Annotated in this window: 57 protein-coding genes and 1 pseudogene (1 of these 58 running past the window's edge); 27 read left to right on the plus strand and 31 right to left on the minus strand. The window is 61.8% G+C overall.

The genetic code is table 11. The annotated features are described in order from the left end of the window. Window positions 1–141: 141 nt before the first annotated feature. A complete protein-coding gene (locus tag C3Y91_RS22880) occupies window positions 142–1569 on the plus strand; it encodes a DUF1254 domain-containing protein (protein WP_210267747.1) in 1428 nt (475 codons plus the stop codon). On the opposite strand, the gene C3Y91_RS22885 is transcribed toward C3Y91_RS22880, so the two are convergent. Further along, the gene (locus C3Y91_RS22885; RefSeq protein WP_168575818.1) at window positions 1563–3137 is read right to left on the minus strand and encodes a carboxylesterase family protein; all 1575 of its coding nucleotides are present in this window, start codon (window positions 3135–3137) and stop codon (window positions 1563–1565) included. The genes C3Y91_RS22880 and C3Y91_RS22885 overlap by 7 nt on opposite strands. 461 nt (window positions 3138–3598) lie before the next feature. On the opposite strand from C3Y91_RS22885, the gene C3Y91_RS22890 reads away from it, so the two are divergent. Further along, the gene (locus tag C3Y91_RS22890; RefSeq protein WP_018068502.1) at window positions 3599–4156 is read left to right on the plus strand and encodes a dihydrofolate reductase family protein; all 558 of its coding nucleotides are present in this window, start codon (window positions 3599–3601) and stop codon (window positions 4154–4156) included. Between the two features lie 225 nt (window positions 4157–4381). On the opposite strand, the gene C3Y91_RS22895 is transcribed toward C3Y91_RS22890, so the two are convergent. Next, window positions 4382–4708, minus strand: coding sequence for an NIPSNAP family protein (locus tag C3Y91_RS22895; RefSeq protein WP_018069196.1), 327 nt, complete (start codon window positions 4706–4708; stop codon window positions 4382–4384). 673 nt (window positions 4709–5381) lie between these two features. Then, complete coding sequence (locus C3Y91_RS22900) at window positions 5382–6293, minus strand: DUF1499 domain-containing protein (RefSeq protein ID WP_168575834.1); 912 nt, start codon at window positions 6291–6293, stop codon at window positions 5382–5384. Window positions 6294–6632: 339 nt separating this feature from the next. On the opposite strand from C3Y91_RS22900, the gene C3Y91_RS22905 reads away from it, so the two are divergent. After that, window positions 6633–7025, plus strand: a complete 393-nt coding sequence (locus tag C3Y91_RS22905) for a hypothetical protein (protein ID WP_168575819.1) — start codon at window positions 6633–6635, stop codon at window positions 7023–7025. A 60-nt stretch (window positions 7026–7085) separates the two neighbouring features. On the opposite strand, the gene C3Y91_RS22910 is transcribed toward C3Y91_RS22905, so the two are convergent. Continuing rightward, entirely contained in the window at window positions 7086–7331 is a 246-nt protein-coding gene (locus C3Y91_RS22910; RefSeq protein ID WP_003546063.1) for a hypothetical protein, read from the minus strand. A 123-nt stretch (window positions 7332–7454) separates the two neighbouring features. Between C3Y91_RS22910 and C3Y91_RS22915 the strand changes: the two genes are divergently transcribed. From C3Y91_RS22915 to C3Y91_RS22920, 3 genes and pseudogenes are all read left to right on the plus strand, one after another. Beyond that, the gene (locus C3Y91_RS22915) at window positions 7455–7652 is read left to right on the plus strand and encodes a hypothetical protein (protein ID WP_012756389.1); all 198 of its coding nucleotides are present in this window, start codon (window positions 7455–7457) and stop codon (window positions 7650–7652) included. A gap of 69 nt (window positions 7653–7721) precedes the next feature. Beyond that, a pseudogene (locus C3Y91_RS38715) lies at window positions 7722–7843 on the plus strand (endonuclease domain-containing protein); the annotation flags it as partial. 119 nt (window positions 7844–7962) lie between these two features. Then, window positions 7963–8241, plus strand: a complete 279-nt coding sequence (locus C3Y91_RS22920) for a hypothetical protein (protein ID WP_168575820.1) — start codon at window positions 7963–7965, stop codon at window positions 8239–8241. A gap of 37 nt (window positions 8242–8278) precedes the next feature. Here C3Y91_RS22920 and ppdK read toward each other — a convergent pair whose 3' ends face one another. The 4 genes from ppdK to relB form a co-directional block, all read right to left on the minus strand. Then, window positions 8279–10987 (minus strand): pyruvate, phosphate dikinase, encoded by a 2709-nt coding sequence (ppdK, locus tag C3Y91_RS22925; protein ID WP_168575821.1) that lies wholly within the window; start codon window positions 10985–10987, stop codon window positions 8279–8281. A gap of 624 nt (window positions 10988–11611) precedes the next feature. Next, on the minus strand, window positions 11612–15073 hold the full coding sequence (locus C3Y91_RS22930) for a chromosome segregation SMC family protein (protein WP_168575822.1): 3462 nt from the start codon (window positions 15071–15073) through the stop codon (window positions 11612–11614). 258 nt (window positions 15074–15331) lie between these two features. Then, window positions 15332–16102 carry a DsbA family protein gene (locus C3Y91_RS22935; RefSeq protein ID WP_018484548.1) on the minus strand — a complete coding sequence of 257 codons (771 nt, stop codon included), beginning with the start codon at window positions 16100–16102 and terminating at the stop codon, window positions 15332–15334. 213 nt (window positions 16103–16315) lie between these two features. Then, window positions 16316–16540, minus strand: a complete 225-nt coding sequence (gene relB, locus C3Y91_RS22940; RefSeq protein WP_018495459.1) for a type II toxin-antitoxin system RelB family antitoxin — start codon at window positions 16538–16540, stop codon at window positions 16316–16318. A gap of 58 nt (window positions 16541–16598) precedes the next feature. On the opposite strand from relB, the gene C3Y91_RS22945 reads away from it, so the two are divergent. Next, on the plus strand, window positions 16599–16964 hold the full coding sequence (locus tag C3Y91_RS22945; RefSeq protein WP_130686031.1) for a hypothetical protein: 366 nt from the start codon (window positions 16599–16601) through the stop codon (window positions 16962–16964). 33 nt (window positions 16965–16997) lie between these two features. Here C3Y91_RS22945 and C3Y91_RS22950 read toward each other — a convergent pair whose 3' ends face one another. Further along, entirely contained in the window at window positions 16998–17495 is a 498-nt protein-coding gene (locus C3Y91_RS22950) for a DUF721 domain-containing protein (RefSeq protein WP_168575823.1), read from the minus strand. Between the two features lie 120 nt (window positions 17496–17615). Here C3Y91_RS22950 and mutY point away from each other — a divergent pair, with 120 nt between their 5' ends. From mutY to C3Y91_RS22965, 3 genes are read left to right on the plus strand one after another with little or no spacing between them, the layout of a single operon-like run. Then, window positions 17616–18719 (plus strand): A/G-specific adenine glycosylase, encoded by a 1104-nt coding sequence (gene mutY / locus C3Y91_RS22955; protein ID WP_131589235.1) that lies wholly within the window; start codon window positions 17616–17618, stop codon window positions 18717–18719. 2 nt (window positions 18720–18721) lie between these two features. Next, complete coding sequence (locus tag C3Y91_RS22960) at window positions 18722–19336, plus strand: HAD family hydrolase (protein ID WP_130686029.1); 615 nt, start codon at window positions 18722–18724, stop codon at window positions 19334–19336. Between the two features lie 5 nt (window positions 19337–19341). After that, entirely contained in the window at window positions 19342–19707 is a 366-nt protein-coding gene (locus tag C3Y91_RS22965; protein ID WP_130686028.1) for a nuclear transport factor 2 family protein, read from the plus strand. A 168-nt stretch (window positions 19708–19875) separates the two neighbouring features. Here the strand turns inward: C3Y91_RS22965 and C3Y91_RS22970 are convergent, their stop codons facing one another. The 4 genes from C3Y91_RS22970 to C3Y91_RS22985 all read right to left on the minus strand — a co-directional run bounded on the left by C3Y91_RS22970 (window position 19876) and on the right by C3Y91_RS22985 (window position 22731). Further along, window positions 19876–21030 carry a site-specific DNA-methyltransferase gene (locus C3Y91_RS22970; RefSeq protein WP_130785654.1) on the minus strand — a complete coding sequence of 385 codons (1155 nt, stop codon included), beginning with the start codon at window positions 21028–21030 and terminating at the stop codon, window positions 19876–19878. Window positions 21031–21236: 206 nt separating this feature from the next. After that, complete coding sequence (locus C3Y91_RS22975) at window positions 21237–21902, minus strand: hypothetical protein (RefSeq protein WP_168575824.1); 666 nt, start codon at window positions 21900–21902, stop codon at window positions 21237–21239. A gap of 152 nt (window positions 21903–22054) precedes the next feature. After that, on the minus strand, window positions 22055–22405 hold the full coding sequence (locus C3Y91_RS22980; protein ID WP_130661073.1) for an antibiotic biosynthesis monooxygenase family protein: 351 nt from the start codon (window positions 22403–22405) through the stop codon (window positions 22055–22057). After that, complete coding sequence (locus C3Y91_RS22985; RefSeq protein ID WP_130681161.1) at window positions 22402–22731, minus strand: NIPSNAP family protein; 330 nt, start codon at window positions 22729–22731, stop codon at window positions 22402–22404. The genes C3Y91_RS22980 and C3Y91_RS22985 overlap by 4 nt, the downstream gene beginning before the upstream one ends. A 71-nt stretch (window positions 22732–22802) precedes the next feature. Between C3Y91_RS22985 and C3Y91_RS22990 the strand changes: the two genes are divergently transcribed. Next, a complete protein-coding gene (locus C3Y91_RS22990) occupies window positions 22803–23489 on the plus strand; it encodes an ArsR/SmtB family transcription factor (RefSeq protein ID WP_164593830.1) in 687 nt (228 codons plus the stop codon). Between the two features lie 48 nt (window positions 23490–23537). On the opposite strand, the gene C3Y91_RS22995 is transcribed toward C3Y91_RS22990, so the two are convergent. Together C3Y91_RS22995 and C3Y91_RS23000 are read right to left on the minus strand one after the other, a co-directional pair. After that, complete coding sequence (locus C3Y91_RS22995; protein ID WP_164593828.1) at window positions 23538–23990, minus strand: hypothetical protein; 453 nt, start codon at window positions 23988–23990, stop codon at window positions 23538–23540. A gap of 226 nt (window positions 23991–24216) precedes the next feature. Beyond that, window positions 24217–24426 carry a hypothetical protein gene (locus tag C3Y91_RS23000; protein WP_003557162.1) on the minus strand — a complete coding sequence of 70 codons (210 nt, stop codon included), beginning with the start codon at window positions 24424–24426 and terminating at the stop codon, window positions 24217–24219. Window positions 24427–24688: 262 nt separating this feature from the next. On the opposite strand from C3Y91_RS23000, the gene C3Y91_RS23005 reads away from it, so the two are divergent. Both C3Y91_RS23005 and C3Y91_RS23010 read left to right on the plus strand, forming a co-directional pair. Further along, on the plus strand, window positions 24689–26521 hold the full coding sequence (locus tag C3Y91_RS23005) for a methyl-accepting chemotaxis protein (protein WP_130681157.1): 1833 nt from the start codon (window positions 24689–24691) through the stop codon (window positions 26519–26521). A 187-nt stretch (window positions 26522–26708) separates the two neighbouring features. After that, the gene (locus tag C3Y91_RS23010; protein ID WP_130681155.1) at window positions 26709–27398 is read left to right on the plus strand and encodes an HAD family hydrolase; all 690 of its coding nucleotides are present in this window, start codon (window positions 26709–26711) and stop codon (window positions 27396–27398) included. A gap of 65 nt (window positions 27399–27463) precedes the next feature. Here the strand turns inward: C3Y91_RS23010 and C3Y91_RS23015 are convergent, their stop codons facing one another. Both C3Y91_RS23015 and C3Y91_RS23020 read right to left on the minus strand, forming a co-directional pair. Further along, window positions 27464–28186: a PDZ domain-containing protein gene (locus C3Y91_RS23015; RefSeq protein WP_018069133.1), complete on the minus strand. Its 723-nt coding sequence runs from the start codon at window positions 28184–28186 to the stop codon at window positions 27464–27466. A gap of 543 nt (window positions 28187–28729) precedes the next feature. After that, window positions 28730–29377: a hypothetical protein gene (locus C3Y91_RS23020; RefSeq protein ID WP_130681153.1), complete on the minus strand. Its 648-nt coding sequence runs from the start codon at window positions 29375–29377 to the stop codon at window positions 28730–28732. A 263-nt stretch (window positions 29378–29640) separates the two neighbouring features. Here C3Y91_RS23020 and thrC point away from each other — a divergent pair, with 263 nt between their 5' ends. Genes thrC through C3Y91_RS23040 form a run of 4 tightly spaced genes read left to right on the plus strand, consistent with a single transcriptional unit; the run spans window position 29641 to window position 35920 of the window. Continuing rightward, window positions 29641–31065, plus strand: coding sequence for a threonine synthase (gene thrC, locus C3Y91_RS23025; protein WP_130785651.1), 1425 nt, complete (start codon window positions 29641–29643; stop codon window positions 31063–31065). A 3-nt stretch (window positions 31066–31068) separates the two neighbouring features. Then, complete coding sequence (locus tag C3Y91_RS23030) at window positions 31069–32367, plus strand: M16 family metallopeptidase (protein WP_017963152.1); 1299 nt, start codon at window positions 31069–31071, stop codon at window positions 32365–32367. 29 nt (window positions 32368–32396) lie between these two features. Beyond that, the gene (locus C3Y91_RS23035) at window positions 32397–33011 is read left to right on the plus strand and encodes a GNAT family N-acetyltransferase (protein ID WP_018069130.1); all 615 of its coding nucleotides are present in this window, start codon (window positions 32397–32399) and stop codon (window positions 33009–33011) included. Beyond that, window positions 33008–35920, plus strand: a complete 2913-nt coding sequence (locus C3Y91_RS23040) for a sensor domain-containing phosphodiesterase (protein ID WP_075224711.1) — start codon at window positions 33008–33010, stop codon at window positions 35918–35920. Before C3Y91_RS23035 ends, C3Y91_RS23040 begins: the two co-directional genes overlap by 4 nt. 33 nt (window positions 35921–35953) lie before the next feature. Here the strand turns inward: C3Y91_RS23040 and C3Y91_RS23045 are convergent, their stop codons facing one another. Both C3Y91_RS23045 and C3Y91_RS23050 read right to left on the minus strand, forming a co-directional pair. After that, window positions 35954–36580, minus strand: a complete 627-nt coding sequence (locus C3Y91_RS23045; RefSeq protein WP_130762107.1) for a class I SAM-dependent methyltransferase — start codon at window positions 36578–36580, stop codon at window positions 35954–35956. 517 nt (window positions 36581–37097) lie between these two features. After that, window positions 37098–38450, minus strand: a complete 1353-nt coding sequence (locus tag C3Y91_RS23050) for a phosphatase PAP2 family protein (RefSeq protein ID WP_244665953.1) — start codon at window positions 38448–38450, stop codon at window positions 37098–37100. 605 nt (window positions 38451–39055) lie between these two features. On the opposite strand from C3Y91_RS23050, the gene C3Y91_RS23055 reads away from it, so the two are divergent. Then, complete coding sequence (locus C3Y91_RS23055) at window positions 39056–39406, plus strand: DUF2200 domain-containing protein (RefSeq protein WP_130664140.1); 351 nt, start codon at window positions 39056–39058, stop codon at window positions 39404–39406. Window positions 39407–39482: 76 nt separating this feature from the next. On the opposite strand, the gene C3Y91_RS23060 is transcribed toward C3Y91_RS23055, so the two are convergent. Then, window positions 39483–40181 carry a TetR/AcrR family transcriptional regulator gene (locus tag C3Y91_RS23060; RefSeq protein WP_024323033.1) on the minus strand — a complete coding sequence of 233 codons (699 nt, stop codon included), beginning with the start codon at window positions 40179–40181 and terminating at the stop codon, window positions 39483–39485. Between the two features lie 192 nt (window positions 40182–40373). Between C3Y91_RS23060 and C3Y91_RS23065 the strand changes: the two genes are divergently transcribed. The 3 genes from C3Y91_RS23065 to C3Y91_RS23075 all read left to right on the plus strand — a co-directional run bounded on the left by C3Y91_RS23065 (window position 40374) and on the right by C3Y91_RS23075 (window position 41876). Further along, window positions 40374–40862: a RidA family protein gene (locus C3Y91_RS23065; RefSeq protein WP_024323032.1), complete on the plus strand. Its 489-nt coding sequence runs from the start codon at window positions 40374–40376 to the stop codon at window positions 40860–40862. 142 nt (window positions 40863–41004) lie between these two features. Continuing rightward, window positions 41005–41430, plus strand: coding sequence for a hypothetical protein (locus C3Y91_RS23070; RefSeq protein ID WP_032989569.1), 426 nt, complete (start codon window positions 41005–41007; stop codon window positions 41428–41430). A 137-nt stretch (window positions 41431–41567) separates the two neighbouring features. Continuing rightward, complete coding sequence (locus C3Y91_RS23075) at window positions 41568–41876, plus strand: Dabb family protein (protein ID WP_003557126.1); 309 nt, start codon at window positions 41568–41570, stop codon at window positions 41874–41876. Window positions 41877–41908: 32 nt separating this feature from the next. Here C3Y91_RS23075 and C3Y91_RS23080 read toward each other — a convergent pair whose 3' ends face one another. The 10 genes from C3Y91_RS23080 to C3Y91_RS23120 all read right to left on the minus strand — a co-directional run bounded on the left by C3Y91_RS23080 (window position 41909) and on the right by C3Y91_RS23120 (window position 50794). Next, window positions 41909–42808 carry a metal ABC transporter solute-binding protein, Zn/Mn family gene (locus tag C3Y91_RS23080; protein WP_130770196.1) on the minus strand — a complete coding sequence of 300 codons (900 nt, stop codon included), beginning with the start codon at window positions 42806–42808 and terminating at the stop codon, window positions 41909–41911. A gap of 16 nt (window positions 42809–42824) precedes the next feature. Beyond that, window positions 42825–43697 carry a metal ABC transporter permease gene (locus tag C3Y91_RS23085; protein WP_131612670.1) on the minus strand — a complete coding sequence of 291 codons (873 nt, stop codon included), beginning with the start codon at window positions 43695–43697 and terminating at the stop codon, window positions 42825–42827. Then, window positions 43694–44443, minus strand: coding sequence for a metal ABC transporter ATP-binding protein (locus C3Y91_RS23090; RefSeq protein ID WP_130723928.1), 750 nt, complete (start codon window positions 44441–44443; stop codon window positions 43694–43696). The genes C3Y91_RS23085 and C3Y91_RS23090 overlap by 4 nt, the downstream gene beginning before the upstream one ends. Further along, window positions 44440–44568, minus strand: a complete 129-nt coding sequence (locus C3Y91_RS38445) for a hypothetical protein (protein WP_258719863.1) — start codon at window positions 44566–44568, stop codon at window positions 44440–44442. Before C3Y91_RS38445 ends, C3Y91_RS23090 begins: the two co-directional genes overlap by 4 nt. 690 nt (window positions 44569–45258) lie before the next feature. Next, window positions 45259–45951, minus strand: a complete 693-nt coding sequence (locus tag C3Y91_RS23095; protein ID WP_130723926.1) for an amino acid ABC transporter permease — start codon at window positions 45949–45951, stop codon at window positions 45259–45261. 19 nt (window positions 45952–45970) lie between these two features. Then, complete coding sequence (locus C3Y91_RS23100; RefSeq protein WP_024323027.1) at window positions 45971–46678, minus strand: amino acid ABC transporter permease; 708 nt, start codon at window positions 46676–46678, stop codon at window positions 45971–45973. 56 nt (window positions 46679–46734) lie between these two features. Continuing rightward, window positions 46735–47559 (minus strand): amino acid ABC transporter substrate-binding protein, encoded by an 825-nt coding sequence (locus C3Y91_RS23105; protein WP_130664139.1) that lies wholly within the window; start codon window positions 47557–47559, stop codon window positions 46735–46737. Window positions 47560–47575: 16 nt separating this feature from the next. Next, window positions 47576–48316 carry an amino acid ABC transporter ATP-binding protein gene (locus C3Y91_RS23110; RefSeq protein WP_018484521.1) on the minus strand — a complete coding sequence of 247 codons (741 nt, stop codon included), beginning with the start codon at window positions 48314–48316 and terminating at the stop codon, window positions 47576–47578. Further along, window positions 48309–49799, minus strand: coding sequence for an NAD(P)-binding domain-containing protein (locus tag C3Y91_RS23115; protein ID WP_168575825.1), 1491 nt, complete (start codon window positions 49797–49799; stop codon window positions 48309–48311). Before C3Y91_RS23115 ends, C3Y91_RS23110 begins: the two co-directional genes overlap by 8 nt. Then, entirely contained in the window at window positions 49796–50794 is a 999-nt protein-coding gene (locus tag C3Y91_RS23120; protein ID WP_168575826.1) for a LysR family transcriptional regulator, read from the minus strand. Before C3Y91_RS23120 ends, C3Y91_RS23115 begins: the two co-directional genes overlap by 4 nt. A gap of 160 nt (window positions 50795–50954) precedes the next feature. Between C3Y91_RS23120 and C3Y91_RS23125 the strand changes: the two genes are divergently transcribed. The 6 genes from C3Y91_RS23125 (at window position 50955) to C3Y91_RS23150 (ending at window position 54477) form a co-directional block, all read left to right on the plus strand. Further along, window positions 50955–51437, plus strand: a complete 483-nt coding sequence (locus C3Y91_RS23125) for a CMD domain-containing protein (RefSeq protein ID WP_168575827.1) — start codon at window positions 50955–50957, stop codon at window positions 51435–51437. Further along, complete coding sequence (locus tag C3Y91_RS23130) at window positions 51434–52009, plus strand: peroxidase-related enzyme (protein WP_011650770.1); 576 nt, start codon at window positions 51434–51436, stop codon at window positions 52007–52009. Before C3Y91_RS23125 ends, C3Y91_RS23130 begins: the two co-directional genes overlap by 4 nt. Window positions 52010–52146: 137 nt before the next feature. Next, complete coding sequence (locus C3Y91_RS23135) at window positions 52147–52734, plus strand: TetR/AcrR family transcriptional regulator (RefSeq protein ID WP_168575828.1); 588 nt, start codon at window positions 52147–52149, stop codon at window positions 52732–52734. Window positions 52735–52844: 110 nt separating this feature from the next. Next, the gene (locus tag C3Y91_RS23140) at window positions 52845–53579 is read left to right on the plus strand and encodes an SDR family oxidoreductase (protein WP_168575829.1); all 735 of its coding nucleotides are present in this window, start codon (window positions 52845–52847) and stop codon (window positions 53577–53579) included. Window positions 53580–53722: 143 nt separating this feature from the next. Continuing rightward, window positions 53723–54112: a nuclear transport factor 2 family protein gene (locus C3Y91_RS23145; RefSeq protein WP_018069113.1), complete on the plus strand. Its 390-nt coding sequence runs from the start codon at window positions 53723–53725 to the stop codon at window positions 54110–54112. Between the two features lie 11 nt (window positions 54113–54123). Further along, entirely contained in the window at window positions 54124–54477 is a 354-nt protein-coding gene (locus tag C3Y91_RS23150; protein ID WP_012756335.1) for a DoxX family protein, read from the plus strand. 99 nt (window positions 54478–54576) lie between these two features. On the opposite strand, the gene C3Y91_RS23155 is transcribed toward C3Y91_RS23150, so the two are convergent. Next, window positions 54577–54953 carry the 3' portion of a peroxiredoxin gene (locus C3Y91_RS23155; RefSeq protein WP_011650769.1) on the minus strand. It continues 109 nt past the right edge of the window, so the window shows 377 of its 486 coding nt (coding positions 110–486); its start codon lies off the right edge, out of view — the gene reads right to left on this strand; the stop codon is at window positions 54577–54579.

Consider the following 54953-nt stretch of genomic DNA (forward strand, 5'->3'; position numbering starts at 1 on the left):
CACTTTGAATCTACGCATCGTGCTTTCCGAAAATCGATTCCGATTTTCGGGCCGATGCCATGGCCGTCAACACGCCTCCAGCATCTCACCTGAACCGCCGCCCCAGGCTTCGAACCGACTGTTATCGATGAGGACATGATGATGATCAAACGTGCAATATCACTCACGGTAGGACTTGTTGTCGGTCTTTCCCTTTCGGAAGCCGCTTTTGCTCAGGAGGCGATTTCGGAGCAGGAGGCGCATAACATCGGCGTCGATGCCTACGTCTACTTCTACCCGCTGCTGTCGATGGACGTCACCCGGAAGCAGTTCACCAATGTCGAGCCCGGCAAGGAGTTTGGCAAAGGGCCGATGAATATGTTCGTGAATGTTCCGGAGTATCCCCCTGCCGATTTCAAAGGCGTCGTGCGTTCGAATTTCGATACGCTTTACTCCATTGCGTGGCTGGACCTTACCAAGGAGCCGCTGATCATTTCCGCGCCGGATACGGCCGGACGCTATTATCTCCTGCCGATGCTCGACATGTGGACGGATGTCTTCGCATCGCCGGGCTGGCGGACGACGGGAACGGCGGCAGGGCAGTTTCTCGTCACGCCGCCCGATTGGACGGGGACGGTGCCGGACGGCGTGACGCGGCTTGCCGCGCCGACCCCGTATGTCTGGATCATCGGACGCACCAAGACGGACGGACCTGCGGATTACGCTGCCGTGCATGCAATTCAAGCAGGCTACACGGTCACGCCGCTGTCTGACTGGGGCAAGGCGGCCCAGCCGGTTACGGCCAAGATCGACCCGAGCGTCGATATGAAAACGCCGCCGAAGATTCAGGTCGATACCATGGCGGCCGCGACATACTTCACCTACGCTGCCGAACTGCTGAAGCTGCACCCGCCCCACATGACCGACCAGCCGATCATCGCCCGGATGAAACGCATCGGAATCGAGCCCGGCAAGAGCTTCGACTTCGATAAGCTCGCCCCCGCCGTCAAGAAGGCGCTCGAAGATGCGCCCGAAGCAGCCCAGCAGCTGATGGCGTGGAAGGTGCCGACCCTTTCGCGCGTTGCGAATGGCTGGTCGATGAATACCGACACCATGGGCGTCTACGGAAATTACTACCTGAAGCGGGCGATCGTCACGCAATTCGGGCTCGGCGCCAATCTTCCTGAAGACGCCATCTACCCGCTGAACCTGTTCGACGAAACCGGCAAGCCGCTCGATGGCGCCAACAAGTACATGATTCACTTCGAGAAAGGAGCAACGCCGCCGGTGAACGCTTTCTGGTCGATCACCCTCTACGACGCGGAAGGTTTCCAGGTGGCAAGCGTGCTCAACCGGTTTGCGGCCAGCAGCTGGATGCCGTTCAAGATCAATGCCGACGGCTCTCTCGACCTCTATTTCCAGAACGAGAGCCCCGGCAAAGACAAGGAAGCCAACTGGCTGCCCGCACCCAAGGGGCCGTTCAACCTCACCATGCGTCTCTACAGCCCAAAGGCCGAAGCCCTCACCGGCAAATGGAATCCCCCTCCGATCACCAAGGTTCAGGGTTTGCCGAGCTTAGCCGCTCAGTGACGGGCCTCCCAATAGCTTTGCCAGAGGTCGAGCCTGAGTTTGAGCGGATCTTCTCCGAACGTCACGCTGTGATTGGTGAAGTCGATGACCCTGTGGACGAAGGGGTCGTGGTGAGGCCATTTTGGCCGTGAGCCTCCATTGGGGTCACCGCTCGTTGCAAATTCGACCCAGTAAGCACTCGCCAATGTGGCCATGGCCCAGTCGGCAGGCGTAACCTTGTCTTTCACCAGTGCGTCTGGAATGTCGAACGTAAACGGAATTTCGAAGCCGTGCGGAGTGCCTTTCCATGCCGGATCGTTGCGGAGAGCCTCGGCGACATAGGAGAAACGATACCACCACGTCGGCTGACCAGCGCGGATCATCTCGTCAGCGAGGTGGCGGGACGGTTCGACAAGCGTTTTGTCGGCCAGAACCTGCTGCTTCAGCTCATCGAGCGTCTGTTGGCCGGTCGGATCGTAGAGGGTGCGGGCTTCGGCTGCATGCTTCCCGAATAGTGCGAAGAGATCGTCTTTCGTCGCGGCCTGACCGAGACCCAGATCTCGATCGTTTGCCCCGACGATGACCGGAACCGGCGCTTGACGGCCTGCCGCAAAAGCCGCTTCCGGCGTTTCGAGCAAAAACCGTCCGTCAATAATCGCGCCTGAAACGCCGAGGACGGGCTCGCCTGTCGACATTCCCGCCAGGACGTCTTGTGCCGATGCACCTTCGGTCAGCTTTTCCGCAGGCAGCGCCCGAAGGGCGTTGAGAGCGCCGGCATCGCTGCCATTGATCCCCAGAGAAGCCGCATAGTCCAACGCGGTTTTCTCTGCTTCTTTCAGAGGTGACAAGGGCGTGCTCTCAGCACGCGCGGCAGGCAGACCCGGTGACTGTAGAATGGCGCCCCGGAAAAGCCCCCGTGACAACGGCGATATCATGTGCGCCATCACCGAGCCGCCACCGGCCGACTCTCCGAATATCGTCACTTTCTTCGGATCGCCGCCGAAGGCTTCGATATTTTGCTGGACCCATTTCAAGGCTGCAAGCTGGTCCATGTAACCATAGTTGCCGACGGGCTCGTCAGGGGATTCCTTTATCAGCGCCGGATGGGCAAAATAACCCAGTCGGCCCATGCGGTAGTTCATGCTGACGAACACAACTCTGCGGGCGGCCAGCTGGCCACCGGGATATTGAGGGGTGTTTCCATGGACAAGAACGCCGCCGTAGATCCAAACCATCACCGGCAGCGGCGTTCGGGAACGCTTGACGGGTGTCCAGACATTGAGGGTCAAACAATCCTCTGACTTCGGCAGGTCGTCGGTCTGCATGCAGGACGGGCCGAAATCGCGGGCATCCTTGATACCGCTCCATGTCTCCACTGGTCTCGGATTGCGCCATCTCAGATCACCAACCGGCGGTGCCGCATAGGGTATGCCTTTGAAGCTGACGACCGTGCCCGACCTCTCACCCTTCAGCATTCCGCTGTCGATTGTAACGGTGTCGTCTGCCGCACCCAATCGTGGCGCGAACGTCAGTTGATACGATGCGACGGCCAAAAAGAGCAGGAACTTGCGACTGCCGTCCACAAACACTGCACTCTCCAACGCCAAGTTGAGACAGTTTGAGAGCAAAATACTCCCATGGAGCGGCAACGAAAAGGGACCGTCCTACGTCGCTAAAGTGCGCTATCGCTCCACGGCAGGTTTCGGCTCGATCCGCTCAGAGTTTAGCGAAAACGCATCCCCAACCTCTGTGATACCAGGCCCTGAGCCTATGCGCACCGACACATCTTCCCCGAACGACCAGGGAAACATGCCAGCGGCTTCCCGCCGCTGGTCTCCCTGATCGGCCCCTTGTGAGATAGGGCAGTACCCAAAATCCGTATTCGGGATGTCGGCGTCAGCGTCGCTCGAGCGTCCTTGGGAACATCAAGACCGTCCGCCCGCGCTCTCCGCATGCCTGAACGAGCTTTTGCATCAATAGCCCATCCGCAGAGCGAATTCCCACCGCCCCAGTTTGGAAAAGACCAAAGGAGATAAAAGTGTCTGCATCAGTGCTCTTCATGTCCATGTCACTGGACGGGTATATCGCCGGGCCCAACGATGAAGTGGGCAATCCCGGCGGCGACGACTTTATGCGGTTGCACGAGTGGTACGGGGATTTTTCCCGACCGACCGGACCGGTCGGACAATTGTGGGACGAATGGAACGCGCCAGGTGCGATTCTGGCGGGTCGGCGAACCGTGGAGCAGGTCGATCACTGGGGCGGTGACAATCACGGTGTCGCGATCTTCGTACCCAGTCACAGGCCGCCCGGGCCATCCGTCGCGAATTATCCGTTGGTCAAATACGTGAGCGACGGGATCGAGAGCGCAATGGCGCAAGCGAAGGCCGCCGCCGGGGACCGGGACGTGTTGATGCTTGGCGCGTATACGGCGCAACGGGCGCTGGAAGCTGGCGTGCTCGACGAACTGCAAATACACCAGGTTCCAGTCTTGTTCGGATGTGGCCGCCGAATGTTCGAAGTCTTACCATCGCGCGTCGAGTTGGAGATCGTTCGGGTGATCGATACACCCGAGGCCACGCACATCCGCTACCGCGTCCGCCGCTGAGCCCGCCGACCCAGCCGTCACTCGTTTGTGGTCGCCAGCATCAAGGCACGGAGGGACCTATGGACTATCGGCTCCTAATCAAGCGGCCTACGGGATAGAGCCGGAGATCGGCATCCCGTTCGGGCAGCGTTGGCGATATCCTAGGAGCTGCCGTTCTTCATCGCTTCCGCGGATGACCAGATCGGGTGGAATTCCGACCGGCGGCAAGCGGGGATCGGTGGTGTCCTACTTTACGGCCGAAAAGGCGGTCGGTGACAACAGCTGGCTAGAGATATTGGAAAGGATTTGCCCGTCGCGCTCTGACTCGTCGCGGACCTTAAGCCATGCAGGATCAGTGGTGAAGGCTTTCCATTTCACCTCGCGATCGGCTAGCGATTCCCAGGCGATGAGATAGGTGAGACGCTGGCTGCTTTCGCCCACGATTGTGGTGAAGAAACCCGCCTGCTTGATGCCGTGCTTGTCCCATATTGCCAGCGTATGTTCGGCAAAGCGGTTGAGCAGCGCGGGCAATCGGCCGGGCAGGCAGTCGTAAATTCTGAGCTCGTAGATCACAGTCTTGCTTCCTTATGTCCCTTGAGAACGACATATGTTTGGCACTTGCTCCCTGCGCCCACAATGTCCTCAAAACTTGCAGCAACGGCAATTTCACGGTGGATCCGTCAATATCCCTATTAGGACGGGCCCTGCAGGTATGTGCGAACCGCTAATCTTCTGTCAATCCGATCGCCTGTGTTTAGGCGTGGCAATTATGACCCCCCTGGTGATGAAGATCAGTGCTTGGCCTGCCCGGCGCTGGCCGGGGTTGCAAAGGGTGGGCCCAGGATCTGCTCTAGCCTTACCGGGATCGAGCCACTGGTCTCTACCGTCGTGAGGCCGATGGGAACGGAGAGGCTGCCGCAAGTCCCTTCTCCCCTCGGGGAGAAGGTGCCGGCAGGCGGATGAGGGGGCCACACGGCACACCCTCCCGACACCCTGAACACTGTCGAGACAATGCCGTCGCGGCCGAAGCCCGCATGGACGTTGTTGGAAAGACCGGCTTCGCAGGCCCCCTCATCCGCCCTACGGGCACCTTCTCCCCGCTGGGGAGAAGAGGGAATCGAGAGGTTGCTGCCCGAAGGGCGTCGAATCTGCCGCACCCTATCCCGGCCCTTCGCTTTGGGCTCAGGGCGTTCGCAACTGCAATCGATTCGCCGGATCGATTGCTGGCGCTCTGCGCCACCGTTGCTCACCCACCCGCAATCCCTAAGAGTTCGGCATCCAGCGCCTTCAAATAATCCCCGGCGATCTCGGCGCTGAAGCCGAGGTCGTGTTGGCCGTAGCGGGAGGCGACGCGGATGTCGACGAAGGTGGTTTCGGCCTCTTCGCGGAGCCGAATGATGATATCGAAGCGCAGGCCGAGGATGAGCGTGCGGGTGGTGCCCTGCAGCGTCACGCCGTTGACGCCGCGGATCAGCTTGGCAACGTCGTCGTCATAGGGGCGCGGCGTCGGCACCGGGATGGTATCGGGCGCATCGGCCACCGCATCGTCGCCCGGCTGCGGCGGCTTGACCGGTCTGTCCTCGGGATCGCGGCCGGGCTCGGTATCGCCGCTGCTTTTCGTGATGGTCATGCCGCTCATCTTGGCGACCTTGCGCACCGCTTCGAGCACCCGGTCGAGCGCGCCTTCATAGCGCCGGCCGGTGAGTTCGGGATAGGCGGCGAGCTGCTTTTCACGATCCTCCGGCGTCACCTGCACGTTTCGCTTCAGCCAGATCTGGTCGGAGTGCGGCGGCGAAAGCCAGTCGGGTGCGGAGACCGGATCGGTGGAAACGTCGTAGATATCAGGCAGTGTCATGTAACGCTCGGTGGCATAGGCGCCGAGGCCGAGCGGAAAGGCGGCAAAGATCAGCGCCGCCAGCGCCGCCAGCCCGCCCTCGGCCCCCGTCATCCAGAGGCTGCGCAGCCCGACTGCGGCAAGCATGACGGAAAGCAGCGCGCCGCCGGCGGCGGCAATCAAGAGCAGCACCAGATAGGGTGTGGCGAGGCCGCCGAAGCGATGGGCGATCATCACCGCCAGCGCCAGCACCAGGGAAAACGCCGCGAGCAGCCGCGAAAAGCGGGCGGCGTTGGAAACGGGGCGGTCGAAGCGGATGGCCATCAAACTTACCGGTTGCTCGTCAGCGCCCGCGCGTTCGACCACGCAAATCGCCTCACCCCTGTTTAGAGCATGATGCCGAAAAGTGTGAAGCGGTTTTCGGACGACATCATGCTCTATTCTTTGATTTAGATCCGGATTCAGATTTTAGGCCGGCCCGGCCTAAAATCATCCGGATCTGGGGCAAGATTCGGCTAAATTGAAACTATTGTCTGAGGCATTGCGTTGGAATCCACGGCGAAGGCCATGGCGAAACGGCGGTTGCTTCATAAGCCCTTGCTGATATGTCAAAAAAAGGTCATTCTGCCGGGGTTTTATCTCCAGATGTAGAGGAGAGACGGGATGATTTCACCCGAGATTGCAGCAAGGCCGCAGGCGTCTGCGCTTGGCGGGATCGACCACCAGTCCGAGCCGATGCTGCCGATGGAGCTGCTTGAGCTCGAACTTTCGCTTGAAGGTTATGCCGGCGGCGATGCCGGCTTCTGCGAGGCGGTGCGCCAGGCGGCGGCACGTTCCGGCGGCGAATTGCTGTTCGACCTTCCAGCCGGGGGCCTGGTCCAGGATTGCCGGTGCATCGCCGTGCTGCGCATTCCTGATGACGGCCAGGAGATGCGCGTCGTGCTGGCGCTGCTCGACGATCACGGCACGGAGATCCGCATGCAGGCGCCCGATGAAGAGACCGCGCCGCTGGTGCGTTTCGCAGATGCCTTCATCGAATTGCTGGAACGGATCTGAGTTTCATTTTTTTACGCAATTCCGGACGGAAAACCGCTTCACACTTTTCCTGGAATTGCTCTACCGGCGCTCGGCCGCAGCTTCCGCAACGCTGCGGAAGGGAAACTTGCGCCCGCATTCGCACTTGATGACGAAATTTTCCTGGTGGTTGGACGGCCGCTGCACACCAAAGCCGCGCGGCAGCTGATCGACCTTGAAATCCGGGTGCTTGCGCTTGGGATCGTCAACTTCCGAGGCTTCGGCAAAGCCCTCATTGCCGCATTGCGGACAGTTCAGTTTTTTCGAAAATCGATCGCGAAGGGCCATGCTCGTTCCAGTTTTGCAAGCTTTCCTCATACATAGGAATGGCCCTCATGCATAGAAAGGTTGGCAAGCGAAAGTGGAACCAAGTGCCGAGGCTGCCGTTCCTTTTTCGAAAAGGAGGCACTCATGCCCAACAAAGACCCGATCCCGACACCCAATGCCGACACACCGCGCGGCCCGACGCCCACCCCCGGCATTCCCGACCCCATCCAGCAAAAACCGCCGCTGACACCGGCGCAGGATCCGGCCGATACGAAGAACCCGCAGGATCCGCCGCTCAATCCGGCGCTGCTGCCGATCGGGGATCCGGCTGGGGCGGCTTGAAAGGGGTGAGCGGCAAAGCCGCGAATGCACTGACCGCAAGCGAAGGGCAAACGAACGGCCTGCCGAGCGGCCCCCTCATCCGACCCTTCGGGCCACCTTCTCCCCGCTGTGGAGAAGGGAATATGCCGCCACGTCTCGATTCCCTCTTCTCCCCTCGGGGAGAAGGTGCCCGTAGGGCGGATGAGGGGGCTGCACGGTACACGGGCTCGCGTAGTCACCCAGCTCTCAGCGATCTCCTGGACCAAGAGCAGCTTGACGCCCTCGCCCGAATGGCCTTTCCTCTGAGAAAAGCATCCCAAGGATCAAACCAATGCGCATTCGTCTTCTCATCACCGTCCTGGCCACCATCGTCGCTGGGCTCTCGGCCTGCCAGACGATGACGCCGGAGGAGCGGCGGGCGGCGGATGAGCAGCGGTGCCTGAGCTATGGCTTCCGCCGCGGCACGGATGGTTTTGCCACCTGCCTGCAGCGCATCGATCTCGACCGGCGCGCCGAATCGCGGGCGCAGAGTGCCGAGATGATGAACAACATGGCCTGGGAGCTGAACGGGCCTTATATCTACCGCGATCGCTGGCGGCATCACCACTGAGTGCCGCGGGCGCCCTGCCCCCGGCTCCACCGATATCTTACACGGTTGCCCGCAGGTCTTTCGGACCGCGCCTGATCTCTTCCAGACTGCCTGCAATCACCGCCTGCGCCGCCGCAAGCCTGGCGATCGGCACGCGGAACGGCGAGCAGGAGACATAGTCGAGGCCGATCGTCTCGCAGAAGCGGATCGAGGCCGGGTCGCCGCCATGTTCGCCGCAGATGCCGAGCTTCATGTCGTTGCGGGTGCGCCTGCCGCGTTCGGCGGCGATGCTGATCAATTCGCCGACACCGTCGAAATCGAGCGAGATGAAGGGATCGTGCTCGATGATGCCCTTGCGCTGATAGGTGGGGATGAAGGCCGAGGCGTCGTCGCGTGAAATGCCGAAGGTGGTCTGCGTCAGGTCGTTGGTGCCGAAGGAGAAGAATTCGGCGGCTTCGGCAATCACATGGGCGCGAAGGGCTGCACGCGGCAGCTCGATCATCGTGCCGACGAGATAATCGATCTTCATGCCGGCCTCGTTCATGACGTCGCCGGCGACGTCATCGATGCGCGCCTTGACGTAATCGAGCTCGGAGCGGAGGCCGACGAGCGGCACCATGATCTCCGGCACGACGGCGGCCCCGGTCTCCTGGGCCGCGGCAATCGCCGCCTCGAAGATGGCACGGGCCTGCATCTCGACGATTTCGGGATAGGAGATCGCCAGCCGGCAGCCGCGGTGGCCGAGCATCGGGTTGAACTCGTGCAGCGCATCGACGCGCTGGCGAAGCACGGATGCTTCCATGCCCATGGCGAACGCCACTTCGGCCACCTCGTCATCGGTCTTCGGCAGGAATTCGTGCAGCGGCGGATCGAGCAGGCGGATCGTCACCGGCAGGCCGTGCATGACGGTGAAGAGGCCGGTGAAATCCAGCCGCTGCATCGGCAGCAGCTTGTCGAGCGCCAGCCGCCTGCCCTTTTCATCGACGGCAAGGATCATCTCGCGCATCACATGGATGCGCTCGCCCTCGAAGAACATGTGTTCGGTGCGGCAAAGTCCGATGCCTTCGGCGCCGAAGGAGCGGGCGGCCAGCGCATCGGCCGGCGTATCGGCATTGGTGCGCACCGTCATGCGCCGGGCGCGGTCGGCCCAGCCCATGATGCGGCCGAAATCGCCCGACAGCGCCGGCTGGATCATCGGCACCTCGCCCCTCAGCACCTGGCCGGCCGAGCCGTCGATGGTGATGATATCGCCCTTCTTCAGCGTGACGCCGACGCCGAGCAGCCGCTCGTTGCGTTGATCGATGCGCATGGTGCCGGCACCGACGACGCAGGGGATGCCCATGCCGCGGGCAACGACCGCCGCATGGCTGGTCATGCCACCGCGCGTCGTCAGGATGCCTTCGGCGGCATGCATGCCGTGAATATCCTCGGGGCTGGTCTCGACCCTGAGCAGGATGACCTTACGGCCTTCAGCTTCCGCCTCGACCGCCTCTTCGGCGGTAAAGACGATGGCGCCAGTGGCAGCGCCGGGCGAAGCCGGCAGCCCGGTGCCGATCACCTGGCGGGTGACGCGCGGATCGATTGTCGGATGCAGCAGCTGGTCGAGGCTGGAGGGCTCGATGCGCAGCACCGCCTCGTCCTCGGTGATCACCCCCTCGTCGACCATGTCGACGGCGATCTTCATTGCCGCTCGGGTCGAGCGCTTGCCTGAACGGGTCTGCAGCATCCACAGCCTGCCGCGCTCGATGGTGAATTCGATATCCTGCATGTCGCGGTAATGGATCTCGAGCTCGGTGCAGATGCCGCAGAGCTCGCGAAACGCCTCCGGCATCAGCTTTTCCATCGAGGGTTTTTCGGAGCCGGAGGAAATCCGTCCCTCCTCGGTGATGCTTTGCGGCGTGCGAATGCCGGCAACGACATCTTCGCCCTGGGCATTGACCAGGAATTCGCCGTAAAGCGCCCTCTCGCCGGTCGAGGGATTGCGGGTGAAGGCAACGCCGGTGGCGGACGCATTGCCGAGATTGCCGAAGACCATCGCCTGGATGTTGATCGCCGTGCCCCAGCCTTCCGGAATATTGTGGAGCTGGCGGTAGGTGACGGCGCGCGCGCTCATCCAGCTGGAAAAGACGGCGCCGACCGCGCCCCAGAGCTGGACTTCGGGATCCTGCGGGAATTCCTGCTCCAGCTCCTCCTCGATCAGCTTCTTGTAGAGCGAGACGATATGCTGCCATTCCGAGGCGCTGAGTTCGGTATCGAATTCATGGCCGAGCTTGGCCTTCTCGTCTTCCAGGATCTCCTCAAAGGCGTCGTTGCCGAGGCCCATGACGACATCGGCATACATCTGGATGAAACGGCGGTAGCTGTCCCAGGCAAAACGCGCGTCGCCGGCATCATGGCCGAGCGCCTGCACCGTCTCGTCGTTGAGGCCGAGATTGAGCACCGTATCCATCATGCCCGGCATCGAGACGCGGGCGCCGGAGCGCACCGACAAGAGCAGCGGCTGGCTGACGGAGCCGAAGTGACGGCCGGTGACCGCTTCGATCGCCGATATGCCGGCGCGCACCTCAGCCTTCACCGCATCCTCGATATGGCGGCCGTTCTTGTAATAGGTGTTGCAGGCGTCGCTGACGATCGTCAGCCCCGGCGGCACCGGCAGTCCGAGCGCGCACATTTCCGCCAGATTGGCGCCCTTGCCGCCCAAAATCTCGTGATCGCGCGCCCGGCCCTCAGCCTGCCCGTCGCCGAACCTATAGACCCACTTGGTCATCTTCCCCCCAACACCAAATCGGGATTAGCTTAATCCGTTGGTGTTGAAATGAAAATCGACAAATGCGGCGGAATGTTGCGCTGCACAATAAATCTTGGCTGCAGGAGGCGTCGAAACGGTTGAAAGGTGCCCAAACAGAAAACAAGGCACAAAAAAAGCTTTGCGGGACTGCAACAATGTCCCGCAAAGCCTTGTTTCCGTCCGGCCAGGAAAACCGGACGGGGGGTCCCTCAACCCAGGAACGATTCAGCTTTTTATAAAACAGAACCGCTCTGACCTCGTCTTACGCAATTCCTGGGAAAATGGATCGCTACTTCCCAAGATTTGCTCTCGGTTTCCGGTTCTTGCCCTCGCCCGGAAAACCGCACGCAAATTCGACAATGCGCAACCTTTGGTCGCTCGCTTTCCAGCAGAGTAATTAGGTTGCGTTGAAACAACTTCTAATGCAAGTCAGCGAAAAGAGCATCACCCAAATGGGGTACAGGCCGCAAGGAAGCCGACCTTTTTTGGTGTTTATTTCTTGTCAGTTGATTTTGCGCAATTTCTGGGCGCAAAACCGCGCCATACCTTTGCTGAAATTGCGTCTGCGCTCGCAGAGACCGCAAATGCTCTCCTCACAAAACCTCAGGCAATCTCGCGCAGGCGCTCGGCCATTTGCAGGTCGACGGAGACGAGTTGGGAGACGCCCTGCTCGGCCATGGTGACGCCGAAGAGGCGGTTCATGCGGGCCATGGTGATCGGATTGTGGGTGATGATGACGAAGCGGGTTTCGGTGGAGGCCGCCATTTCGTCCATCAGGTTGCAGTAGCGCTCGACATTGTGGTCGTCGAGCGGCGCGTCCACTTCGTCGAGCACGCAGATCGGCGCCGGATTGGTGAGGAAGACGGCGAAGATCAGCGCCATGGCCGTCAGCGCCTGTTCGCCGCCGGAGAGCAGCGTCATGGTCTGCGGCTTCTTGCCGGGCGGACGGGCGAGGATTTCGAGGCCGGCTTCCAGCGGATCGTCGGATTCGATCAGTTGCAGCTCGGCGGTGCCGCCGCCGAAAAGATGGGTGAACAGCCGCTGGAACTGGGCGTTGACGATGTCGAAGGCGGCGATCAGCCGCTCGCGGCCCTCGCGGTTGAGGCTCTGGATGGCGCCGCGCAGCTTGCGGATCGCATCGATGACGTCGTCGCGTTCCTTGATCAGCGCTTCGAGCTTCTCGCTCAGCTCCTTCTGTTCCTCGTCGGCGCGCAGGTTGACGGCGCCCAGCCGCTCGCGCTCGATCCTCAGGCGTTCCAGCTCGCGCTCGACCTCGCGCGGATCGGGAAGCGCCTGCATGGTCGGGCGGCCGGTCAGCTGCAGCGCCTCATGCGGGGCGACATTCAGGACCTCGCGGATACGGCCTTCGCTTTCCTGCCGCTTCTCGCGGGCCGAAACCAGGCGCTCCTCGGCGCGGCCGCGGCGTTCGCGGCATTCGGCAAGTTCCGAGAGTGCGGTCGTTGCCTTCTGGTCGGCTTCGCGCTGGATGCGTTCGGCCTCGGCCAGAAGATCGCTGGCCTGGCGGCGCGCCTCCTCGGCCTTCTGCAATTCGCTGAGCAGAGCGCGGCGTTTGTCGTCGAATTCATCCGGCGCCAGTTCGAGCTCGGCTGCCTCGTCCCGCGCCTCTTCCTCACGCTCGCGCAGTGTGGCGACATGATCTTCGGCGCTTGCCGCCCGCTGGCGCCAGGTGTCGCGCTCCTGGCCGATCGCCATGATGCGGCGCTGGCGGGCTTCGTTTTCGCGAGCGAGGCTCTCATGGCGGGCGCGGCTTTCGGCCAGCGCGCCGCGATCGGTGGCCACTTCCGCCTGCTGGAACCGCAGCCGCTCGTCGATCGCGGTCAGATCAGGCGCGTCTTCCAGCTCGATGCGGGCATTTTCTTCCTGGACGGCGATCTCTTCCAGCTGCGCGCGCAACTGGCTCGCAGCCTCGCTGACGACATCGCGGCGGCGAATGAGTTCGCCGGAGGCACGCTCGGCAGCAACAAGCGCGTCGCGCGCGTCGGCCAAATGACGTGCCGACAGACGGCTCATGTCACGCGCCTCGGCAAGCCGGCGCTCCTCCGCGCGGATCGCCTCGGCGGCGGCTGCCTGCCGCTCTTCGGCTTCTGCAAGCACGTCGCGGGCAAGGGCGGCTTCGCTTTCGAGTTCGGCCAGGCGGTTCTTCTGGGCAAGGCGCAGGGCCGCTGCACTCGGGGCATCGGCACCGGTGACGTGGCCGTCCCAGCGATAGACCGCACCCTCTTTCGTCACCAGCCGCTGGCCGGGCTTCAGCGCCGCCATCAGCGACTGCGCCTCCCCTTCAGCGACCAGGCCGATCTGGCGCAGGCGGCGGGTGAGTGCTGCCGGCGCACGGACATGGGCCAGCAGCGGCGCAACACCGGATGGAAGTGCCGGATCGCCAGCGCCATCGCCATTGTCGGACCAATGGGCCGGCGCCTCGGCATCGAGCGGCGATTCCAGATCGTCGCCGAGGGCGGCGCCCAGCGCCGTCTCAAAGCCGCGGTCGACCTTCAGCTCGTCGGCAACCGGCGGAAATTTGCCGGCCGCAGCACCGGCGGCGAGCATGCGGGAAATGGTGCGGGCCTCGGTTTCCAGCGCATTCAGCGCCGAACGGGCCTGCTCGACCGGCGCGCGCGACAGCGCCTCGGTCTGGCGGGCTGCGGCAAGCGCCTGTTCGACCACCTGAACGGCCGCTTCCGCGTCGGCGACGGCAATCTCGCCGGCCTCGACGATGGCGCGTTTTTCGTCGGGATCGGGCAGGCCGGCAATCTTCTCGCCGACGGCTGACAGTTCCTGGTTTGCCTCGTCCATCTGCCGTTCGAGGCGCATCCGGCGGTCGGTGAGATCGCGGATGGCGCGCTCCAGCTGGTTGCGGCCGGCGGCGGCCTCGGCGCGCTCGGCCGTCAGCTGGGTGAAGATGCGCTCGCTATCGGCAAGTTTTGCCGCCGCGCCCTCGAAGGCCTCGCGGGTTTCCTCGGCATAACGGCCGGAATCGGCAAGGATTTCTGAAATCTCCGCCTCTTCGGCATCGAGCCTCGCCAGGATGACGGCATTGTCGGCCACCAACCGCTGCTCGCGGCTTATATCCTCGGCAAGCTGGGCGAGACGGCGGGTCAGCTCGTCACGGCGGCGCAGAATGCGGCCGGCATCTTCTTCCAGCTGGCTTCTGGCGATCTGCAGGCGCTGCAGGGCGGCAGCGGCACGCGCCTCACCCTCGCGCAGTTCCGGCAGCTTCAGGCTGGCGATAGCCTGGTTCTTCGCCGCCTCCATCTGCATCTGCGCCTTTTCGGCGACGACGGAGGTCGCCTGGTTCAAGGCACTGTCGGCCTCGGCCTCGGCCTCCTTGGCCTGCACCCAGCGGATATGCAGCAGCATCGCCTCGCGGGCGCGGATATCGGCAGACAGCGTCTTGAAGCGGTTTGCCTGGCGGGCCTGCCGCTTCAGGCTCTCGATCTGGCTTTCGAGCTGCGAGGTGACGTCGTCGAGGCGCTCGAGATTGCCTTCGGCGGCGCGCAGCCGCAGTTCGGCCTCGTGGCGGCGGGAATGCAGGCCTGAAATGCCGGCTGCCTCTTCGAGCAGCTGGCGGCGGGCCTGCGGCTTTGCCTGGATCAGCTCGCCGATGCGCCCCTGCCCGACCATCGAGGGCGACCGCGCGCCGGTGGAGGCATCGGCAAACAGCAGCTGTACGTCCTTGGCGCGGCTTTCCTTGCCGTTGATGCGATAGAGCGAGCCCTGTTCACGCTCGATGCGGCGGGTGACCTGGATCTCGTCGCTGTCGTTGAAGGCCGCAGGCGCGGTGCGCTCACCATTGTCGAGATAGAGCGCCACTTCGGCGGTGTTGCGCGCCGGGCGGTTTCCCGAGCCCGAAAAGATCACGTCGTCCATGCCGGAGGCGCGCATGTTCTTGTAGGAATTTTCGCCCATCACCCAGCGCAGCGCCTCGACGAGGTTCGACTTGCCGCAGCCGTTCGGGCCGACAACGCCGGTCAGCCCGCGTTCGATGATGAATTCCGTCGGCTCGACGAAGGATTTGAAGCCGACCAGGCGCAGCTTGTTGAACTTCATGCGGAAATATCCACGGCAGGAAGCCCCCTCATCCGCCTGCCGGCACCTTCTCCCCGCTGGGGAGAAGAAACTCGCAGTCGATGCCGTGCCCACATCATCCCTCGAATAATGGGAAGGAAAGGCCGGCGGCCTACCCCTTCTCCCCTCGGGGAGAAGGTGCCGGCAGGCGGGTGAGGGGGCCACACCAGCAAACTGCGCTGAAAACGAAAAACGGGCGCACGGCTTCCGCCGTCGCCCGTTCTATCGAAACGATCCGGTTCAGAGCAGGCTGTCGATGAGCTTCGACATGGTGTCAACCGGCATGTCTCCAGAGTAGCGCTTGCCATTGATGATGAAAGTCGGTGTGGCGTTGACGCCGAAATCCTTGGAACCTCTTTCCCGCGTGGCGTTCACTTCATCCAGAAGCTTCTGGTTCGTCAAGCATTTCGTGAAGCTATCCTCAGTAAATCCGGCAAGCTTCGACATCTGCAGCAATGCGGCGCGGCCATCATCGGCGGCGGCCCAGATCTGCTGCTGCTTGAACAGCATGGAAACCATCGGGAAATACTGTTCCGGCGTGCTCAATTGTTCCGGATTGGAGGCGCTGCAGCGGGCGAGCATGAAGGCGGCGGCGGCACGCGGGTCGAAGGGGAATTCGCGGATGATGAACTGCACCTTGCCGGCGTCGACGTACTTCTGCTTGATCGCGTCGAAGGTGGTGTTGTGGAAATGGGCGCAATGCGGGCAGGTCATCGACATATATTCGACGATCTTGACCGGGGCGTCGGCCTTGCCGAGCGCCATTTCGGGCAGCGCGCCGGGCTTCAGCACCTCAGTCATGTCGACATCGCCATCGGACTGCGGCATTTCGGTCGCCGCCGTGGCCGCCGTCTGCATGGTGTCGACATTGGTGCCGTCAGCCATGGTCTTGCCGGAGGACGAAGCATCGGCAGCGTCCTTGCTGTCGTTGCAGGCGACAAGCGCTACGGCAGCTGCGGCGATGGCGATACCGCTGAGCAGGCGGCGTTTCGTCAGTTGCATTTCGGACATCTGCATGGATTCCCCATAACTAATGAGATTGACGGCATGACTGTGCGATATAACGGCTGGCCGCCGCTCACAAGGCACGGATCACCAACTTCCTTCAAAGAATTGTGACCGCGGGAAGACGACTAGACCAAAAATTGCGAGATTGGTCCGCCTGCGAATTTTGCCGGTAGATATCGCGACGGCTGACAGCCCGTATCGGCTGGTCGATGAAACTTAGTCGTCCAACCCGTAACGCGCCGTCAGCTCGGCCAGCGGCACGGTATCGCCCTCGTCCCGGCGAAGCTCTTCCAGGCGCCTTTCGCCAAGATAGACATCTTCCAGATCGTCGAGATGCGCGAGGATAGCTTGACGCACATAGAAGCTCTTGCTGCGGCCGGTACGCTTGGAAAGCTCAATCAGCCGCGCTTCGATATCAGGGGGCAACTGCAAGACCAGCATGACTTTTCTCCCGTCTGCTCTACAAGTATAACAGACGACCATTCAGAGGGATATTTTAATGCATTCTTTGACGAAGACTTTTCTCTATTACATACTTATTGCCTCTGTAACATTGGCCCTGAACGTCACGAGCGCGCACGCCTTTGAAGACCGCGACAATATTGTTTTCAATCAGATGCTTAAATGTCTAAAGCTGCCTGCGGACGCGCCGAGTGCTTATAACTTCATGGTTGTGGCGGTCATCAAAGACGGATCTGCGGACTTTTTATCCATCAACTTCCGCACACCACCATCCGAATGGGAAAAAACGGCAGCCCCGTTGATCGCTGATGCGATCACACAGTGCGAGCCTTATAGTTCGATCTCGGGCAGGACGGAATTCGCTGTCACCCGCGAGCTTGTCGAAGCAGGATCAAAAAACTAAGCGCGTTGCGGGTCAGGTTAGGCGTTTTGCTCATCAGCGTTGATTCCCCCGCTTCCCCATTACCGCCGTGCCCAAGCGCTGGATCGCCTGGCGCAGCTTATCGTTCTCGATGCCCTCCATCATGCCCTCGAGCTTGCGGGCGGCTTCGCCATTTAGCGGCGGCGGGGTGCGGGAGCGGCGGATGGCTTGTGAGACCGGCTTCTGGACGATGCGGATCTGGTGGACGGCGGCAAAGCCGAAGAAGCTGTTGATGCGTTGGATGAGTTCGCCCTGGGCATGGGTGAGGAAGAGCGCACGCGCGCCTTCGCAGGCAATCGTCAGCACACCGGGGCGGAAGCCGCCGGTCTCATTGCCGCCGCGGGCCCAGGCGATCTTTTCCGGCCGGGTGCAATCGGCGAAATCCTCGCCGGCGATTTCGCTCCACGAGCCGAGCAGCGCCGTGTTGATGCCGGCGCGCCTCGCAAGCACGGGATCGATCAGCCCGTTCGCCAGCTCGGAGATCTGTTTTGCACCTTTGCGTGGATAACTCATCGAAACCCTTCAGCGACGCCGCCAATTCGCATGCCAATTCGCTCGTCAATTCGTGCGGGCGACTTGATCGCGCGGCATTGTTCCGCCAAGTATAGGCACTTCCCCCCATCGCGGCAAATCATGACGATCACCACACTCGACACGCCCTTAGCAAAGCCCCTGCTCGACTGGTACGATCGCCATCACCGCGACCTGCCCTGGCGTGTGGCGCCGGGCATGGCGGCACGCGGCGTCAAGGCCGATCCCTATCGCGTCTGGCTGTCCGAGGTGATGCTGCAGCAGACGACGGTGCAGGCGGTCAAACCCTATTTCGAGCGGTTTCTCAAGCGCTGGCCCGAAGTGACCGATCTTGCCGCAGCTGAAAACGACGCGGTGATGGCTGCCTGGGCGGGCCTTGGCTATTACGCCCGGGCCCGCAACCTGAAGAAATGCGCCGAAGCAGTGGCGAACGAGCATGGCGGCGTCTTTCCCGATACCGAAGAGGGTCTCAGATCCCTGCCCGGCATTGGCGACTATACCGCCGCCGCCGTCGCGGCCATCGCCTTCAACCGGCGGGCGGCTGTCATGGACGGCAATGTCGAGCGGGTGATCTCCAGGCTCTATGCCATCGCCACGCCGCTTCCAGCCGCCAAGCCGGCGATGAAGCAGAAGGTGGCCCTGTTGACGCCTGCCGATCGGCCCGGCGATTTCGCCCAGGCGATGATGGATCTCGGGGCGACGATCTGCACGCCAAAGCGGCCGGCCTGTTCGCTCTGTCCGTTCCGGGGTGCCTGCGCGGCGCTCAAACTTTCCGATCCCGAGCTCTTTCCGGTCAAGGCGGCGAAGAAGGAGAAGCCGGTCAGATACGGCGCGGCCTTCATCGCGGTAACAGGTGATGGCGAGATCCTGTTGCGGCGGCGCATCGACAGCGGCCTGCTCGGCGGCATGACCGAGGTGCCGACGACCGCCTGGACGGCGCGCATCGACGGCGAGACCTCGGCTGCCGCCGCGCCCTTCGAGGCGGCATGGCAGGCCTCTGGCACCGTCATCCATGTCTTCACCCATTTCGAGCTCAGGCTTTCGATCTGGCGCGCCGCGATTGCAACCAAAGTCGCCATGGATGACGGCCCGAATGACGGATGGTGGGAGCCGGTTACAAATCTTGAAGCCCAGGCCTTGCCGACCATCATGAAAAAAGCGATCGCAGCGGCTATTCCTCTCGCGTTTAAAACATCCAAGGGATGACCATGACCACCGACATAAGACATATCGTTTTCGATATCGGCAAAGTCCTTATTCATTACGATCCGCATCTTCCCTTCAGCCGCCTCATCCCTGATGAAACGGAGCGCAACTGGTTCTTCGCCAATGTCTGCACCCATGACTGGAACATCGAGCAGGACCGCGGCCGCACATGGGCGGAAGCCGAAGCGCTGCTGATCGAACAGCACCCGGCGCGTGAAGAACAGATCCGCGCCTTCCGCAAATATTGGCACGAGATGGTGCCACACGCCTATGACGACAGCGTCGCGATCATGGAAGGGCTGATCGCCGAAGGGCGCGACGTGACGATGCTCACCAACTTCGCCTCCGACACATTCCGCGAGGCGCAGGCGCGCTTCCCCTTCCTGACCAAACCGCGCGGCGTCACGGTTTCCGGCGATGTCGGCCTGATCAAGCCCGATATCGCGATCTACGATACGCATACGAAAAGTTTCGGCCTCGACCCCGCTGCGACGATCTTCATCGACGACGCGCCGGTCAATGTCGAAGGCGCCAAGGCTTTCGGCTGGAATGCGGTGCTGTTTTCGGGGCCTGAGAAGCTGCGCAGCGATCTTGCCGCATACGGATTGAAGGTCTGAGACCCATGGCATTCGACCCCGCAGAAGAGATCGAACGTTTTCACGCCGCTATCAACGCCCTCGATTTTCCCGCAATCGAGGCCTATTTCGCCGAGGACGCGACCTATGTCTCGAACGGCGTCGGTAGCCTTGCCGGACGGGTTCAGATCATGGCCGCCTTCCGAAAATATTTCGACGACTATCCCGATCAGACGGCGGAAAATTCGCTGGTGGAAACGTTGACGCCGCTCTCCGGCCGATCGGTCTGGTCGGTGCGCGCCACCCACAGCAAATCAGGCAAGCCGCTGATCCGCGAGGGTGAGGAGACGATCACCTTCAATGCGGAAGGCCGCGTCACACGGGTCGAGGTCACCGATTACCAGGAGTTCTGATCAGATTTCTGAACTGGAGCAATTCCAGCAAAAGTGTTGAGCGGTTTTGCGTCCGGAATTGCGCAAAAACAAAAAGAGGACGCCCGGGTTTGACCCCGGGCGCCTTGGTCTTCTTCCGCAACTGGAGGGAAATCGGAAGAAGGTATCTCGATCTCGCGAAGGTGGTGCTCACTCCGCCTTTGCCAGATCACTGCGGATGACGGACCTGAGATCGTCGATCGGGCGCAGGGACTGCCCGTCTTCGAAATGCCAGAAGGTCCATCCGTTGCATGCATCGAGACCCTGCACCTTGGCGCCGAGACGATGAATGGAGCCGGCCTCGCCGCCTGAAGCGACCGTGCCGTCGGCGCGGACAATGGCGCTATAGCGGCGCTTGGCGTCGGTCAGCACCTGGCCGGGCTTGATCAGGCCGCTTTCAACCAGCACATTGAAGGCGACGCGGACTTCGGCCTTCTTGCCGGTCATGACGGTCAGTTCCGCCTTGCCGAGCGGCTCGACGGCGGCGATGCGGGCCGAGGCCGCATCGATATAATCCTGCTCACGCTCGATGCCCACGAAGTGACGGCCGAGTCGCTTGGCGACGGCGCCCGTCGTTCCCGAGCCGAAGAAGGGATCGAGCACGATATCGCCGGGCTTGGTCGAGGCCATGATGACACGGGCGAGCAGCGCCTCCGGCTTCTGCGTCGGATGCGCCTTCTTGCCGTCCTCGCCCTTCAGCCGCTCGCTGCCGTTGCAGATCGGGAAGAGCCAGTCGGAGCGCATCTGCACGTCGTCATTGGCGGCCTTCAGCGCATCGTAATTGAAGGTATAGCCCTTGGCCTTGGCGCTGGGGCTTGCCCAGATCATCGTCTCATGGGCGTTCTGGAAACGGCGGCCCTTGAAATTCGGCATCGGGTTGGTCTTGCGCCAGATGATGTCGTTGAGGATCCAGAAATTCAGATCCTGCAGCGTGGCGCCGACACGGAAGATATTGTGGTAGGAGCCGATCACCCAGATCGAGCCTGTCGGCTTCAGCACCCGCCGGCAGGCGAGCAGCCAGGCACGGGTGAAGGCGTCGTAGGCCTCGAAGGAGGCGAACTGATCCCATTCATCGTCGACCGCATCGACCAGCGACTGGTCGGGACGATGCAGCGTTCCGCCGAGTTGGAGATTATACGGCGGGTCGGCAAAGATGATGTCGACGGAGTGGCTGGGCAAAGCTTCAAGGGCGCTGACGCAATCGCCCTTGATGATCGTGTCGACCCAGGAATCCGAGCGGGATCCCGGCCGGGGATCCGACTTGACGGAAGCCTTGAGGTCGGCAAGCGGAAAAACTGATGCCATTCTGATACTCACTCATACGCTCTACGCTTAACTGTCCGTTATGGTTACGCAACTTAGTTACCAAAGCCTGAAGCGGTGGCCGATTTCGGGAATTTATTCGGGTGGCGGTCGAGTGAGCGAGTGGGAATGGCCGGCTCTCGGCAGCTGAACCGGTCTCCTTTGAGTCGACCGACCGCTGCTAAAGCCCAATCCACCTCACAAGCTATTCAGCGGTATCTCGGGCGGTCGAAATACTGGATTCCGCCTTCACAGGGAACGTCTCCGATCTTGCCGGATCGGACAGCGCCTTCCAGGAATTGCAGCATCTTTTCAGCTTTTGGTAACAAGCGGCGCGCTAATCGCTCAAGGCATGCGCTGGATTGCGAGAAGACACATTGGTCAGGGCGATTATGGCCTTCCCAATCCGGCACGCTCAATCCGAAAAACTGCGCTATCACAAAGCGCATGGAGCCTGCCCTGTTAGTCTTATCCATGGCCTCCAACGATATACTCGGCGAAGCTAGATCCAGCCCTTGCTTATTTTTAATTGCCAATGCCGCGAGGTACAGAGATACCTCCTCTGAGGAATGTCCTGGTATATTTGGATGAGCCCCGTATTTCGCGTAATAAGCCAAATCTACATATGACCATTTTTGCGGATCCGAGCGTGTATCCCACATCCTTAGCCAATATACCGAGCACTCTTTCTGCTTCGAAGTTGCAGCACTGGGTGAGATACTCAAAATGCAGAGCGCCGCAATCAAAGATTTGCTGAAATTTCTGCGCTGTCTGGTAGCATCGCACAATAGCAGAGTGGAAGAAATTGCTTGAACAATCGGCGTATTCGATAGCCGGCCCAGTTTTTCTCGTTCTAACTGGCTATCCTGGAGCACGATAAACACCTCCGATCGAACGGCTTCGGTGGCCTGACAAACGCAATCGTTAGATGAAATAAATTTGTTGTCACGCGCATAGTTCAGGGTTGCACCAGATGCAGCTTCACAAAGCCGGTCTGGCTATCAAGCGGGATCTAGGCCCTTACCTGTCACGCCGCGTCGTGAACCCTTCGGCTATCGGCCGGCGCTTCGTCGCGTTCGAACATGCCGTAATCGCGGGTGACACTGGCGATGCGCAGGCGATAATCGGCGAAGATGCCGCCGCGTCCGGCCTGCTGCGCTGCCCTATGAGCCTCGAGATTGCGCCACTCCTTGACCGCCGCTTCGTCGCGGAAGAAGGAGAGCGACAGCAGCTTGCCGCGGTTCGTCAGGCTCTCGAAACGCTCGATCGAGATGAAGCCGTCGATCTTTTCGAGTTCGCCGCGCAACTCGCCGGCGAGATCCAGATATTTGTGGCGTTCGCCCATATAGGGCACGACTTCGAAGATGACGGCGATCATGGCAGCACCAGCTTTGCGTGGGGAGCGGAGACATTTTTGAGGAAGATGCGATCCTCCTTCAGGATGAAGCCTTCGCGTCGGGCAAATTCATAATTCTCACGGCCGAGCGGATCGGCGGCCAGCCTGGCGCGATAGGCTTCGTAGGCGGCGAGGCTTTCGATATTGTAGACGCCGTAAGCGGTCGTTGCCGATCCCTCGTGTGGACCGAAATAGCCGATCAGGTCGGCGCCGTTTCGCGGGATCGCCTGGCCCCAGTTGCGGGCATATTCGGCAAACGCCTCCTTCTTGAAGGGGTCGATCTGATAGCGGATGAAGCAGGTGATCATCGGTTTCTCCTTTGGCTCTTCACCCGTTTTCGCACATTGCCCGATGGCGATGCTTCGGTTACGATCGAACTATGAAGGAAGGTCCAGACATTGCGCAGATCGGCGCGCTCATCGGCGATCCGGCGCGTGCCAACATGCTGGCAGCACTCACCGGCGGCCGGGCGCTGACCGCGACTGAGCTTGCCGGCGTCGGGGGCATCACCGTGCAGACGGCGAGCACGCATCTTGCCAAGCTCGAGGCCGGCGGGCTGCTAACCCAGCGCAAGCAGGGCCGCCACCGTTATTTCACCCTGGCTGACGAGGCCGTCGCCCGGCTGATCGAAAGCATGATGGGTTTTGCCGCCGGGCGCGGCCATCTGCGCCACCAGCCGGGACCGAAGGAGCCGGCGCTGCGCAAGGCGCGCATCTGCTACGATCACCTTGCTGGCGATTATGGCGTGCGCATGCTCGACAGCCTGATTGCCTCCGGCTCGATCGACGCGGTCGGAGACGGCCTGGCGCTGACGGAAAAGGGCGAAGGCGATCTCAAACGCATCGGCATTAATGTCGGCGACCTCAGATCGTCGCGCCGGCCGCTCTGCCGCTCCTGCCTCGACTGGAGCGAAAGACGCGCGCATCTGGCCGGCAGCCTCGGCAAGGCGCTGCTTTCAAGCTTCCTCGACAAAGGCTGGGCGCGGCGAACGGCCGAAAGCCGCTCGATCCTGTTTTCGCCGGAGGGCGACCGGCAGTTCCTGAGGCTTTTTCCGGTCGATCCGTAGGTTATTGCGGACCTGCAAGACGTTCCAGGGCAGTATCCAGCGCCGCCCTCATCCCCCTGCCCTCTTTTCATCTTCCTGCCGCACATGCGCCCGCAGCGCAGCGAGAGTGAGCGCCAGCGCCGCGTGATTGCTCTCGGCTTCACCCAGCACGCTTTCGCTGTCCTTGATCTCGCGCAGCTGCGCACCGTAGAGCGAATCATCCGGTGTCTGGCGGCCGCGGGCAAGGTGCCAAACCGCATCCGGCCGGACTTCCCGGCACAGATCGATGGCGTGATTGACGTCGTGTGTGAAGGGCCGCGCCATCAGGAAGCCGTGCTCCGACTTGATACTGCTCGGCAGGTAGTCGTTAGGACCGTCGAAATCGTTGGGCTCGGCCGGCCGGAGTTGCTTCAACAAGAAGGCACAGGTGATGAAGGCGTCGATCCGGCTGTCGGGCATGTCAGTCTTTTCCAGGGTTTCGATGATGTCCTCGATCGTCATGCAGTCTTCCTCTTCATCCATTCTATAGACATGCCGCTTGTTCTCCTCCCAAGAGCGGCGGTGACGTCCTCCTCGATCGCCATCTAGTGCATGAGAATGCCAAAGGTAGTCCTGGGGCTGCGGTTAGTCTGGCATGACGCGGAGTTGATGGATGTCGCGCCATCCTCAACGAAGGCGCATGTCTGCCGTCTCGGTAACAGGCTCGCCTGCTGCCTGGCCGTGCTCGCAAGCTATCGACGGCTTACCTCTAGCAGCCTTTCTTCCTCATCTTCCTTTCGATCTTGGCTCTCTTGTCGGTGCCATCCCCGGCATGTTTTCCGCCGGTCAGGGCATTATCCTTCATCGCCTGCAGCTGCGCACAGCTTCGGTGCTTGCCCTTGGCGATGACGTCGGTGGATGTGAAGGCAAACAGCAGCACTACGGCTGCTGCCGGTCGGACGAAAGCTGAAAGCCTCATGGTCCCTCTCCCATTGCGCATGCACCGTACGCCCCAGCCGGGGAAGCAGCAATCAACCTCGACGAGGCGCCTGCACTCGCTCAGGTCCGTCGTTCTATCGGCATCGGGCCTCCGCGCGACCCACAAAGAGTTCAACTTTTTGTCGAAATTGAAATATACACCACAACCTCTTGTTTTTGCGCCGCTAAGCGACATGGTGCTGAGAAAATAATTAAGCATGTTCGGCTACTCTCACGTTCTAAATTAACGAGAGAGCCCTGTCATGGCGTCGATCCAGCATAAGATCATCATTGCGAGCATCGCGATTTTCGGGTTGGCGGGCGGCGCCACAGGCGTCGGTATCTGGTCAGCCTCCATCCTTTCTGCAAACAGCGCCGATGTCAGCCAGTCAGCGCAAATTCTGCGCAATCACATGCAGGCCGACATGATGCATGACGCGCTGCGCGCCGACGTACTCGCATCGATGCTGGCATCCAACCCGGCAGCAGGCATCGCCGCTGACGCGGTGAAGGCAGATCTGGTGGAGCACGAGGCGTCGTTCCGGGAGATGATTGACGCAAACAAGGCGCTTGCCTCCGACGACAAGACCAAAACGATCCTTGCCGGCGTCGAACGTCCCCTCCTTGCCTATATGGAAAGCGCCACGAAGATGGTCGATCTCGCCGGCAAGGATCCCACCGCGGCATTGAAGGCATTGCCGGATTTCATGGCGCAGTTCTCGACGCTGGAAACGGCCATGGAACAGACCGGGGACCAGATCACGGCGGCGTCGGACGATATTTCCAAGCACAGCGCCGAGATAAAAGCTTCGGTCGATATTGTTCTGAAGGCACTTCTCGCTGCGGCCGCGCTGTTTGCGCTCGGCCTCTATTTCCTGACCCGCAAGACCGTCACCAAACCGATCCTTTCGCTTTCCAATGACATGCAAAAGCTTGCCGGCGGTGACACAGCCATTGCCTGCACCGGGATCGGCCGCACCGATGAAATCGGAACGATGGCATCGGCCGTCGAAATCTTCCGCCAGGCGGCGATTGCCAATAAGCAGCTTGAGCAAGACGCCGAGGCAGCCCGATTGCAGGGCGAAACCGAGCGGGTCACGGCGCGCAAGCAGGCTGACGAAGATGCCGCCGAACGGCTGCGGGCGGCGACATCGGGTCTCGCCGCAGGCTTGAAGCGGCTTGCATCCGGCGATCTCGCCTTCCAGATCGAAGAGCCTTTCGCCCCAGACTTTGAGGGCCTCCGGCATGATTTCAACATGTCGATCAGGCAGCTCGATCAGACGCTCGGCGCGATTGCGACCGCCATTGCCGCGATCGACGAAGGCACCAGGGAAATCGCCTCCGGGGCCGGCGATCTGTCAAAACGAACCGAACAGCAGGCAGCCTCTCTCGAAGAAACCGCCGCAGCGCTCGATCAGATCACCGCCAATGTCTCGAACTCGAGCAAGCGGACCGATGAGGCACGCACCGAAGCGACCGATGCAAACCGCAATGCCGCCAAGTCTTCGGAAGTCGTGTCGCATGCCGAAGAAGCCATGCGCCGCATCGAGGCTTCGTCCCAGCAGATTTCCAGCATTATCGGCGTGATCGACGAGATCGCCTTCCAGACCAATCTGCTGGCGCTGAACGCCGGCGTCGAAGCGGCACGCGCCGGAGACGCAGGCAAGGGTTTTGCGGTGGTCGCCCAGGAAGTCCGCGAACTCGCCCAGAGATCGGCTCAGGCGGCAAAGGAAATCAAAGGCCACATCCAGAAATCGTCGGTGGAAGTAGATAGCGGCGTCAAACTGGTTCTCGACACCAGCCAGGTTCTGAAGGCGATCAGCGAGCAGATTGCCCGCATCAATCAGCACATGGATGCAATCGCCGTATCGGCCAGAGAGCAGTCGACCGGCCTTGCCGAAGTCAACACCGCCGTCAATTCCATGGACCAGGTGACCCAGCAGAACGCGGCGATGGTGGAGCAATCCACCGCGGCATCCGGCCAGCTTGCACAGGAAGCTGCCAAGCTGCGCGAACTCGTTTCCCGGTTCAGGCTTCGCGCGACAGCTTCGACGCAACCTGCAGCGGGACGCCGGGGTGGGCAGCTGGCGGCCTGACGGCTGCTATCTGCTCGCCATTGTTCATTCCTGCGCCAACCCGACACGACCGATCCGGCAGCAATGCCGGAGCCGGTCGTCTGCCGCATCGCAGCCATGCTTGAGATCAGGTTGAGCTTTGGCCGGGCATCGTGTAAAGCCGCAGCATTCCCGGACAAGGCCCAGACTTTCAGCAAGGCGTGAACATATGGACGGCTTCGACCTCATCATCTTCGATTGCGACGGCGTTCTCGTCGATTCGGAAATCATCGCGGCGGAAGTCGAATCCGCGCTTCTGACAGAGGCCGGATATCCGATCGGCGTCGAAGAAATGGGCGAGCGCTTCGCCGGCATGACATGGCGCAACATCCTGCTGCAGATCGAGCGCGAGGCGAGCATCCCGCTTTCGGCGTCGCTGCTGGACAAGTCGGAGCATATGCTCGACCTCAGGCTGGCGCAGGATGTCCAGGCCATTCCGGGTGTCGAGTTCGCCGTCTCCAGGCTGCCGATGAAGCGCTGCATCTGCTCGAATTCGAGCACCAAGCGGCTCGACATGATGCTGACCAAGGTGGGGCTGAAGCCGCTGTTTGCGCCGACCATTTTCTCCGCCAAGGATCTTGGCCCCGACCGCGCCAAGCCGAAGCCCGACATCTTCCTGCACGGCGCAAGCCAAATGGGTGTTTCGCCTGACAAGGTTGTTGTGGTCGAAGATTCCGTGCACGGCGTGCATGCGGCGCGCGCCGCCGGCATGCGCGTCATCGGCTTCACCGGCGCCTCGCACACCTATCCCGCCCATGCCGACAAGTTGACGGATGCCGGCGCCGAAACGGCAATCTCCCGCATGAACGACCTGCCGGGCGTCGTTGCCGCACTGGCGGCCTGGGACAACGTTCTCTGACGAGCCTAAGCGCAGTTCGTTTGTCGAATTCGGACGAGCGCTTCTCGCCGTCACGACGGCTGGATTCAGCCGTCGTCACCCGAATCATCCGAGCCGTCGTCGCCGGAATCGTCCGAGCTGTCATCGCCTGAATCGTCCGAGTTGTCGTCACTGCTGTCGTCCGCATCGTCGCTGGAATCAGCGTCCGCCGACTCGTCCTGGGTCAGGTCCTCTTCAACCGTCGTCTCCTCGCTCTCCTCGGAAGTCTCAATTTCCGTCGATTCCACCGAAACATATTCCTCGTAGGACGACGAGCTTACCGTCGTGTCAGTCTCCCAACTAGAGATTTCGCTGACCGCAATCGTGTCGTTGTAGGATTCGAGTGTGATAATTGCGGCAACGGCGATCACTGCCCCACCACGCGCGACGCTGAAGGACATATCGGAATGTCCGGCCTTCAACTGGCGGCGCACGGCAACATCGACGTCGATCGGCTTATGAACCTTATGGCCCTGTACTTCAGCCAAAACGTCGCCCGGCTTGATCCCCTGCTTGTCGGCAACGCCGCCGGGCTTGACGGAAAGCACCAGAACACCGTGCGCGCCTTTGTCGAGTTTGAACTTCTTGATCACGCCCTTGTTGATCGGCAGCAGCAGCGCATCGAGCGCCTTGGATATCATCGGCCCAGATTTCGCATGGGCCGCCGGCGGGGTTGCCGCGAAGGCGGAGTGAACCCCGGCAAACGGAGAAGCAATATGTGCGACGACGATCAGTGCTCGGAAGGCACGATACGAATTCTTCAAGACCATCTCCTGGGTTGGCGCGAACAAGCTCCTGCTTCGTTCCGCACGGAGACGGTAGTCGACGGCTTCTAAGGATGTCTTAAATGAAGCAATGACCCAGAAAATAAAATATAGAAAACACTATATACTTCACTTGCTTGGCTCAATATTGGCCGCGTCTCGGTGCAACACCAGCAGTACCCACTCACGGATATCCGCTTTAAACGGATCCGAGTGCTGTCGCCGATCGGCAAGAAGAAGCGATACCACGGATTGGATCTTACCGCCGTTCACGCAGCAGAGCCCAGCCCACCTGCCGGTCGCAAACGCATCGAGTGGAAGCTGCTGATCGATATATCGTGGCCGGACCTGTCCTCGTCATGGCGATAACTTTCGTTGGACGCGGTCGCGGGCTATGTGGAGGCATCTCCTTTTTCTCGCCACTGCTGTCGCCCTGGCGGCGATGGCTGCCCCCTGACCCTAACCTGCCGGAGTCGAGACACTTGGCTCGACCCGGGTCGCGGCGGCGGCCGGATGAGGAGCCGCCGTTAGGTCGAAGCCCGAATTGCCCTAGCTGCTCTTCTTGGTCTTTGCCGGCTGGGTGTCGAAGCCGATATTGATGCGCACCAGGGCGCCGGAGCCGACCGGCATCGTGATGCCGTCCTTGCGGAAGATCACCTGCGTGCCCGGCGCACCCGCCGGGATCTCGGTCGGGAACTTGGTGACCTCGGAATAGAGCACGGTCTCGCCATCGACGACGGAGATACGGATCGGCAACGTCACCGGGCCCGGCGTGCCGGCCGGGCCGGTGATCAGGCGCAGCTGGGCGACGACCGTCATCGTCAGATTCGTGTCGTTCAGCGTGCACTGGCGGGTGTAATCGCCGAAGGAGGCCTGGAAGACGATCTGCTGCGGATCGTCCTTCTTGCCCTTGGCATAGGTGCGGAAGATCGCATCCTGGTCACGCATGAAGATCTGCGGGCAGGCGCCCTGGACGACGGGGGCGACCGTGCCCTGCGCCGTCGTGGCCGTGCCGATCGAGGGATTGTTCGAGGACGGGTTGGCGGGCGCCAGCGGCATGATCTGGGCGGTGCCGTTCGGCTGCGTCGCCGGCGCCGACGACTTGCTGTCGCCGCCTATGCCGAGCGAGTTGCAACCAGTGAGCAGGGCAAGAAAAGATGCGGAGACGATGAGACGCGAGACCTTGCCGAGCACCATATTCCATCCCTTGTGCAAGCGTTTCTTGGAGGCCCCATGTCTTTTTCGCAGGGCCTTTCATGACGGTTTGCGATGGTCTATATCAGCGGCGTAAACAAAAATCGATTGGGTAAGCGCCGTTTTGATGCACTTTTCGCCGCCGGATGCGGGCAACGTCAACAGCATACCCGCGATGCCATGCCTGCAGGGCGGCGCCTCTTCGATTTCCAGCGGACCGAGCCACGGCTGCGGCGAGCCGGATTTCCTTCAGCGATAGATCAAGGATGATGAACGTGGACTATATCTCGACCCGCGGCGAGGCCCCTTCCCTCGGCTTTTGCGACGCCCTGCTGACGGGGCTGGCGCGCGACGGCGGGCTCTACGTTCCGCGCAAATGGCCGAGCTTTTCGAAGAAGGAGATCCGCGCGCTGCGCGGCAAGACCTATCAGGAAATCGCCTTCACCATTCTGTCGCCCTTCACCAATGGCGAGATCCCCGACGACACCTTCCGGGCGATGATCGATGAGGCCTACGGCACCTTCCGCCATCCGGCGATCGCGCCGCTCGTCCAGACCGGGCCGAACAGCTTCGTCATGGAGCTGTTCCACGGCACGACGCTCGCCTTCAAGGATGTGGCGATGCAATTGCTCGCCCGGCTGATGGACTATGCGCTCGAGAAGCGCGGCGAGCGGGCGACGATCGTCGGCGCCACCTCGGGCGACACCGGCGGGGCTGCGATCGACGCCTTCGCGGGCCGAGAGCGCACCGACATCTTCATCCTTTTCCCGCATGGCAAGGTCTCGCCGGTGCAGCAGCGACAGATGACGACCTCGTCGTCACCAAACGTGCATGCGCTTGCCGTCGAGGGCAATTTCGACGATTGCCAGAACCTCGTGAAAGCGATGTTCAACGACGTGGCCTTCCGCGACAAGGTCCGACTATCAGGCGTCAACTCGATCAACTGGGCGCGCATCATGGCCCAGATCGTCTATTATTTCACGGCGGCCGTGGCGCTCGGCGGCCCCGACCGGAAGATCTCGTTCACGGTGCCCACCGGCAATTTCGGCGATATCTTCGCCGGCTACTGCGCCAAGCGCATGGGCCTGCCGATCGACCGGCTGGTGATCGCCACCAACGAAAACGACATCCTGGCGCGGACGCTGAAGACCGGGCGCTACGACATGAAGGCGGTCAAGGCGACGAGTTCGCCGTCGATGGACATCCAGATCTCCTCGAACTTCGAACGGCTGCTGTTCGAAGCCTATGATCGCGACGCCTCGAAGGTGCGCGCGGCGATGGAAAGCCTCAAGCAATCCAACGGCTTCGAGATCGGCGAGCAAGCGCTGAAGGCGATCCGCCGCAACTTCCGCGCCGGGCGCGCCAGCGAGAAGCAGGTGGCCGAGACGATCCGCAAGACCCATGCCGAGACCGGCTATCTGCTGGATCCGCATTCGGCGATCGGCGTCTTCGTCGCTGCCAAGAAAGAAAAGCCGAATACGCCGATGGTGACGCTTTCGACCGCGCATCCGGCGAAATTCCCGGTCGCCGTAAAATCCGCCTGCGGTATTGACCCGGCGCTTCCGACGTGGCTTGCTGATCTGATGCACAGGGAGGAGCGTTTCCAGATCATCAAACCGGAGCTGAAAGCCGTTGAGACTTTTATCGGCCAGCATGCCCGCGGCGAGACGACAGCAGGCGCAGAAAGATAGCCAATGACAGTTGAGTGCACCCGGCTGAAATCCGGGCTGACAGTAGTCACAGAGACCATGCCGCATCTTGAAAGCGTTGCGCTCGGAGTCTGGATCAAATCGGGATCGCGTAACGAGACGGACAACGAGCACGGCATCGCCCATCTGCTCGAACACATGGCCTTCAAGGGCACGGCGCGCCGCACGGCCCGCCAGATTGCCGAGGAGATCGAGGATGTCGGCGGCGAAGTCAATGCCGCGACCTCGACCGAGACGACCTCCTATTATGCCCGCGTGCTCAAGGATTACGTGCCGCTCGCCGTCGACATCCTCGCCGATATCCTGACCGAATCGGCCTTCGAGGAAGAGGAGCTGGAGCGCGAGAAGCAGGTGATCCTGCAGGAGATCAACGCCGCCAACGACACGCCCGACGACGTGGTGTTCGACCGGTTCTCCGAGGCCGCCTATCGCGATCAGACGCTCGGCCGGGCGATCCTCGGCACGCCGGAGACCGTCGTCTCCTTCACGCCGCAGCAGATCCGTGGCTATCTCGGCCGCAACTACACGACCGACCGCATGTTCGTGGTCGCCACCGGCGCCGTCGAGCATGAAGAATTCCTGCGCATGGTCGAGGATCGTTTCGCAAGCCTGCCGACGACCCCTTCCGCCCCGCCCGTCATGGAACCGGCGCGTTATATCGGCGGCAGCGTGCGCGAACCGCGCGACCTGATGGACGCGCAGATCCTGCTCGGCTTCGAAGGCAAGCCTTATCATGCCCGCGATTTCTACTGCTCGCAGATCCTCGCCAATATCCTTGGCGGCGGCATGTCCTCCAGGCTCTTCCAGGAAGTGCGCGAGTTCCGCGGCCTCTGTTATTCCGTCTATGCCTTCCACTGGGGCTTTTCCGACACCGGCATCTTCGGCATTCATGCCGCGACCGGCGGCGAAAACCTGCCGGAGCTGGTGCCCGTCATCATCGACGAGCTGCACAAATCAGCCGATGCGATCCACCAGAAGGAAATCGAGCGCGCCCGCGCCCAGATCCGTGCCCAGCTGTTGATGGGTGCGGAAAGCCCGGCCGCCCGCGCCGGCCAGATCGCCAGGCAGATGATGCTCTACGGCCGGCCGATCTCCAATCCGGAGATGATGGAACGGCTGGAAGGCATCACCATCGAGCGGCTGACCGACCTCGCCGGCCGGCTGTTCTATGACACGGTGCCGACGCTTTCGGCGATCGGGCCACTGGAACAGCTCGCGCCGATGGAAGACATCACTGCCTCGCTTTCGGTGCCGGCGTCGAAGACGCTTCAGGCAAGCCGCTGAGCCGACGTCCGTCCTGCCGGGAGTGATCGATGCCAAAATCGGTTTTTCGGTTCCTGTCTCGGCAGCCGGAAGCGGTGGAGCTGGAGAACGACAGATACCTGCTGCGCCTGCCGCGCTATCAGGATTTCAACCAGTGGCACCGGCTGCGTGCCGAAAGCCGCAAGTTCCTCGAGCCCTGGGAGCCGACCTGGCGGCGCGACGAATTGACGGAAGGCGCCTACCGCGCCCGCGTCGTCCGCGGCAAGCAGGAATATACCTCGGGTCAGGCGGTGCCGCTGTTCATTTTCCTGAAAGGCGACATGACGCTCGTCGGCGGCGTCACCATCGGTTACATCAGAAGGGGTGCGGCACAAAGCTGCATGATCGGCTACTGGATGGGCGAACGTCATGCCGGCCAAGGGCATATGTTCGCCGCTCTTCAAATGGTTATTCCTTACATCTTCACCGGGCTTGAGTTGCACCGTATCGAAGCAGCCTGTATTCCAGATAACGCGCGCAGCATCCGTCTGCTTGAAAAAGCCGGGTTTCAGAGGGAAGGCTATCTGCGCGGATATTTGAAGATCAACGGTCAGTGGCATGACCATGTGATGTTTTCACGTCTCGCCACCGATACGGATAAAGGCAGGAAAACCGACAGCCGATGACAAGAGACCGCATGCTGCCCAAGTCACCGTCCGGACGAGTGATCGCGGTGATCGCAGCCCTTTTCCTGGCGGCCTTCGCCTTCGTGGCGGGTGTTGCCCAGGCGGCCGAACCGGTAAAAATTTCCCGTGACGATACCGCGCTCGACCTGACGGCGACGACCGAGATCTACGCCAACCAGGGCGAGGCTTTCCAGGTTTCGACGGCAGCCGGCGCCGACGGTATCCGCCGCCGCATCGAGGTCAGGGCAAGCTCGGAGAACCATCAGGGCGACTGGGCGGTGTTTGCGCTTGCCAACGTTTCGGAAGAACAGCTCGAGCGCGTCATCGTCGCGCCGCATTTCCGTCTGGTCAATTCCAAGCTGTTCTGGCCGGATCTCGGTTCGCAGCGCATTAGCGCGATCACGCCGAGCGAAGGCTTCGCGCTCGACCGGCAGCCGAGCGACGAGGCGGACGTCTTCCGCATCACGCTGAACCCCGGCGCCGTCATCACCTTCGTCGCCGAACTGTCGACGCCGGAGCTGCCGCAGATCTATCTCTGGGAACCGGACGCCTACAAGGATACGATCAACGCCTTCACGCTCTACCGCGGCATCGTGCTTGGCATTGCCGGCCTGCTCGCTGTGTTCCTGACCATTCTCTTTGTCGTCAAGGGCACCTCGATGCTGCCGGCGACAGCCGCCCTTGCCTGGGCGGTGCTCGGTTACATCTGCGTCGACTTCGGTTTTCTCGGCAAGCTGATCAGCGTCGCCTCGGCGGACCAGCGAATATGGCGCGCCTGCGCCGAGGTGGCGCTGGCCTCGAGTTTCGTCATCTTCCTCTTCACCTATCTCAACCTCAACCGCTGGCATGCGCATCTCGGCTACGCCACACTTGCCTGGGTGCTCGGCCTTGCCCTGCTCTTTGGCGTGGCGATCTACGATCCGTCGATTGCCGCCGGCATTGCCAGGCTTTCCTTCGCGCTGACGGCGACGATGGGGCTGCTGCTGATCATCTATCTCGGCTTCAACCGCTATGACCGCGCCATCCTTTTGGTGCCGGCCTGGGCGCTGATCCTTGTCTGGCTGTTCGGGGCCTGGCTGACGGTCACCGGACGGCTCGACAACGACATCATCCAGCCAGCACTTGGCGGCGGCCTGGTGCTCATCGTGCTGTTGATCGGCTTCACCGTGATGCAGCACGCCTTTGCCGGCGGCGCCTTCCAGCAGGGGCTGTTTTCCGATCTCGAGCGGCAATCGCTGGCGCTGACCGGCTCCGGCGACATGGTGTGGGATTGGGACGTGGCGCGCGACCGCGTCGTCACCATTCCCGACGTCTCGATCAAGCTCGGCCTTTCCCAGGGCGCCATGCATGGCGCGGCTCGCAACTGGCTGCCGCGGCTGCACCCCGACGACCGCGACCGCTTCCGCGCCACGCTCGACGTGCTGCTCGAACATCGCCGCGGGCGGCTGAACCACGAATTCCGCATCCGCGCCGAGGACGGGCATTTCCACTGGCTGCTGATCCGCGCCCGGCCGGTGCTCGGCTCAAACGGCGAAATCATCCGCTGCGTCGGCACGATCGTCGACGTGACCGAGCAGAAGAACTCCGTCGAGCGGCTGCTGCATGATGCGCTGCACGACAATCTGACCGGCCTTCCGAACCGCCAGGTCTTCCTCGACCGGCTGCAGTCGGTGCTGGCACTGGCGCCGGGTGGCGATACGCTCAGACCGACGGTGATGGTGATCGACATCGACCGCTACAAGCTGGTCAATGATTCGCTCGGCGTTGCCGCCGGCGACAACATCCTCATCGCGCTGACGCGGCGGCTACGCCGGCTCTTGAAACCGCAGGACACGCTGGCGCGGCTTGCCGGCGACCAGTTCGGCCTCATCCTGGTTTCCGAGCACAATCCGGCCAAGGTCGCCGATTTTGCCGATGCGATCAGCAAGGCGATCATGGTGCCGATCAACTTCTCCAATCGCGAGATCATCCTGACGGCCTCGGTCGGCCTTGCCTCCTGGGTCGACCGGCAGGAGAGCGCCACCGGCCTGCTCAGCGACGCCGAGCTCGCGATGTACCGGGCAAAGCGGGCCGGCGGCAACCGTGTCGAGCCATTCCAGCCGGCCTTCCGCGACTTCGGCACCGACCGGCTGCAGCTCGAAACGGATCTGCGCCGCGCCATCGAACGCAAGGAATTGTCGATGGTCTACCAGCCGATCGCACGGCTGGAGGATGTCGAGGTCGCCGGTTTCGAGGCATTGATGCGCTGGGAACATCCCAAGCGCGGCAATATCCCGCCGTCCGAATTCATTCCGATCGCCGAGGCCTCCGATCTTATCGGCCCGCTCGGCATGTTCGCGCTGGAACAGGCGACCAACGATCTGATGAGCTGGCAGCACCAGACCGGCGAATTGCCGATCTTCGTCTCGATCAATCTGTCGAGCGTGCAGTTGCTCAACAACGAGCTCTATGACGACGTGCGTTCGGTTCTCGCCAAGACGCATTGCAACCCCTCACGTCTCAAGCTCGAACTGACGGAATCCATGGTGATGGAAAATCCGGAACAGGCCCGGCTGGTGCTACAGAAGCTGAAGGAAGCCGGCATCGGGCTGGCGCTCGACGATTTCGGCACCGGATATTCGTCGCTCGCCTATCTCACGCGCTTCCCCTTCGACATGATCAAGCTCGACAAGGCGCTGGTGCGCGACAGCAGCGATAAGAAGGCGACCGTGCTCAAATCGGTGATCGCTATGGCGCGCGAGCTTGAGATGAAGGTGGTGGCGGAGGGGATCGAATCCAACGAGGATGCGATCGAACTCGCCAAGATGGGCTGCAACTACGGCCAGAGCTATCTTTTCGGGCCGCCAATCCCTTCGGAATCGGTGCTGCGGCTGCTTCGCGACCGATTTCCGCTGACGAAACGGGCCTGAGCGGAACGGCTGGTCTCGCAAGTTCTATGTGCGTCACGCCCGACTCGCCCGAACGCTGAGCCACCGATCTTGGGGCTTTCCGACGCACCGACGTACCTCGCTGACGATCCAGCCGGCGTCTGTGAGTGCGGACCGCAGGGCAAACTCGCGCCAGTACGTCTCGACGTAGCGCCGGGGCGCTGCAGCACTGCCATGTGTGGACACATCCTCGCCTTCGCCCTCTCTTACCGAGGCGTGCAATCGGCCACCGGTCCGGGTCGCCTCGGCAAGCCGTCCAAGCACCGTGTCGAAATCCTCGCGCGCGACATGAATCAGGCAGGCACAGGCCCAGATCCCGTCGTACGGCGTGCCGGGACGCTGCGGGTCGGCCAAGTCTTCGGTCAGCGGGTCCAACAGGTCGGCCTCGAAGCCATTTTCGCGAAGCAGTTCGACGAAACCCTTTGCAATGTCGGTGCGCCGGACGCTAATTCCCCGCTTCTCAAGCTCAAGGGCATCTCGCCCGCCACCGCTTCCGATCTCTAGCACCCTGCCCGAGCCGCCCAGCTCGGTCACGAACGCATCGATCTCTGTCGCGACCCATTCGGGCATCGCCGCGGCCTCCGCAGCGTACTCCGCCGCGACCGTATCATAGGACCGCACGGTATCCAGGTCGGTGCTCATCCTAGCGTTCCTCCTTCAAGACAAGAGGCCTGATGAGCGAGAGGCCCATCAGTCCGTTGCGCCCTTCACACTTCGGCAGTTGGTGACATCGCGGGCGATTTGCTTCCGAGCTTTAGCAGAAATGCGGTCAGAGACACCACCGACCGAGCCAATGCTGCCGGGCGGCAATGCGCCCTCATGTCAGCCGTAGAGATGAACTTTGTCGCTGCCCGGAAGCAGACATCGCCGGCGACGGCACCAGAGGTCGCGGTTGCGCCTCCTGCTGACGTTTGCGCCGGACGCAGCCAATGTCACGAGTCGACTCCGAAGCGGTCTATAGATCGGGACGCAGGGGAACGACAACTTGGAAGCCAATTTCGTTATTGTTGCGTCTCAGGTCCACAAAGCATCAGGAGATGAAAGCGCGCGGGGCCTGCAACTTTCTGATACCTGGCGAACAAAGTTCCGTTCCATCCTTTGACCTCGACCGGCGATCGGCAAGAAGGTTCCGATCCGGTCGAGCAGGTGTCCTCTTCCGCTAGTCTGCTCCGTCCTTTCTCGCCCGCTCGATGAATTTCCCTGCGACTGCTTTGCCGAGGGTGACACCTGCACGGTTGTCCATTTCGTAGTGGATGCCAGCCCAGATGCGGGAATCTCCGGCCTCTTTGCCGACCGCGCGGATGAACTCCGCATGGCTGGGGAACAGGTACGCAAGGATCTCGCAACGCGCCGTCGAGAGAGTGGAGTGATTTGACGGATAACTCGGAAAGGGCGGCACCGCGAACAGGGGAGTGATGCTCGGGTCAAGCTGGTTGGGCCGGAGGTACCAATAAGCGAACTTCCCGTCGTTGCTTGCAATGAACGCGTCGTAATGGACCGTTGCGAGCATCGAGTAAGCCCGTGCAGCCCGCGGGGGGTTCGAATCCGTGTTGTCCTCGAACATCCACTTGCTGGCATAGTCATACCAGCTGGTAAACAGGCCGGATGGACTCTGCCAGTAGAAGGCTTTGTAGTTGTTTGGAAATTTTCGCTCAAACTGCCGAACTGCATCCGTCTCGGCCTTTACGGTCGCCGACTGACAGTCGGGCGGAGCCGGCGGCCTGAATTCATCGGCTGATGCCAGCACGATCGGTTTCCAGTTGGGCATGGTTACATTGCCGGGTTTGTCTCCGACCCACATGCACGGCCCGGTCGGGACCGTGCCGGTCCACACTGCGTCGGAGCCATCGGCTTTTGCTCGCGCAATCACCTGCTCCGCTACTCGTCGCCCCAACTCGAGGCCGGCGGAAGAGTCGCTCGGGAACTGGACACCGGCAAGGACACGCGACTGAGCCGCTTCCTCGGCCATTGCCTGGAACGACGACGCCTCGTCCGGAAAGAAATAAGAAAGAACCGTCGCGGCGGCTCCGGCGGCTGCCGCGTGTTCAGACGGATAGGAAGGACTCCGAGGTGTAGGCAGCGCAGTCGGGAGTGTCGCTTCCGCCTCGCTCGGGCGCGGGCGATTGTAGAAGTACTTCGACTCCCAGGCCGCGATGGTGGCGTCGTACATCGCCATCGTCAAATAAGTGTAGATGCGGTGCGCATTGGGGATCGGCTGGCCTGTGAGAACACGATTGTTGACCAGGTCGATCCATCGATAGCCGGGCGAGCCGGCGTCCCAGAACGTGATCTTGGCGGCGACCTGCGCGTCGTTCTTTGCGACAAGATCGTGGAGTTGCTCCAGCTCGGTTGCGGAAGTATCCGGTGGGGGCGGGACTCGGAAGTCCTTGCCCGACGTGATCACCCACGTCTTCCACGTTCCAGCATTTGGCTCTATCAGGTCCGATTGGGCGAAAGCGCAGTTCCCTGACAAAAGGATCACTGCGCAGGCCTTGCATAAGGCGCTGAGCATGTTGGGCCTCCCATGGTTGGTCCCCCGGCCCAAAGGCGGAGGCCTTTCTACTTTACGGCTGCTCCGTCATAATTTTAGCGATCGCTAATTGTAGCACCGGACACCGCCGGGCAAAAGGATCAAATGTGAGAATAGGCAGCGTTGCTAGTGTCACATCGGAAGACCGCTGTCTTCCTGACTTGTGGCCCGATTGCCGCTGTGACAGCGGCATGAAATTCCCCCGCAAAGTCGATGTTTGACAACCGGCTTCTGCGGCAGGGCAACGTCAGCTTCCCAGCCCGTCGAGACGTTCCGGTTCGATTGCGGGACTGCCCACGTTGGGTCAGATCGCGACAATGGTTGTGCGGAAATGAATGTCTGCTCTGCCACATCGGGAAATCAGAACCGGTCGGTCCGTTTCCGGCCCCACACCGGTCGTCTACCCAAGCCGAGCCGATGTCCGTTGTTGGTGCAATCCGGTCGAAGATGCGCGGCGCTGTAGAGATGCCGCCTTTGCACCGATCTACTTCGCGCCCGCGGAAGCTTACCCATTATCGGCCGCTTGTTGAGGACTTGAAGTCAGCTATCTCAAGCCGGAAAATATCTGGAACGTTGAGGAGCACGCGATGACGAAGCATCGCATCTATTCAGTCAGCGTTGCGAGCGTCTATCCCCACTATGTCGCCAAGGCAGAGAAGAAGGGGCGCACGAAGGCAGAGGTCGATGAAATCATCCGTTGGCTGACGGGGCATAGCCAGCAGAGCCTGGACGATCAATTGGCTGAGAAGACCAACTTCGAGGATTTCTTTGCGCAAGCGCCTCAGATGAATTCCTCCCGATCGTTGATTACAGGCGTGATCTGCGGCGTCCGCGTGGAAGAAATCCAGGAAAAGACGATGCGGGAAATCCGCTACCTGGACAAATTGATCGACGAACTCGCCAAGGGGAAAGCGATGGAGAAGATCCTGCGGAAATAGCCAGTCGGGCTTGCATGAGCTCACCCAAGGCACGGGCGCAGAATCCGGCACCGCCTCGTCCAGGAGTGACGAATGTTCATTGTCGCGGGGCAAGGCCATCGAGCAGGAAGTCGAGGCCCTTCCTGAAAGCGCCGTCCCAATCATTGTCCAGCAGCAGACGAGAGCGCTCGATCGTCGGGTAGTCTTGGCTGAGACCTGTCAGGCGCTGTTGCGCAGCGGTCCTGTCGTCGTCCGAGAGGTCGAAGTTCGCCCGGGTGGTGGTCGCGCCGATCACAAAATTCCAGAGCGACCAGATCGCGACGTTCAAATCCGCATCGGCGACACCGGCTCCGGACAAAGTCTTGCTCAGCAGTTCCAGGCGACTGAGGGTGTTCGGGCCGAGCGCCCGGCGCGGCAGCAGCGATGCCGACCAGGGATGGCGCAGCATACTGGCGCGCCAGTCTTCGAGCATATGAACGATTTCCCCGCGCCAGTCTTGAGACGCATCGATTTCAGGCGGGCCGCGATATTCGAGCACCGAATCCAGCGCCAGATCGAAGACCTCCTCCTTGTTGCCGACGTGCCAATAGAGGCTCATCGCGCCGGCGCCGAGGCGATCGGCCAGCCGACGCATCTTCAAGCCGTCGACGCCCTCGGCGTCCAGCAGTTCCACCGCGGTCGCCACGATCCGCTCCAGGGAGAGAGGCGGCTCATTGCGCGGCGGCTGCCCGGACCGAGGTGATACACCTCTCCGGGCAGACCCTTTGCTCTCAGCGCCGCTGCGTTTGGCTGCCATTCGTCTCCCTTTACTCATCAGACGTCGATCTAAGCCGACAATGCGGGGAATGTCGATCCTGACCGATTGACTCGTACGTCGTACGATGCAATTTAATCGTACGACGTACGAGTCAATCATATGGCGATAAAATTCCATCCTGCCGGCAGTGAGGATCCGCCGCTCGCAGCCTTCGGCGCCCGGGAGAAAGTCATGTCACGCGCAATCAAACATCTCATTATCGGAGGACTCATCATCATGACCATCAGCGTTCCCACCGCGGCGACAGCCAATGAGGACGATCTCAAACTTGATATCGTCAATCCAAAAAACCTCTACGACCCCTCGCCGAATGGCTACAGCACGGCAGTGATCGTGCCCCGCCAAGGCCGGCTGGCCTACATCTCCGGACAGGGCGGCCAGGACAGCAAGGGAGCCTTGTCGCCCGATTTCGCCGTCCAGGTGAAGCAGGCCTATGCGAATTTGCGCACCGCCCTCGATGCGCTCGGCGCAAGGCCGGATCAGGTCGCCAAGCTGACGGTCTTCGTGGTCGATCACGATATGTCCAAGCTTGAGGTGCTGACCAGCAACGTCAAGGACATGTTCGGCGCGTCGCTGCCGGCGCAGACGCTGATTCCCGTTCCCAAGCTGGCCATCGACCCCATGCTCTTCGAGGTCGAAGCTACCGTCGTTCTGGAATAGGCGGCGGCGCCGGATCGACATAATTTCGGATTTTCCGGTGGCGCGCCAACATCTGCTCGGCGCGCCACGTTCGCTTTTATCGATGGCCATTGACCAACCGCCTGCGATGTGCGCCACTCATTCCTTGTACAAGGAAAATCCCATGCTCAAGTTCCTGCTCGCCCTCTCGATGGGTGTTTTTTGCGTATCGCCGCTTCAGGCCGGCGACATCACTCCCGTCATGAAAAGCTGCGTCTCGGCGGCGAAACCGGCGCGCTGCGAGATGTGGACGAAGGACTTCAAGGCGGCCCTGGAGCAGGCACAAAAGGGCGATCATGGCGCGCAGGGGATCGTCGCCTTCTGCCTTTCCACAGGTTGCCATGGTTCCGTCACCATCGACAAGGTCGCTTCCTGCAGCTGGCATCTCGTCATTGCCAATTCGGGCGCTGCGACAGTGCTCGACGCTTCCAACCTCAGGAACACCTGCCGGCCAATGACGCCGGCTGAGAAAGATCAGGCCCGCGCCTCGTCCCGCGATCTCGTCCAGAAGATTTACAAGCGCCCGATGGTCGCGACCGACCAGATGTAATCGGTTGGGGTGCCGGCTCTGGGCGCAACGTCTGCGTGAGAATAAATCTCATTGCTCTCCTGGCTTTCGCCGCTATTCTCCAGCCAAAGAAAATCGGGCCAAAGAAAATCGGCCAAAGAAAATCGGGAGGACCACTGATGATCCTGCACTGCGTATTCCTGCGGCTGAAGACCGCGGTGACGACCGAAGACAAGCAGTCGCTGTTTGCGGCGATCGTCGCCCTGAAACAGGTCATTCCCGGCATATTGGATATCAAATACGGGCCGAATGTTTCGCCCGAGGGTTTGCATGGCGGCTTCGTCGACGGGTTTGCCGTGACCTTTGAAAGCGCCGAGGCCCGCGACGCCTATCTCATCCATCCCGAGCATGTGACGGTGGGCGAGCGTATCGTCTCGTCGACAGATGGAGGCCTTGCCGGCATCCTGGTCTTCGACCTCAATTTGTGAGGGCCGCAGGATAGGCCTGCAGCCCTTAATCCTCAGCTCGATTTCGCCATGGCGGCGGCGAGCTGATCGACATTGTACTTGAACATCTTCTCGTAGGTCGGCGCCGGTCCCTTGGCGTCGGACAGGGATTCGACATAGAGCTCGCCGCCGGGCTCGGCACCGGTTGCCTTGGCGACCTGCTTGACCAGGCGCGGGTCGTTGGAATTCTCGAAGAAATAGGCTTTCACATGCTCGCCCTTGATCTGCTCGATCAGCTTGGCGACGTCGGCGGCCGATGCCTCGCTTTCTGTGGACAGCCCAAGCGGTGCCAGGAAGCTGACATTATATTCACGGCCGAAATAGCCGAAGGCATCGTGGCTGGTCAGCACCTTGCGGCGATCGTCGGCCACCTTGTCGAATTTCGCGTGGGCGTAGGCGTTCAATTCATCCAGCGTCCTGGTGTACTTCTCGGCATTGGCCTTGAAGGCGGCGGCGTCCGTGGGATCGGCCGATGACAGCGCCTTTTCGATATTGGCGACCCAGACCTTGACGTTGACGGGGCTGTTCCAGACATGCGGATCGGTAATCTGTGCGCCGTCCTCTTCCATGGTGCGGGTGTTGATGCCTTCGGAAACGGTGACCGGTTTGCCCTTATAGCCCGAGGCGGTGATCAGCCGGTCCATCCAGCCTTCCAGTCCCTCGCCGCTGACGAAGGTAACCTGCGCTGCGTTCAAATTCTTCGCATCGGCCGGCGACGGCTCGAATTCATGGGGGTCGCCGTTCGGCACGACGAGGCTCGTCACCTTGACGTGCTCGCCGCCGACCTGCTTGACGACATCGGCAAGCACGGTGAAGGAGGCCACAACCTTCAGCGTTTCGGCGGAGGCGGGCATGGCCGACAGCGCCATCAAAGCGGGGATTGCTGCGGAGAGAAGCAGTCTGTGCGATGTCATCGAAGTCTCCTTGGGATCAGCCCTTCAAATGCGGGCGGGGGAAGAAGCGCCGGGCCAGGCCGGAAGGCGCGAAAAGAATAGAAAAGCCGTAGAGGATCGCCGCCGTCATGATGATCGTCGGGCCGGAGGCGAGCTCGAGATGGTAGGAGGCGATCAGGCCGAGATAACCGGAGGCGGCGGCACTGGCGGCTGATATCGCCATCATCACGGCTAAGCTGCGCGACCAGAGCTGGGCGACGGCTGCCGGCAGCATCATCAGGCCGACGGCCATCAGCGTGCCGAGCGCCTGGAAGCTGGCGACGAGGTTCAGCACCACCAGCAGCAGGAAGAGCACGTGATAGACCGGCCCGCGCCCGCCGACGGCGCGCAGAAAACCCGGATCGAAACATTCGGCCACCAGCGGCCGGTAGATGAAGGCGAGGACGACGAGGGTCAGCGAGGTGATCGCGCCGATCAGATAAAGGGCGGGCGCATCGATCGCCAGGATGGTGCCGAAGAGCACATGCAGCAGATCGATATTCGAGCCGCGCAGCGAGACGATCAGCACGCCGAGCGCCAGCGAGGCGAGATAGAAGCTGGCAAAGCTCGCATCCTCCTGCAGCGCGGTCATCCGGCTGACGGCGCCGGAAAGCAGCGCCACCGACAGGCCGGCGATGAGGCCGCCGAGGCCCATCGCCGTCAGCGACAGGGAGCCGGCGACGAGGTAACCGATGGCAGCCCCCGGCAGCACGGCATGGCTCATCGCGTCACCCATCAGGCTCATGCGCCGCAGCATCAGGAAGACGCCGATCGGGCCGGAGCCGAGCCCAAGGCAAAGGCAGGCGATGAGCGCCCGGCGCATGAAACCGTAATCGGCAAAGGGCGCCAGGAAGAGATCGTAAGCCGTCATGCCGCCGGCGCCTCTTCGGGTGCACAGGCATTCGCATCCTCATCCCAGCGCTCGGCCATGGCGCGCGCTTTCAGGAGATTGACGGAGGACATGACGTCTGCGGTCGCACCCCAGCCGACCAGCTCGCGGGCAAGCAGCAGGGTTTGCGGGAAATGGGCGCGGACGAGCTCGAAATCGTGCAGCACGGCGATCACCGTGCGGCCTTCGCCATGCCAGCGGGTGACGATATCGACGAGGTCCCTGGTGGTGCGGGCATCGATTGCCGTAAACGGCTCGTCGAGCAGGATGATGCCGGCATCCTGCAGCAGCAGGCGGGCAAAGAGCACGCGCTGGAACTGGCCGGCCGACAGCGAGCCGACATGGCGCCGGCCGAAGCCTTCGAGGCCGACGGCAGAGAGCGCCTCGCCTGCCCTCTTCACCTCGGCGGGCGCGATGCGGCCGAAGGCGCCCGTCTTCTTCCAGGCGCCGAGCATGACGGTGTCGATGACCGAGATCGGAAAACGCCGGTCGATCTCGGCCGCCTGCGGCAGGTAACCGAATTCCGCCCGCCCCAGCCTGTGCTCGACCCTGCCTTCCCCGGGGCGAAGCTCGCCCATGATCGCCTTCAGCAGCGTCGACTTGCCCGCCCCGTTCGGCCCGGCAATCGCCGTCAGGCTGCCCGAGGCGAAGGCGCCGGAGACATGATGGACGGCGGGGTGCCGGTTATAGGCGACGGTCAAATTCTCGAGACGGATCAGCGGCGTCATGGCAAGAGAACCGCCCAGTGGATCGCCAACCAGAGGAGCGCAATGACCAGTGCCATGCCGATCACCCTAGATAGAGCCGACTGTCCCAGCAGGCTGACGGAGGGGCGGTCGGGGCTCGGGGGCATGGCACATCCTACAATGTAATAACATTACGGTTATGTTATAACGATTGCGGCGAGATTGAGGCGGAAGCTAGTCCCAGATTCATTGCTAAGCTAAATACGGGCAGCATTCGACATGAGATGATCGCGTGCGCGCATCCATTTGACAGCCATATGCTGCTGAGCCAGATTTGACGCATGATCAGGCCATGGCCCCTACTTGTTGACCATATTCGCAGCGCGCGAGGACGTTCGGAGGACGAAAAATTCTCGTCGGCCTTGCAGGGTGTTGAGCAACTTGCCGATTTCATCTCTCGAAGTTCGCTTCGGGATGCGCTGTTCGGATGGACATCGATGGCTGATCTATGCGTCCAACAAACCGACCATGCCCCTCCCTCAGTGGCCTACCTTCGGATTTCAGCGCAATCATCGGGCCTGATCGAGTTTCGCTATATCGACACGAATGTGGAACGCCGGCAATGGACGCGGACGGAAACGCCTGAACGAGCTGCTCGCAGGCTTAGGACCTTCTTAGACCAACTTCATTGGGTTTCAGGTCCTGACAGCTTTGCTGCCATCCCGAACTAAGAGTTTGCGGCCTGGTCATCCAAACTCGCATTGGCCATCCCGCCTTCAATCAGCCAATCGGCGCTATGCAAAGCGCAAATCTGGTGATCTGGAATATCATCGATCAAAGAAAGCGCCCGACGCGCTTTAGGCCCATACCCTCAGAGCCCGTTCCATCCGGTCGGCGGCGTATGTGACGAGATAGGCGATCACCATGTAGATGACGACCGCGATCAGGAAGGCTTCGAGATAGTAGAAGTTCAGCGCCGCGGTCAGCTGCGACTGGGCGAAGATGTCGACGACCTCGATCGCAAATCCCAGCGACAGCGCCTTCATGATCACCATGATGGAGTTGGCGAGATCGGGGATGGCCGCGACGATGACCTGAGGCAGCATCACCCGGCGGAACAGCTGGCTGCGCTTGTAGCCTAGGGAGTAGGCCGCATCGGCCTGACCGTTGTCGAAGGAGTTGAGTGCCCCCTTCACGACTTCAGCCTGGAAGGCTGCGACGCAGGCGGTCAGGGCGACGATGAGCGTGATCCAGTTCGGCGTCGAGTGACCGTTATAGTCGATGCCGACGAGCGAGGTCAGGAACTGCAGCGTCGGCGGCAGGCCGTAATAGGCGAGGAAGATCACGATGACCATCGGAACGCCCTTGAAGACGACCTTGTAGGCGACGACCAGTTCCCGAAGCAGCGGGACCCGCCGATATTCCACCATCGCGAAAAGGCTGCCGACGATCGTAGAGAAGACGAAGATTCCAAGCGCCATGGCGAGCGTCACCGGGACCGCGCCGAGGATATCCCAGAGATCGGGAAGAAGGACTTCGGAATCGAACATGTGATGACCTCCTATTCGATCAGACGCTTGCCATCATGGTGGCCTTGGCCGGTGCGGTATTGGGCGCGAATTTTGCGTTTCGCGTTTCGAAAAAGCGCACGACGATCCATGCCACGAGGCATAGCAGCGAATAGATCACCGCCAGCACAAGGTAGGTCTCGAACTGGTACTGGTTGTAGTCGCGCTCCATGACCAGATGGGCGGTCGCCATGACATCCGCGGCGCCGATGTACATCACGAGTGCAACGTTGTGGATGAGGTAGATGATCGAGTTGCCGTAACCTGGCAGGGCGATGTGCACGGCCTGGGGTCCGACGACCCGAAGGATCTTCTGAAGGAAGGTGTATCCGAGACTGTCCGCAGCATCGTGCTGGCCGCGTTCGACGGCGAGGTAGGCTGGCCGCAGAACCTCGGAAAGATAGCCTCCATGGTAGAGGCTGAGGCCGACGATCGCCGCGACGTTCGGGGACACGAAATCCTCGACCTCGAACAGAGCGACGACCAGCGGCAGTCCGTAGAAGGCGACGAACAACTGGAGCACGACGGGGACGCTCCGGGCATAGGACACGTAGAGGTCAGCCAGTTGGCTGACAACCGGTATCCTGCGCACCCGGAACGTCGTCGTTATCAAGGCCAGCAGGAAGCCGGCGATCATGGCCGTGAACGTGATCGCAAGCGTCAGCGGCAGCGCCGAGAGCAGCTCAGGGATCATGATGGATAGGTCCACTTCGGAACACTCCTTGTTTCGGTCTTGGGCCTGATCGCCGGTATCGTTGGCCGGCGTTACTTCATGTAGGTGGTGATGTCCTCGCCGAACCATTTCTGCGAGAGCTTGGCCAGCGTGCCGTCGGCCTTGAGCTCCTTCAGAGCCTTGTCGATGTCTGCGGAGAGCGCCTTGTTCTCCTCGGAGCGATGGATCAGGACGAAGGTGTTATTGATCGCAACCGGCTCGCTCGCCTTGACCTCGAGCTTCTGCTGGTCGATGACCGTCTGCTCGCCGAGGTTCGACGGCAGAACCAGCGCGTCGTATTTGCCGTTCTCGACCTCTTTCAGGCGATCCGGATAGGGAATGCCGGCGCTGGACGCGGTGATCTCGATTTTGGAGTCGGGGTTCTTTTCCTGCCAGGCAGTGGCGAATTTGTAGATGCCGCCGCCGGCCGTCACCGGCACGATCTTCTTGCCGACGAGATCCTTCATCTCGTTGATGCCGCTGTCCTTGCGGCTGTAGATCTTGATCAGGCTGGCGCCGATCGGGCTCTCCGGAATGAGGAACTGCTTTTCGCGAGCGGGCGCCCGGTAGTAGCCGCCGGTCGCGATGTCGTACTTGCCGGTGGCAAGGCCGGTCTCCTGAGCGATGTCGGCAGCACCCTCCATCTCGAATTTGTACTGCGGCAGCTTGGCGTTGATCGCCTTCAGCACGTCGGGCTCGTAACCCTGCGGCTCGACGCCGATGGCACCCCAGGAGAGCGGCTTGGATTCGGCAGCCGTCGCGATCTTGACGGTGCGCACGTCCTCGGCATGCGATACGCCTGCGGTTGCGAGGGCAAAGGCAACGCCGGCGACAGCGAGGCCGAAGCTGCGGCGGGAAGTCGACTTGATGGAAGACATGTCAGGCATCCTTTCTTTACTGTATCGAGTGTTCGGAATTCAGGAACTGGGCAAGGCGCGGGTTGGAGGGCGTGTCGAAGATCTCGGCAGGGCTGCCTTGAGCGGCGACGACGCCCCGATCCATGAAGACGATGCGGTTCGAGATATTCTTTGCGAACTGCATCTCGTGGGTGACGAGGAGCGAGGTGATGCCTGACGACGTGACGTCCCTGATCACCTTCAAAACCTCGCCGACGAGTTCGGGGTCCAGCGACGACGTCGGTTCGTCGAAGAGCATCACATCCGGCTTGACGGCCAGCGCCCGCGCAATGCCGGTCCGCTGCAGCTGGCCGCCGGAAAGCTGGGACGGGTAGCTGTCGACCTTGTTCGAAAGGCCGACCCGCTCAAGCTCCTGCAAAGCGATCGAACGCGCCTCGTCCTTCGACTTGCGCTGCACGACCACGAGCGGATCCATCACATTCTGAATGACGGTCATGTTCTTGAAGACGTTGAACTGCTGGAAGACCATCGCCGTCCGCAGCCGGATCGCCTGGACCGCGGTGTTGTCCGGTTTCCGGTAATCCATCCTGACCTGATCGAAGGCGATCGTGCCGGAGGCGGGCTTCGCCAGATAGTTGATGCACTTCAGCAATGTCGTCTTGCCGGTGCCGCTCGGGCCGATGATCGACACCACGTCGCCGCGGTTCACCGAGAGATCGACGCCGTTGAGGACCTGGGTGTTTCCGTAGGACAGCTTTAGGTTTTTGATCTCAAGCATTTCGGGTCGGTGTCCTTTCGGCAGATAGGTCGGAAAACGTCGCGGTCTCGTCGTCGGCCCACTCGTCTCCGAGCAATTCGGGCGTGTCGAAGGCCTGGAGATCGGCGAAATGACGCTCGCGGTCGGCGATGAACAACGCCCTGACGATGCCGCGCGCAAGCCGGTCGGCGCCTTCGCTGATTGCGGGAATGTCGCCCGTGAGCTTGCCGTGGCTGAGCGTCGCCGGGAAGTTGAAGCAGTGGATGCGGGCCAGCGCCGGGCAGGCGCCGGGCTCGGCCTCGAGGAACTCGAACGCGTCGCCGAGGTCGGGTGAGGTTTCCAGCTCGTCGTTTCGCATGTCCGGGGGCACGGGGAAGCGGTCGCGCCAGAGGCGGATATGGGATGCGACGGCGGCGAGTTCCGGCCGGTTTGTCAGCTCGACCTTGAAGCCGGTGCCGAAGATCAGGAAATCGACGGGATAGCTGCCTTTCGGCGTGGTCACAACGATATGGTCGCCTTGCTGCTGCAATCGATCGATCGGGCTCTTCAGATGGAGATGGGCCTGCGGGAATGCGCTGACACGCAGGACGCTCGGGCGCGGAGGCGGCGTCTGCGAGCGCATGGCATAGTCGAGAAAGCGCCACTTCCAGTCATCCGGCAGACCGGCAAAGCCGTGCACCACGCCCTGGCTGCCGATGCCGGTGAATTTGTTGATCCGAGGCAGGTCGGTCCTGCGCACGAACAGGTCAAGCCGGGCGGCGCCTGCCTCGAGCGCGGTGGCGGCGTTGTCCATCGCCGAGGCGCCGGCTCCGACGACCCCGACCCGCTTGCCGCGCAATGCGGCGAAGTCGATTTCGTCGGCGGTATGAGCCCAGAACTTGCGCTCGATGCCGTGGGCGATCGACGGTACGAAGGGACCGCCGAGGCCGTCGCGGCCCGTTGCCAGCACCACATGGCGCGCGATCGTCGTTTCGGACCGGCCATCATGACGGCAGACGACTTCGAGCAGGCCGTCGGCGCGCGGACGAATGGCATCGACGGCGACCCCATTGCGCACCGGCAGGTCAAGCACGCGCCGGTACCAGACCAGGTAGTCCATCCATGTCTCACGCGGCGCCCGGTCGAGCGCGACCCAGGCATCGCGGCCATGACGCGCCTCGTAATAGGCGCGGAACGTCAGCGCCGGCAGGCCCATTGCCGGCCCGGTCAGTTGCTTGGGGGAGCGAAGGGTTCGCATCCTGGCGAAGGTGACCCACGGACCCTCGCTTCCGGCAGGCGCCTTGTCGAGAAGGATGTGGTTGGCCACGCCGAGCCGCTTCAGCATGGCAGAGGCCACGAGCCCGGCCATGCCGGCACCGATGATCACGACGTCGACGACCGCCTGGCCGTCGACGATGCGGGGCGGAACCCAGGACTTGGCCGGCAGCTCCAGCCAGGCAAGGTCCTGGCGCAGGCGTGCCTCGAGCGCTTCGAGATTGTTCGGAAACGTCGAGAGGTCGCTCATGACGGCACGTCCTCGGTCATCGGGCTACCGCCGTAGACAGTGTCGGCCAATGCTTCGACGCCGCCTGCGTCATGCAGCCGGCAACCGGGCATCGCGAGCGCCACGGCGCGGGCCGCATCGATCACGGCGGCGACCGTCGGGGTCAGCGGCATCGCGGCAGGCGAGATGGCACCGAACAGGAAGGGGATAGTGTGGTCGAGGACGCGCATCACGATCCCCTCGAGCGGAACCCCGCAGACCGTCGCCGGCTCGACGATGGCGACGCCCAGTCCGGCCCGGACCATCGTCAGGGCCGTCAGCGAGGCGTTGACGTCGATCATCCGTTGCGGCGCCACACCCGCCCGCTCCAGGGCCTCGTCGATGCGGTGGCGCAGGCGGTAGGGGTTGGCGAGCGTGATGATGCGGCGCTCGGCGAGATCGGAGAGACGCACCACGTCATCATTGGCGAGCGGATCGTTGGCGGCGAGAGCGACGACACACGACGCTTCGGCAATCCAGTGCACGTCGAGGCCGGGGTGCTCCAGCGGCAGGCTTGAGATCCCGAAATCCGCCGAGCGGGCGAGCACCGCCTGCACGACGTTCTCTGCCGCCAGCGCCTGCACATGGAGATGACGCGGTATCAGGTCCGGCGCGACGGCCGAAATCGCCTGCGGCAGAACGCCGGCCGCAAGCGACGGCGTGGCGGCAATTGTCAGCGACGGCGGCTCGTCGAGGCCGATGGCATTCGCCCGCTCGCGGATGTGGGCGAGGCTCGCAAGATGGCGCTCCACTTCGGCGTGAAAGAGCAGACCGCGCGCGGTCGGGCTGATCCGCGGGCCGCTTCGATGCAGCAGCGCATAACCGATATCGGCTTCCAGATCCTGGATCAGCCGCGTTACGGCCGGCTGCGACCGGCCGAGCAGTCGCGCCGCCCCCGTCACGCTGCCGGCGGACATCACCGCCGCGAAGGCTTCAAGCTGCCGGATATCGAAAGAGTTAGAATGCATAGTGGGCATCAAACACTCTCCTTCATGTCAGTAAAGCATGACAATTCTCATTTGACGACTGGCAGTAGATAAAAAATTCACATCAAATGCCGTTTAGCATTCCAGTTTGACATAATGACAGGTCGGGCCTACCTAAGACCTATGTCCGCGACGTATTGAGGAGCTTGTTTTGACACTCATCGAAACTCTTGCCTCTGTGAGGCCGGGTTCCGCGCTCGCGGAAGCCATGGGCAAACGCGCCGAGATCCTGCGCCTCAGTGAAGCGGCCCACGACGCAGTGCTTCTGCCACGCGATCCCGGCGGACTGTCGCACGGCCTGAGGGCGGCACTCGCCGCCCGCATGGCGCGCCACAACCGCAGCCCGGCGCTCGCAAGCCATTACGACGGGCTCGTTGCCCGCGCCGACGAACCGGCGACAGCCTTGCTCGCCGAGCCGGACACGAACGTGTCGGATCCGCGTACCGCCGAGATCGTTCGCCATGCCGACCGGCTCACGGTCGCGCCGCGCGATGCGACGCGCGCCCATGTGGAGGCATTGCGCCAGGTCGGCGTGACCGACGCCGACATCGTCCGGCTCGCGGAGCTTGCGGCTTTCGTCAATTACCAGGTGCGGGTTCTCGCCGGCCTGAAGCTGCTGGGAGAAATACGATGAGCGAGGTCGTCCACACCTTCACCACCACGGTGCCGCGCTGGCAGCCCTATGTCGTTCCGGTCGATTTCGCGACCGCCACCGACGAGCAGCATGCAGCAATGCAGACGACGCCGTCGAACAAGGGCATCTCGCCCTATGTGCTGACCCTGGCGCACGATCCCGAGACGCTCGCGGTCCGCTCGCCGCTGTTCAATCTGATCATGTACGGCAAGGACGGACTGGCGGCCAGCGAGCGCGAACTGGGTGCCGTCGCCGCCTCAGTCGTCAACCGCTGCGTCTACTGCGCCGCCGTCCATGCATCGCGGTTCAACAACCTGACAAAACGCACGGATGTCATCGAAGCCGTGTTCGCCGATGGTCTCGAGGCGACGCTCGACGAGCACCTCCAGGAAATCTTCAACTTTTCGGCCCGACTGTCGACCACGCCGCCCGAGGCGGTCGCGGCCGACGCGCAGGCGCTGGCGGACGTCGGGCTCGACGAGTTGGAGGCTCTCGATCTCGTCCTCTCGTCGGCGATCTTCGGCTGGGCGAACCGCCTGATGCATACGCTCGGCGAGCCGATGAAGGACTGAAGCGCATGACACGCTTTAGATCTTTGGTTTTCCGCATGTCGTTTTGCGCGAAATGCTTTGGCGCATTTTCTGTCGCTGGACGACAAATGGCATGATGTGTCAAAAGAAGCCCGCCGCATGTCAGCGTGGAGACAATCTTGGGACTTCGGGAAGATAAGAAGGATCGCACGCGAGCCCAACTGCTCGAGGCCGCGTTGGACCTGATCCACAAGCGCGGATTCGAGGAAACGACGGTCGCCGATATCGCGGCCGCCGTCAGCGTTTCGCCCCGCACCCTGCTTCGCTATTTCCCGACAAAGGAAGATGTGATCGTCAGCTGGGTGCAGGATGGCATGACGATCGTCCGTGCGGAACTGACGGAGCGGCTCGCGTCGGAACCGCCGGTTGTCGCACTTCTTGCTGCCGCGCGGGCGATGCTTTTGGCGTTCGATGAAAAGTCGCGTTTCTTTCTCGCCATCGAGACGGCAATCCGCTCCAACAGGAGCATTTCCGCGCGAAAAGAACAGATGATCGCCGAACTGATCGACGAAGTCGCCCATATTCTCGCCTCGCCGGACAGGCGGTCTCCGCTCCCGGATGTTGTCGCCTATACGGTGGCGGGAACGGTTTTCGCGCTCATTCGGGCATCGATAAACAGCTGGGTGGATGGCGGAGCGGCCATGTCACTTGCCGATCTCTTCGATCGCGCCGCCAGTATCATCCACTTCGAACAAAATGACACTTAGTGTCATTTGTCGTTGACAGACATAATTTCCCATGCAATTTCACGATGCGTTGCTGAGCAACGTCATTGCAAACAGCCTCGCCCTGCGAGCGCGCCTGCTTGGGAGATAGAATGTCCACACATCAAAAGATCGCGCTCGTCACCGGCGCGACCCGCGGCCTTGGTTTTGAAACGGCTCGCCAGCTCGGCCGGGAAGGCGTGTTCATCCTTCTCGGCGCACGCGATCTTGCCGCAGGCCAAGCAAAGGCCGAAACATTGCGTGCGGAGGGGTTGGCGGTCGAGGCGATCGAGATCGATCTCAATCGCCCTGAGACGATCGACGCTGCCGCATCATCGATCGACGAACGGTTTGGCAGACTCGACATCCTGATCAACAATGCGGGAATCCTGCTGCTCGACACCGACGATTTCCCCAGCGTGGCCTCCGTCGAAACCCTGCGTGAATCCTATGAGGTCAATTTCATCGGAATGGTGATCGTGACCCAGAAACTGTTGCCGCTGATCCGCAAGGCGGCCAGCGGGCGCATCGTCAACCTTTCCAGCAGCGTGGGTTCGCTTTGGTGGACGGGCGATGCAAACAATCCGTCCCCCGATGTCAAATGGCTTGGCTATGCGGCCTCCAAGGCGGCGGTCAACATGCTGACCGTGCAGCTTGCCCTTGAGCTGAAAGATACACCGATCAAGGTCAACGCTGTCTGCCCCGGCTATGTCATGACCGAGTTGAACAGAGGCGGCGGCTACATCACGATCGAAGACGGCGTTCGGGCCCCGGTCAAATATGCCTTGCTGGATGACGCCGGACCGACCGGCCAGTTTTTCAACACCAATGGCCCCATCAACTGGTGACGGCCCGCGGCCGGGCGCCTGACGACCCGGCCTGAGCAGGACCGTTCAGCAACACGGGGGATGTTGCGTCCTGACGACGCGGCATCCGCCTTTTCGCCGCGATAGTGAATTCGCCCGCCATCCCCTTTCAAGGACCATGAGACATGAAACCAACGACGGATGACATCGTAGAGATCAACCAAATCCTCTCGCTCTGGGCACACCTCGTCGACAATCATGCGTGGGACAGGTTCGGTGAAGTCTTTACCGAGGATGCACATTTCGACGCGGGCGTTTTCGGCTTTGCGCCGGTCACAGGCATTGCAGCGATCTGCCATATGGCCAGCCAGGACGGCCATGCGACGGCCCATCACACGACGAATGTGCACGTTCAAGAAGGCGCGGGCGACGAGCTCGTCGCCGTCTCGAAGGGGCTTGGTCTGTTGCCGAGCGGCGCAGTGGCGAGCGTGACCTATACCGACCGGCTACGGCGGACGCCGGAGGGCTGGCGTTTGGCGCGCCGCACTCTCGCGCTCCAAGCGCCGTCGCATTGAGGTTGCCCCCTATGTCTCTCGTCAACCTATCCCTGGCAAACGTCATTGCCTGGCTGCTTGCAGCCTTCTTCTTCGTCGGCGCCTATGGCAACACCTTCGTCAGCCCCGAAATTGCCGCGGACTACGCCCGCTGGGGCTATCCGGAAAGCTTTCACTATCTGACCGCCATCTGTGAATTCACGACCGCGGTCATGCTCATCTTCAAACCGCTCCGCCTCTACGGTTCACTGCTCGGAAGTGCGGTGATGCTGGCCGCCGCGGGCACGGTTCTGTTCCACGGCGAATATGCTCATGCAATTCCGCCCCTGGTGGTGCTGGGTTTTTGCGGGCTCGTCGCTGTTCTGACGATGAGGCGAGCAGGATGATGCCGGCATCCGGCAGCAGGGGCCGCCCGAGAGCGAGCCGATCACACAAGTGAAAAGGGCGACCAAACGGCCGCCCCTTCATCCATCAGGAATGAGCGCTCAGAGCTGTTCCAGCATCGCGGCCGCACCCGAGACGGTCGCCTGGCCGGGGCTTTCCTCGACGTTGAGGGCTTTGACCACGCCGTCTTCCACCAGCATCGAATAACGCTTGGAGCGAAGGCCGAGGCCGCCGGCGGAGAGGTCGGCGTCGAGGCCGACGGCCTTGGTGAAGCCGGCATCCCAATCGGCGAGGAAGTGGATCTTGCCCATGCCACCGGAGGATTGCGCCCAGGCGCCCATCACGTGCCAGTCGTTGACGGCGACGACGGCGATGTCGTCGACGCCCTTGCCAAGGATGGTGTCGCGGTTTTCGAGATAACCCGGCAGGTGGTTCAGCGAGCAGGTCGGCGTAAACGCGCCCGGCACGGCAAAGAGCA

The organism is Rhizobium ruizarguesonis, from assembly GCF_012349115.1.
GTDB lineage: Bacteria > Pseudomonadota > Alphaproteobacteria > Rhizobiales > Rhizobiaceae > Rhizobium > Rhizobium ruizarguesonis.

Excerpts from the sequence above, each read along its gene's own strand:
- C3Y91_RS22880 (WP_210267747.1), top strand. The coding sequence starts at position 142 with ATGATCAAACGTGCAATATCACTCACGGTAGGACTTGTTGTCGGTCTT.
- C3Y91_RS22900 (WP_168575834.1), bottom strand. The coding sequence starts at position 6,293 with ATGGCCATCCGCTTCGACCGCCCCGTTTCCAACGCCGCCCGCTTTTCG.
- C3Y91_RS22905 (WP_168575819.1), top strand. The coding sequence starts at position 6,633 with ATGATTTCACCCGAGATTGCAGCAAGGCCGCAGGCGTCTGCGCTTGGC.
- C3Y91_RS22910 (WP_003546063.1), bottom strand. The coding sequence starts at position 7,331 with ATGGCCCTTCGCGATCGATTTTCGAAAAAACTGAACTGTCCGCAATGC.
- C3Y91_RS22915 (WP_012756389.1), top strand. The coding sequence starts at position 7,455 with ATGCCCAACAAAGACCCGATCCCGACACCCAATGCCGACACACCGCGC.
- C3Y91_RS22920 (WP_168575820.1), top strand. The coding sequence starts at position 7,963 with ATGCGCATTCGTCTTCTCATCACCGTCCTGGCCACCATCGTCGCTGGG.
- ppdK (WP_168575821.1), bottom strand. The coding sequence starts at position 10,987 with ATGACCAAGTGGGTCTATAGGTTCGGCGACGGGCAGGCTGAGGGCCGG.
- C3Y91_RS22930 (WP_168575822.1), bottom strand. The coding sequence starts at position 15,073 with ATGAAGTTCAACAAGCTGCGCCTGGTCGGCTTCAAATCCTTCGTCGAG.
- C3Y91_RS22935 (WP_018484548.1), bottom strand. The coding sequence starts at position 16,102 with ATGTCCGAAATGCAACTGACGAAACGCCGCCTGCTCAGCGGTATCGCC.
- relB (WP_018495459.1), bottom strand. The coding sequence starts at position 16,540 with ATGCTGGTCTTGCAGTTGCCCCCTGATATCGAAGCGCGGCTGATTGAG.
- C3Y91_RS22945 (WP_130686031.1), top strand. The coding sequence starts at position 16,599 with ATGCATTCTTTGACGAAGACTTTTCTCTATTACATACTTATTGCCTCT.
- C3Y91_RS22950 (WP_168575823.1), bottom strand. The coding sequence starts at position 17,495 with ATGAGTTATCCACGCAAAGGTGCAAAACAGATCTCCGAGCTGGCGAAC.
- mutY (WP_131589235.1), top strand. The coding sequence starts at position 17,616 with ATGACGATCACCACACTCGACACGCCCTTAGCAAAGCCCCTGCTCGAC.
- C3Y91_RS22960 (WP_130686029.1), top strand. The coding sequence starts at position 18,722 with ATGACCACCGACATAAGACATATCGTTTTCGATATCGGCAAAGTCCTT.
- C3Y91_RS22965 (WP_130686028.1), top strand. The coding sequence starts at position 19,342 with ATGGCATTCGACCCCGCAGAAGAGATCGAACGTTTTCACGCCGCTATC.
- C3Y91_RS22970 (WP_130785654.1), bottom strand. The coding sequence starts at position 21,030 with ATGGCATCAGTTTTTCCGCTTGCCGACCTCAAGGCTTCCGTCAAGTCG.
- C3Y91_RS22980 (WP_130661073.1), bottom strand. The coding sequence starts at position 22,405 with ATGATCGCCGTCATCTTCGAAGTCGTGCCCTATATGGGCGAACGCCAC.
- C3Y91_RS22985 (WP_130681161.1), bottom strand. The coding sequence starts at position 22,731 with ATGATCACCTGCTTCATCCGCTATCAGATCGACCCCTTCAAGAAGGAG.
- C3Y91_RS22990 (WP_164593830.1), top strand. The coding sequence starts at position 22,803 with ATGAAGGAAGGTCCAGACATTGCGCAGATCGGCGCGCTCATCGGCGAT.
- C3Y91_RS22995 (WP_164593828.1), bottom strand. The coding sequence starts at position 23,990 with ATGGATGAAGAGGAAGACTGCATGACGATCGAGGACATCATCGAAACC.
- C3Y91_RS23000 (WP_003557162.1), bottom strand. The coding sequence starts at position 24,426 with ATGAGGCTTTCAGCTTTCGTCCGACCGGCAGCAGCCGTAGTGCTGCTG.
- C3Y91_RS23005 (WP_130681157.1), top strand. The coding sequence starts at position 24,689 with ATGGCGTCGATCCAGCATAAGATCATCATTGCGAGCATCGCGATTTTC.
- C3Y91_RS23010 (WP_130681155.1), top strand. The coding sequence starts at position 26,709 with ATGGACGGCTTCGACCTCATCATCTTCGATTGCGACGGCGTTCTCGTC.
- C3Y91_RS23015 (WP_018069133.1), bottom strand. The coding sequence starts at position 28,186 with ATGGTCTTGAAGAATTCGTATCGTGCCTTCCGAGCACTGATCGTCGTC.
- C3Y91_RS23020 (WP_130681153.1), bottom strand. The coding sequence starts at position 29,377 with ATGGTGCTCGGCAAGGTCTCGCGTCTCATCGTCTCCGCATCTTTTCTT.
- thrC (WP_130785651.1), top strand. The coding sequence starts at position 29,641 with ATGATGAACGTGGACTATATCTCGACCCGCGGCGAGGCCCCTTCCCTC.
- C3Y91_RS23030 (WP_017963152.1), top strand. The coding sequence starts at position 31,069 with ATGACAGTTGAGTGCACCCGGCTGAAATCCGGGCTGACAGTAGTCACA.
- C3Y91_RS23035 (WP_018069130.1), top strand. The coding sequence starts at position 32,397 with ATGCCAAAATCGGTTTTTCGGTTCCTGTCTCGGCAGCCGGAAGCGGTG.
- C3Y91_RS23040 (WP_075224711.1), top strand. The coding sequence starts at position 33,008 with ATGACAAGAGACCGCATGCTGCCCAAGTCACCGTCCGGACGAGTGATC.
- C3Y91_RS23045 (WP_130762107.1), bottom strand. The coding sequence starts at position 36,580 with ATGAGCACCGACCTGGATACCGTGCGGTCCTATGATACGGTCGCGGCG.
- C3Y91_RS23050 (WP_244665953.1), bottom strand. The coding sequence starts at position 38,450 with ATGCTCAGCGCCTTATGCAAGGCCTGCGCAGTGATCCTTTTGTCAGGG.
- C3Y91_RS23055 (WP_130664140.1), top strand. The coding sequence starts at position 39,056 with ATGACGAAGCATCGCATCTATTCAGTCAGCGTTGCGAGCGTCTATCCC.
- C3Y91_RS23060 (WP_024323033.1), bottom strand. The coding sequence starts at position 40,181 with ATGGCAGCCAAACGCAGCGGCGCTGAGAGCAAAGGGTCTGCCCGGAGA.
- C3Y91_RS23065 (WP_024323032.1), top strand. The coding sequence starts at position 40,374 with ATGTCACGCGCAATCAAACATCTCATTATCGGAGGACTCATCATCATG.
- C3Y91_RS23070 (WP_032989569.1), top strand. The coding sequence starts at position 41,005 with ATGCTCAAGTTCCTGCTCGCCCTCTCGATGGGTGTTTTTTGCGTATCG.
- C3Y91_RS23075 (WP_003557126.1), top strand. The coding sequence starts at position 41,568 with ATGATCCTGCACTGCGTATTCCTGCGGCTGAAGACCGCGGTGACGACC.
- C3Y91_RS23080 (WP_130770196.1), bottom strand. The coding sequence starts at position 42,808 with ATGACATCGCACAGACTGCTTCTCTCCGCAGCAATCCCCGCTTTGATG.
- C3Y91_RS23085 (WP_131612670.1), bottom strand. The coding sequence starts at position 43,697 with ATGACGGCTTACGATCTCTTCCTGGCGCCCTTTGCCGATTACGGTTTC.
- C3Y91_RS23090 (WP_130723928.1), bottom strand. The coding sequence starts at position 44,443 with ATGACGCCGCTGATCCGTCTCGAGAATTTGACCGTCGCCTATAACCGG.
- C3Y91_RS38445 (WP_258719863.1), bottom strand. The coding sequence starts at position 44,568 with ATGCCCCCGAGCCCCGACCGCCCCTCCGTCAGCCTGCTGGGACAGTCG.
- C3Y91_RS23095 (WP_130723926.1), bottom strand. The coding sequence starts at position 45,951 with ATGTTCGATTCCGAAGTCCTTCTTCCCGATCTCTGGGATATCCTCGGC.
- C3Y91_RS23105 (WP_130664139.1), bottom strand. The coding sequence starts at position 47,559 with ATGTCTTCCATCAAGTCGACTTCCCGCCGCAGCTTCGGCCTCGCTGTC.
- C3Y91_RS23110 (WP_018484521.1), bottom strand. The coding sequence starts at position 48,316 with ATGCTTGAGATCAAAAACCTAAAGCTGTCCTACGGAAACACCCAGGTC.
- C3Y91_RS23115 (WP_168575825.1), bottom strand. The coding sequence starts at position 49,799 with ATGAGCGACCTCTCGACGTTTCCGAACAATCTCGAAGCGCTCGAGGCA.
- C3Y91_RS23120 (WP_168575826.1), bottom strand. The coding sequence starts at position 50,794 with ATGCCCACTATGCATTCTAACTCTTTCGATATCCGGCAGCTTGAAGCC.
- C3Y91_RS23130 (WP_011650770.1), top strand. The coding sequence starts at position 51,434 with ATGAGCGAGGTCGTCCACACCTTCACCACCACGGTGCCGCGCTGGCAG.
- C3Y91_RS23140 (WP_168575829.1), top strand. The coding sequence starts at position 52,845 with ATGTCCACACATCAAAAGATCGCGCTCGTCACCGGCGCGACCCGCGGC.
- C3Y91_RS23145 (WP_018069113.1), top strand. The coding sequence starts at position 53,723 with ATGAAACCAACGACGGATGACATCGTAGAGATCAACCAAATCCTCTCG.
- C3Y91_RS23150 (WP_012756335.1), top strand. The coding sequence starts at position 54,124 with ATGTCTCTCGTCAACCTATCCCTGGCAAACGTCATTGCCTGGCTGCTT.